The 44020-nt window shown below is 71.5% G+C and carries 37 protein-coding genes (1 of these 37 only partly in view); 11 read left to right on the top strand and 26 right to left on the bottom strand.

Annotated features, from left to right (window positions below):
* Positions 1-126: 126 nt before the first annotated feature.
* The 4 genes from A5481_RS00845 to A5481_RS00830 all read right to left on the bottom strand — a co-directional run bounded on the left by A5481_RS00845 (position 127) and on the right by A5481_RS00830 (position 3975).
* Positions 127-1845 carry a lysine--tRNA ligase gene (locus A5481_RS00845; protein WP_048434588.1) on the bottom strand — a complete coding sequence of 573 codons (1719 nt, stop codon included), beginning with the start codon at positions 1843-1845 and terminating at the stop codon, positions 127-129.
* A gap of 145 nt (positions 1846-1990) precedes the next feature.
* On the bottom strand, positions 1991-3004 hold the full coding sequence (locus tag A5481_RS00840) for an LLM class flavin-dependent oxidoreductase (RefSeq protein ID WP_048434589.1): 1014 nt from the start codon (positions 3002-3004) through the stop codon (positions 1991-1993).
* A gap of 157 nt (positions 3005-3161) precedes the next feature.
* The gene (locus A5481_RS00835) at positions 3162-3725 is read right to left on the bottom strand and encodes a type II toxin-antitoxin system VapC family toxin (RefSeq protein ID WP_048434590.1); all 564 of its coding nucleotides are present in this window, start codon (positions 3723-3725) and stop codon (positions 3162-3164) included.
* Positions 3715-3975 (bottom strand): hypothetical protein, encoded by a 261-nt coding sequence (locus tag A5481_RS00830; protein WP_048434591.1) that lies wholly within the window; start codon positions 3973-3975, stop codon positions 3715-3717. Before A5481_RS00830 ends, A5481_RS00835 begins: the two co-directional genes overlap by 11 nt.
* A gap of 188 nt (positions 3976-4163) precedes the next feature.
* Here A5481_RS00830 and A5481_RS00825 point away from each other — a divergent pair, with 188 nt between their 5' ends.
* Together A5481_RS00825 and A5481_RS00820 are read left to right on the top strand one after the other, a co-directional pair.
* A complete protein-coding gene (locus tag A5481_RS00825; RefSeq protein ID WP_048434592.1) occupies positions 4164-4961 on the top strand; it encodes an SDR family NAD(P)-dependent oxidoreductase in 798 nt (265 codons plus the stop codon).
* A 40-nt stretch (positions 4962-5001) separates the two neighbouring features.
* On the top strand, positions 5002-5796 hold the full coding sequence (locus A5481_RS00820) for an SDR family NAD(P)-dependent oxidoreductase (protein WP_048434593.1): 795 nt from the start codon (positions 5002-5004) through the stop codon (positions 5794-5796).
* 16 nt (positions 5797-5812) lie between these two features.
* Here A5481_RS00820 and A5481_RS00815 read toward each other — a convergent pair whose 3' ends face one another.
* Positions 5813-6724: a transporter substrate-binding domain-containing protein gene (locus A5481_RS00815; RefSeq protein WP_082984878.1), complete on the bottom strand. Its 912-nt coding sequence runs from the start codon at positions 6722-6724 to the stop codon at positions 5813-5815.
* A gap of 58 nt (positions 6725-6782) precedes the next feature.
* On the opposite strand from A5481_RS00815, the gene A5481_RS00810 reads away from it, so the two are divergent.
* Entirely contained in the window at positions 6783-8672 is a 1890-nt protein-coding gene (locus tag A5481_RS00810) for a glycosyltransferase family 2 protein (RefSeq protein ID WP_156311889.1), read from the top strand.
* Here A5481_RS00810 and A5481_RS00805 read toward each other — a convergent pair.
* A complete protein-coding gene (locus A5481_RS00805; RefSeq protein ID WP_156311890.1) occupies positions 8617-9213 on the bottom strand; it encodes an SCO family protein in 597 nt (198 codons plus the stop codon). The genes A5481_RS00810 and A5481_RS00805 overlap by 56 nt on opposite strands.
* A 265-nt stretch (positions 9214-9478) precedes the next feature.
* Between A5481_RS00805 and serA the strand changes: the two genes are divergently transcribed.
* The gene (gene serA / locus A5481_RS00800; RefSeq protein ID WP_048434594.1) at positions 9479-10726 is read left to right on the top strand and encodes a phosphoglycerate dehydrogenase; all 1248 of its coding nucleotides are present in this window, start codon (positions 9479-9481) and stop codon (positions 10724-10726) included.
* 39 nt (positions 10727-10765) lie between these two features.
* Here the strand turns inward: serA and A5481_RS00795 are convergent, their stop codons facing one another.
* The 12 genes from A5481_RS00795 to A5481_RS00740 all read right to left on the bottom strand — a co-directional run bounded on the left by A5481_RS00795 (position 10766) and on the right by A5481_RS00740 (position 27405).
* Positions 10766-12097, bottom strand: coding sequence for an ImmA/IrrE family metallo-endopeptidase (locus A5481_RS00795; RefSeq protein WP_048434595.1), 1332 nt, complete (start codon positions 12095-12097; stop codon positions 10766-10768).
* Positions 12098-12123: 26 nt separating this feature from the next.
* Positions 12124-12591 carry a hypothetical protein gene (locus A5481_RS00790; protein ID WP_048434596.1) on the bottom strand — a complete coding sequence of 156 codons (468 nt, stop codon included), beginning with the start codon at positions 12589-12591 and terminating at the stop codon, positions 12124-12126.
* A gap of 38 nt (positions 12592-12629) precedes the next feature.
* Positions 12630-14090: a siroheme synthase CysG gene (cysG, locus tag A5481_RS00785; protein WP_048434597.1), complete on the bottom strand. Its 1461-nt coding sequence runs from the start codon at positions 14088-14090 to the stop codon at positions 12630-12632.
* Between the two features lie 54 nt (positions 14091-14144).
* On the bottom strand, positions 14145-16841 hold the full coding sequence (locus A5481_RS00780; RefSeq protein ID WP_048434598.1) for a nitrate reductase: 2697 nt from the start codon (positions 16839-16841) through the stop codon (positions 14145-14147).
* Between the two features lie 294 nt (positions 16842-17135).
* Positions 17136-18749 (bottom strand): sulfite reductase subunit alpha, encoded by a 1614-nt coding sequence (locus A5481_RS00775; RefSeq protein WP_048434599.1) that lies wholly within the window; start codon positions 18747-18749, stop codon positions 17136-17138.
* 265 nt (positions 18750-19014) lie between these two features.
* Positions 19015-20799 (bottom strand): NirA family protein, encoded by a 1785-nt coding sequence (locus tag A5481_RS00770; RefSeq protein WP_048434600.1) that lies wholly within the window; start codon positions 20797-20799, stop codon positions 19015-19017.
* 11 nt (positions 20800-20810) lie between these two features.
* On the bottom strand, positions 20811-22046 hold the full coding sequence (locus tag A5481_RS00765) for an NAD(P)/FAD-dependent oxidoreductase (RefSeq protein ID WP_048434621.1): 1236 nt from the start codon (positions 22044-22046) through the stop codon (positions 20811-20813).
* Positions 22047-22051: 5 nt separating this feature from the next.
* Positions 22052-22846 carry an ABC transporter ATP-binding protein gene (locus tag A5481_RS00760; protein ID WP_048434601.1) on the bottom strand — a complete coding sequence of 265 codons (795 nt, stop codon included), beginning with the start codon at positions 22844-22846 and terminating at the stop codon, positions 22052-22054.
* 11 nt (positions 22847-22857) lie between these two features.
* The gene (gene ntrB / locus A5481_RS00755) at positions 22858-23718 is read right to left on the bottom strand and encodes a nitrate ABC transporter permease (protein ID WP_048434602.1); all 861 of its coding nucleotides are present in this window, start codon (positions 23716-23718) and stop codon (positions 22858-22860) included.
* Positions 23718-25004 carry a CmpA/NrtA family ABC transporter substrate-binding protein gene (locus tag A5481_RS00750; protein ID WP_048434603.1) on the bottom strand — a complete coding sequence of 429 codons (1287 nt, stop codon included), beginning with the start codon at positions 25002-25004 and terminating at the stop codon, positions 23718-23720. Before A5481_RS00750 ends, ntrB begins: the two co-directional genes overlap by 1 nt.
* Positions 25005-25768: 764 nt before the next feature.
* Positions 25769-26764: a CmpA/NrtA family ABC transporter substrate-binding protein gene (locus A5481_RS00745; RefSeq protein WP_064503711.1), complete on the bottom strand. Its 996-nt coding sequence runs from the start codon at positions 26762-26764 to the stop codon at positions 25769-25771.
* The gene (locus tag A5481_RS00740) at positions 26761-27405 is read right to left on the bottom strand and encodes an ANTAR domain-containing response regulator (protein ID WP_082173042.1); all 645 of its coding nucleotides are present in this window, start codon (positions 27403-27405) and stop codon (positions 26761-26763) included. Before A5481_RS00740 ends, A5481_RS00745 begins: the two co-directional genes overlap by 4 nt.
* A gap of 209 nt (positions 27406-27614) precedes the next feature.
* On the opposite strand from A5481_RS00740, the gene A5481_RS00735 reads away from it, so the two are divergent.
* From A5481_RS00735 to tkt, 3 genes are all read left to right on the top strand, one after another.
* Positions 27615-28274, top strand: coding sequence for a hypothetical protein (locus tag A5481_RS00735; RefSeq protein ID WP_048433265.1), 660 nt, complete (start codon positions 27615-27617; stop codon positions 28272-28274).
* Positions 28275-28373: 99 nt separating this feature from the next.
* Positions 28374-30260: a glycoside hydrolase family 15 protein gene (locus A5481_RS00730; protein ID WP_048433264.1), complete on the top strand. Its 1887-nt coding sequence runs from the start codon at positions 28374-28376 to the stop codon at positions 30258-30260.
* Between the two features lie 49 nt (positions 30261-30309).
* On the top strand, positions 30310-32388 hold the full coding sequence (gene tkt / locus A5481_RS00725) for a transketolase (protein WP_048433263.1): 2079 nt from the start codon (positions 30310-30312) through the stop codon (positions 32386-32388).
* A gap of 160 nt (positions 32389-32548) precedes the next feature.
* On the opposite strand, the gene A5481_RS00720 is transcribed toward tkt, so the two are convergent.
* Together A5481_RS00720 and A5481_RS00715 are read right to left on the bottom strand one after the other, a co-directional pair.
* On the bottom strand, positions 32549-33202 hold the full coding sequence (locus A5481_RS00720) for a metallophosphoesterase family protein (protein WP_048433262.1): 654 nt from the start codon (positions 33200-33202) through the stop codon (positions 32549-32551).
* A gap of 31 nt (positions 33203-33233) precedes the next feature.
* A complete protein-coding gene (locus tag A5481_RS00715; RefSeq protein WP_064503710.1) occupies positions 33234-35180 on the bottom strand; it encodes a putative bifunctional diguanylate cyclase/phosphodiesterase in 1947 nt (648 codons plus the stop codon).
* Positions 35181-35669: 489 nt separating this feature from the next.
* On the opposite strand from A5481_RS00715, the gene otsB reads away from it, so the two are divergent.
* Together otsB and A5481_RS00705 are read left to right on the top strand one after the other, a co-directional pair.
* Positions 35670-36422, top strand: coding sequence for a trehalose-phosphatase (otsB, locus tag A5481_RS00710; protein WP_048433260.1), 753 nt, complete (start codon positions 35670-35672; stop codon positions 36420-36422).
* A gap of 68 nt (positions 36423-36490) precedes the next feature.
* Positions 36491-36913 (top strand): FKBP-type peptidyl-prolyl cis-trans isomerase, encoded by a 423-nt coding sequence (locus A5481_RS00705; RefSeq protein ID WP_048433259.1) that lies wholly within the window; start codon positions 36491-36493, stop codon positions 36911-36913.
* Positions 36914-36948: 35 nt separating this feature from the next.
* Here the strand turns inward: A5481_RS00705 and A5481_RS00700 are convergent, their stop codons facing one another.
* The 5 genes from A5481_RS00700 to A5481_RS00680 form a co-directional block, all read right to left on the bottom strand.
* Positions 36949-37677 carry an ABC transporter ATP-binding protein gene (locus A5481_RS00700; RefSeq protein ID WP_048433271.1) on the bottom strand — a complete coding sequence of 243 codons (729 nt, stop codon included), beginning with the start codon at positions 37675-37677 and terminating at the stop codon, positions 36949-36951.
* Between the two features lie 14 nt (positions 37678-37691).
* Complete coding sequence (locus A5481_RS00695) at positions 37692-38471, bottom strand: ABC transporter ATP-binding protein (RefSeq protein WP_197514117.1); 780 nt, start codon at positions 38469-38471, stop codon at positions 37692-37694.
* Complete coding sequence (locus tag A5481_RS00690; RefSeq protein WP_048433258.1) at positions 38468-39799, bottom strand: branched-chain amino acid ABC transporter permease; 1332 nt, start codon at positions 39797-39799, stop codon at positions 38468-38470. Before A5481_RS00690 ends, A5481_RS00695 begins: the two co-directional genes overlap by 4 nt.
* Entirely contained in the window at positions 39796-40749 is a 954-nt protein-coding gene (locus A5481_RS00685) for a branched-chain amino acid ABC transporter permease (RefSeq protein ID WP_048433257.1), read from the bottom strand. The genes A5481_RS00690 and A5481_RS00685 overlap by 4 nt, the downstream gene beginning before the upstream one ends.
* Positions 40750-41069: 320 nt before the next feature.
* Entirely contained in the window at positions 41070-42308 is a 1239-nt protein-coding gene (locus A5481_RS00680) for a branched-chain amino acid ABC transporter substrate-binding protein (protein WP_048433256.1), read from the bottom strand.
* A 272-nt stretch (positions 42309-42580) separates the two neighbouring features.
* Here A5481_RS00680 and A5481_RS00675 point away from each other — a divergent pair, with 272 nt between their 5' ends.
* Positions 42581-43420 carry an IclR family transcriptional regulator gene (locus tag A5481_RS00675; protein ID WP_048433255.1) on the top strand — a complete coding sequence of 280 codons (840 nt, stop codon included), beginning with the start codon at positions 42581-42583 and terminating at the stop codon, positions 43418-43420.
* 13 nt (positions 43421-43433) lie between these two features.
* On the opposite strand, the gene A5481_RS00670 is transcribed toward A5481_RS00675, so the two are convergent.
* A complete protein-coding gene (locus tag A5481_RS00670) occupies positions 43434-43805 on the bottom strand; it encodes a hypothetical protein (protein WP_245238746.1) in 372 nt (123 codons plus the stop codon).
* Between the two features lie 117 nt (positions 43806-43922).
* Here A5481_RS00670 and A5481_RS00665 point away from each other — a divergent pair, with 117 nt between their 5' ends.
* A protein-coding gene (locus A5481_RS00665) for a GGDEF domain-containing response regulator (RefSeq protein ID WP_048433254.1) crosses the window boundary here: on the top strand, positions 43923-44020 show its 5' end (the start). It continues 805 nt past the right edge of the window; 98 of the gene's 903 nt are visible here — the first part of the coding sequence; the start codon lies at positions 43923-43925; its stop codon lies beyond the right edge, outside the window.

Genomic DNA, 44020 nt, shown 5'->3' with positions numbered 1-44020 from the left:
ACGCCGCCCTCCAGGATCATCTTCCAGATCCTGAATGAATCAATCGCCGCGCGCCGTCACCCCCTCAATCGCATTCTCTGAATCGCCCTGCCGCCCCCGCCGGCACGGGCGGGGGCGATGGCAGGGTCAGGCCGCCTGCGGCGCCTTGCCCGCCTGCGGCACCTTGCGGCTCTCCAGGAACGCCGCATGCTCCTCGGCCAGCGCGCCGGAGAGGGCGCGGGCGATCAGCGCCCGGGTCTCCTCGACGCCGTAGAGGGCGACGAAGGAGCCGAAGCGGGGTCCGCGCGCCTCGCCGAGCAGGATGCCGTACAGGGTCGTGAACCAGGTCTGCGACACGCCGGGCCGGCCGTCGGGGCTCTTCGACTTGCCCGACAGGTCGGGGAAGTGGCGCCGCCCGACCTCGTAGACCGCCGCCTGCAAGGCCTCCGGATCGGTCGAGCCGCCTTGCGCCGCCAGCGTCTCCGACAGGTCGGCGAGGGCCGCGGCCTCCTCCGCGCTCGGGGCCCGGTAGGTCTTGGCCGGGCGCACGAAGTCGCGGAAGTAGCGCACCGCGTGATGGACCAGCCGGTCGAGGCGCGGATGCGTCTCGGGCGAGGCCTCGGGCGCGTAGCGGCGGATGAAGCCCCACAGCACCGCCGGGTCCTCGGTATTGGCCACCGCCACGAGGTTGAGCAGCATCGCGAACGGGATCGCCCCGCCATTCCCCACCCGCTCCGGCTCCGGCGGCGTGCCGGCATGCAGGTGCCAGACCGGGTTGCCGAGCTTCAGCTTCGGCTCCTGGCCCGGAAACTTCTCCAGGAACGACAGGTAGTCGTCGACGTGGCGCGGGATGACGTCGAAGTGCAGGCGCTTGGCCTCGCGCGGCTTGTTGTACATGAACAAAGCCAGGCTCTCGGGCGTGCCGTAGGCCAGCCACTCGTCGATGGTGAGCCCGTTGCCCTTCGACTTCGAGATCTTCTGGCCCTTCTCGTCGAGGAACAGCTCGTAGTTGAAGCCTTCCGGCGGCTCGGCCCCGAGCGCGCGGGCGATCTGGCCGGAGAGCTTGACCGAGTCGATCAGGTCCTTGCCGGCCATCTCGTAGTCGACGCCGAGCGCGACCCAGCGCATCGCCCAGTCGGGCTTCCATTGCAGCTTCGCGTGGCCGCCGGTGACCGGGGTCTCGTAGGCCTCGCCCGTGGCCGGATCGCGCCACACGATGGTGCCGGACGACACCTTCACCTCGTCGATCGGCACCTGCATCACATGGCCCGTGACCGGGTGGAGCGGCAGGAACGGCGAGTACGAGGCCGAGCGCTCGGCACGCAGCGACGGCAGCATCACCGCCATCACGGCGTCGTAGCGCTCGAGCACGGTGAGCAACGTCGCGTCGAAGCGGCCCGAGCGGTAGCACTCGGTCGCCGACAGGAACTCGTACTCGAAGCCGAAGGAGTCGAGGAAGCGGCGCAGTTCGGCGTTGTTGTGGGCGCCGAAGCTGTCATGGGTGCCGAACGGGTCCGGCACCGCGGTCAGGGGCTTGTTGAGGTTCTCCGCCAGCAGCGCCTTGTTCGGCACGTTCTCGGGCACCTTGCGCAGCCCGTCCATGTCGTCCGAGAAGGCGACGAGGCGGGTCGGGACGCTGTCGTTGGTCAGCGTCCGGAAGGCGTGGCGCACCATCGAGGTGCGGGCGACCTCGCCGAAGGTCCCGATATGCGGCAGGCCCGAGGGGCCGTACCCGGTCTCGAACAGCACCTCGCCTTTGCCCGTCCGTTCCAGCCGGGCGACGAGCTTGCGCGCCTCCTCGAAGGGCCAGGCGGACGCGGAGGCGGCGGCCTCCGCCAGGGCGGGATCGATGCTGAATGCGGACATGGCGAGGGGATTTTGGCCTGTGAGGCCGCGGGTGCGGCCTTCGGTTGAGCGTTTCGGGAGCCCGGCACCCTATGGGCCGCGCTCCCGAGGGTCAACGCGAGGCGATTCGGGAATCCCCGGCGCCGTCGCGCCGGGTCATGAAACGTCAGGCGTGGGCCGGTTCGCGCGCCGACGCCTCGGCCTTCATCAGGTCGGCCAGTATCTCGTAGGAGCGCAGGCGCGCCGTGTGGTCGTGGATCGCCGCCGCCACCATCAGCTCGTCGGCTCCGGTGCGGGCCGCGATCGCGTCGAGGCCGCTTCGCACCGTCTCCGGCGAGCCGACCACCGAGCAGGCGAGCATGCCCGAGGCCTGCACCTTCTCGTGGCCCGACCAGTAGGTCTCGATGTCGTCGATCGGCGGCGGCAGCTGGCCGCGGGTGCCGCGGAAGATGTTGGTGAAGGCCTGCTGCGCCGAGGTGAACAGGCGCCGCGCCTCGCCGTCGGTCTCGGCGGCGATCACGTTGACGCCGATCATCGCGTGGGGCTTCGCCAGTTGGCCCGAGGGCGCGAAGCGGGCGCGGTAGACCTCGAGCGCCTGCATCAGGGCGTCGGGCGCGAAGTGGGAGGCGAAGGCGTAGGGAAGGCCGAGCATCGCGGCGAGCTGCGCCCCGAACAGGCTGGAGCCGAGGATCCACAGCGGCACGTTGGTGTCGGTGCCGGGCACCGCCTGGATCACCCGGCCGGCATCGAGCGGCCCGAGCAGGGTCTGGAGCTCCAGCACGTCCTGCGGGAAGTGGTCGGAGGCGGCCGGGTCGCGGCGGAGCGCCCGCAGGGTGCGCTGGTCGGTGCCGGGCGCGCGGCCGAGGCCGAGATCGATGCGGCCCGGATAGAGCTCGGCCAGGGTGCCGAACTGCTCGGCGATCACCATCGGCGAGTGGTTCGGCAGCATGATGCCGCCGGCCCCGACCCGGATCCGGTGCGTGCCGCCGGCGATGTAGCCCACCACCACCGAGGTCGCCGCGCTGGCGATGCCCGTCATGTTGTGGTGCTCGGCCACCCAGTAGCGGGTGAAGCCCCATCGCTCGGCGGCTTGCGCGAGATCGAGCGTGTTGCGCAACGCATCGCCGGCCGTGGATCCTTGCGGGATCGGCGCGAGGTCGAGGATCGAGAGTGGCGGCATCGGCGGGTTCCGGAGGGTGTGAGTGCGTGTCCCCTGCTGGGGTCCAAGATTTGGCCGGGTTCGGTGGAGCGCAAGGCGGGGTTGTGCGGGTGGGCCATGCATGCGCCATGCGTGAGGCTTGGGCGGGCTGGGCGATGGTCGCGCCGGCAGCCGGCAGTCAGAGATCGAACGAGAAGAACCGACCCTCCGGCGCGAGTTGCTGGATCAGATCATAATCGGCGCGGTCCGCGGTCAGTACCGGAAGGCCGGCGCGGGCGGCCGTGAGGAAGATCAGCGCATCGTTCAGGCATTCCTTGCGCTGCTCGCGTTGGAAATCCTGGAGACGGGCCAGCGTTCCCGCGACGAGACCGGCGTCGATCCAGGTGGCGGCGTCCGGAACCAGCAGGCGGCTCGTCGGGATCGACGCGAACACGGTTGCATAGTGATCGCGGATCGTGCTCCAGCCGCGCGTCAGAGCGGCATTGGCGATTCCAGCCGCGATCTCGGACAGGCAGACCGAGCAATGGAACAGCCGTGACCGGTCGAGGCAGGCCGCGACCGTCCCGGGCAGCCTGCCGCTGGCGTTCAGGATATAGATGTTGGTGTCGAGGAGCAGTGCCGGCTGCGGCTGCCGGCTGAGGTCCGCGATCGATCCCAGCGTCTCGCGAGGGCGTCGGACGAGCCGCGCCCGTCGCTTCTCGGGCTTTCGCCGCCGGAGATGCGCGTGAAGATCAGACGTCAAGCGCGTGGTCTGCGCCGAGCTCTCCGCGCAGCCGCTTGAGGACGTCGGCGGCGGGATCCGGGCAGGCCAGGGCCGACAGGGCCACGATGCCGAGCTCCTCGATCGAGGAGGCACCGGTCTCACGCAGGGCAGCCTGCACCAGGGCCGCGGGCGCGTCGAAGCTGACCCGCTCGGTGCGTTCTCCAAGCAAACCGGCGCGACGAGCATCCGCCAGGAGCGCGGCGCGGCTGGTCTTCACGGTCGGTGGCATCGCATGGCATCCTGAGGGCCGTCGAGATGATAGGGAGCCCGCGAGCGGCGGACAAGCGTGACGATGCGTGAGCAGCGGGACGCGGCTTGCCCCGGCGACCGCTTTCGGGAAGGGTTACCCGCAAGGCCGCTCCGCCCGCGATCGTTGCATCCGCGGATCCGAGAAGAGGGCGGCGTGCGGGAGGATCCATGACCGAAAGACCTGTGGCGGGCCTGTTCGATCTCACCGGCCGGGTGGCGGTGGTCACCGGCGGCAATGGCGGCATCGGGCTCGGGATGGCGGAGGCGCTGGCCGGGGCCGGCTGCGCGGTCTCGATCTGGGGGCGGGACGAGGCCAAGAACGGCCGCGCGCTCCAGCGCCTCGAAGCCGCCGGCAGCCCGGTCGCGGCGGAGATCTGCGACGTCGCCGATCCGGACTCCGTGCGGCGCGCCTTCGACGCGACGCTCGCGCGCTTCGGCCGGGTCGACGGGATGTTCGCCAATGCCGGCGTGGCCGGGGGCGGTCGGCGCTCGTTCCTGGAGCGGGAGCCCGAGGAGTGGCGGCAGACCTTCGCGGTCAACCTCGACGGGGTGGTGGCGAGCTTCCAGGTCGCGGCCCGGCACATGGCCGAGCGGGCCGGCGCCGGCGACGCCTTCGGGCGGCTCGTCGCCACGTCGAGCGTCGCCTCGCTGCTCGGGGCGGCGCGCAACGAGCATTACGGCGCCACCAAGGGGGCGCTCAACGCGATGGTGCGGGCCCTCGCCGTCGAGCTCGCCCGCTACGGCGTCACCGCCAACGCGATCCTGCCGGGCTGGATCGAGAGCGACATGACGGCGGGCCTGATGGCGAACGAGAAGTTCGTCACCCTCAACCTGCCGCGCATCCCCGCCCGCCGCTTCGGCCGGCCGGAGGATTTCGGCGGCATCGCCGTCTACCTGATGAGCGGGGCCTCGGCCTACCACACCGGCCAGGTGCTGGTGATCGACGGCGGCTACACGGTCGCGTGACGCCCTTCGGGCGTGACGGGATTTCGGGCGCGAGGGCAGGATGGCACGCTTCACCGACAAGGCGGTTCTCGTCACCGGCGCCGGCAGCGGCATCGGCCGCGCCTCCGCCCTGCACTTTGCCCGCGAGGGTGCGGCGGTCGCCGTCGTCGACCGGGATCCGGGCAGCGTCGAGGAGACCGCGGCGCTGATCGCCGCCGAGGGCGGCCGGGCGCTGGCGCTTGCGGCCGATGCCGGCCGCGAGGGCGACGTCACGGGATTCCTGGCGGCCGCCGAACGGGAATTCGGCCGGCTCGACGCGATCCACGCCAATGCGGGCATCGGCGGCGGCACCGTGCCGTTCGCCGAGCAGAGCGTGGCGTTGTGGGAGGAGGTCCTGCGGGTCAACCTGATCGGCGCCTTCCTGGCGATCAAGCACGGTGCCCCGCTCCTCCTGCGCCACGGCGGCGGGGCGATCGTCTGCACCGCTTCGGTGGCGGGCTTGCGCGCCAACGCGGCCGGGGCGGCCTACAGCGCCAGCAAGGCCGGGGTGATCAGCCTGGTCCAGACCGCCGCCGACGCCTTCGCGGGGACGGGCCTCAGGATCAACGCCGTCTGCCCCGGGCTGATCGAGACCGGCATGACGGCGGGCCTGTTCGCCGCCGCCCGGGCGAAGGGCAAGGCGGACCGCATCGGCCAGCTCAACCCCTCGCGCCGGGCCGGCGCACCGGAGGAGATCGCCGCGGCGGCCGTGTTCCTGGCGAGCGAGGACGCCTCCTACGTCAACGGCCAAGCGCTCGCCGTCGACGGCGGGCTGTCGAGCACGCATCCCTTCGTGCCGCGGCCACCCAAGGGGTGACGCGGCGGGCACCCGCTCAGAACGGGCCGACCGGGAAGAACCGCAGGTACAGCTCGGCGTACTTGCCCTCGTCCCACAGCCGCTGGAGCGCGTCGTCGAGGGCGCGGGCCAGGGCCTCGTCCTCCTTGCGGGTGACGAGGCCGATGCCCTCGCCGAAGTAGCGGTTCTCGAGGTAGTCGCCGCCCGAGAAGGCGCAGCAGGCCGCCGAGTCGGTGCCGCCGATCCAGAGCGCCAGCGCCAGCCCGTCGCCGAACAGGTACTCGATCTCGCCGCGGCGCAGGGCCGCCTCGGCGGTGCCGAGGTCCGGGTAGGTCTTCGGCGTCGCGTGGAAGAAGGTGCGCAGGTAGGCCTCGTGCGCGGTGCCCGAGACCACGCCGGTCGGATGCGCGGCGATCACCGCCGCGTCCGGCGCCGGCAGGGCCTTGTCGCCCCGCACCGCGAAGCGGGCGGGCCAGCGGAAATACGGCCGGGTCGCCCGGTAGCCGGCGCGCAGGGACGCGGTGAGCGGTACGGCGGCCGCCACCACGTCGCCCTGATTGGCCTGGAGCGCGTCGAGCAGCGTGTCGAACCGGCGCACCTGCACGGTGCAGGTCAGGCCGAGCTTCTCGCAGGCCGCCCGGACGAGCTCGACGGAGAACCCGGTCGGGTTGCCGTCCGGTCCGGCGAAGTGGAGCGGCGGGTACTCGTCGTCGGTGAGGACCCGCACCGGCCGGGTGGTCTGGGGCGGCTCCGGCCGTTCCAGCCGGGCGCGGGGGTTCCAGAAATTCGGGACCGTCACCGCCTCGGCGGCCGGCGCGACCGCCGGCGTCAGGCAGGCGACCAGGACCGCCAGCGCCCGGCGGACGTGACGCTGCGGCACCCGCGCCACGGTCGCGAGGAATCCGCCGGCGAAGGGGCGCGACGCTGTTGCGGGGACGGGGAGAGCCATAGGCTCTCGTACCACGAACCTCCGCCGGGGGGAGCCGGCAACTTCGGAAAGGCCCGCGATGTTCGTCGAGGTCCGGTCCCCGCACGGGGCCGCGGTCACGCTCCCGGGCGAGCTCGCCTTCCTGCTCGGCCAGGGCGTCGATCTCGGGCTCGTGCGCGACGCCGCCGCCCTGGCGCGGCGGGAGGGCACGGAGCCGGCGGCCGCCCTTTTGCGGGCCGGCCTGATGAGCGAGGCCGCCTATTACGCCGCCCTCGCCCGGGCGCTCGGCCGGCCGTTCCGCGGCGCCGGCCTCGCCCTGCATCCCGCGGTCCGCTTCCCGGACGACATCCGCCACGGGGCCGCCGTCGGTGCCGGCGGCGAGGTCGTCCTGGCGCCGCCGCCCGGGGCGGTGGCCGCGCTCCTCGCGACCGGGGCGCCGCCGGGGGCCGTGTTCACCACGCCGGCCCTGCTCGCCGCCGCGGTGCTGGCGACCGCCGGCCCACGCGCCGCGGCACGGGCCGCCGAGACGCTGGAGGTGCGGGCCCCCGACTGGGCCTACCGGCCGGGCCTGCATCCGGCGCAGATCCTCGCCCTCCTGCTCGCGGGCGCGGCCTGCCTGCTGCTCCTCGACGCCGCCGCCTGGCTGCAGCTCCTCGCCCTGGCGCTCCTCAACCTCACGGTGCTGGCGGTGGTCGTGTTCCGCCTCGCCGCCCCGCTGCTGCGGCCCGCGCCCCTGCCGGACCTCGCGCCCGTGCCGGAGGCCGAGCTGCCGGTCTACACCGTGCTGGTGGCGCTCTACCGCGAGACGAAGGTGGTGCCGCGCCTGGTGAGCGCGCTGGCGCGCCTCGACTACCCGGCCTCGAAGCTCGACCTGAAATTCGTGATCGAGGCCGACGACGCCGCCACGGCGGCGGCGCTCGCCGCCCTGCCGCTGCCGGCACGCTTCGAGGTGGTGACGGCGCCCGCCGGCCTGCCGCGCACCAAGCCGCGGGCCCTCAACGTCGCCCTGCCCCTCGCCCGCGGCGAGCACCTCGTGGTCTACGACGCCGAGGACGTGCCGGATCCCCGCCAGCTCAAGGCGGCGGCCGCGCTGTTTCGCGCCGGCTCCGACCGGCTCGCCTGCCTGCAGGGGCGGCTGGTGATCGACAATACCGACGATTCCTGGCTCACCCGTTGCTTCACCCTCGAATACGCCGCCCTGTTCGACGTGCTGCTGCCGCTCCTCACCGCCGCGCACCTGCCGGTGCCGCTCGGCGGCACGACCACGCATTTCCGCACGCAGGTCCTCCGCGAGCTGCACGGCTGGGACGCCTGGAACGTCACCGAGGATGCCGATCTGGGCCTGCGCCTGTCGCTGGCCGGCTACCGGGTCGGCGACCTGCCGCTCGCGACCCTGGAGGAGGCCCCGGCCGCCCTCCGGCCCTGGCTGCGCCAGCGCATCCGCTGGATGAAGGGCTTCGTCCAGACCACGATCACCCACAGCCGGCACCCCGTCCGGGCGTTCCGCCGCCTCGGCCCCCTCGGCCTGCTCTGCGCCGTGGCGATGGTCCCGGGCACGGTGGTCTGCGCCCTCGCCTACCCGGTCGGGATCGCGCTGGCGGCCCGGCACCTCCTCACCGACCCGCTGCCGGCGGCGCCCGACGCCCTCGCCAACCTGGTGACGGCGTCGGGCGTCGCGGTCGCCGCGGCGGGCCTCGGCGCGATGTGGCTGCCGGCGCTCGTCGGCTGCCGGCGGCGGGGCTGGCCCGGCCTCGCCCCCTGGGTGCTGCTGCTGCCGCTCTATTTCGGCCTCGTCAGCCTCGCGGCCTGGCTCGGCCTCGCCGAGCTGCTGCGGGCGCCCTACCGCTGGAACAAGACCGAGCACGGGCTGGCCGCCACCTCCCGCACCGGAGCGATGCGGCGGGGCCGGGCCGTCAGAGCTGGCGCGCCACCTCGGCGGCGGCGTCGGCCGCCGGACGCATCAGGTTGAGCGAGCCGACGAAGTTGCCGCGCCCGTCCATGATGTAGACGAGCGCGGTGTGCTCCATCGTGTAGTCGCCGTCCTTCAGCGGCACCTTGCGGCTGTAGGCGCGGTACGCCTTGACGGTGGCGGCCACCGCCTCGGGCGAGCCGGTCAGGCCGACGATGCGGGGATCGAAGCTCGACAGGTATTCCTTGAGCGCCTTCGGGTCGTCGCGCTCGGGATCGACGGTGACGAACAGCGCCTTCACGTCGCGCCCCTGCGATCCGAGCGCCGCCAGCACGTCGGAGATCTGCTGCAGGGTGGTCGGGCAGATGTCCGGGCAGTGGGTGAAGCCGAAGAACACCAGGTGCGGCTTGCCGGCGAAGTCCCGGTCGGTGACGGTGCGGCCGTCCTGGTTCACCAGGGTGAACGGCCCGCCGACCGCGCTCGCGCCGGTGGCGACCGGACGGCCGAGCATCAGGCTGGCGGTGAGGCCGAGCACCGCGAGGCCGAGGGCGAAGACGAGGAGCGGGATCGCGGCGCGGCGCATCCGGGGCGTGAGGGGCATCGACGGTCTCTTCCTGGCTTGCCGGGATCGTTGCCGCGACGGGTGGAGCACCACCCGACGGCGACGGCAAGGGGGCACGGGGTCGCCCCGATCGCCAAGCGGGCAACGGGGCATCGGGGGCGGGGCACTCTGCCCGCATCAGGCGCAGCGCTGCCCTGCAGGCGGGCAGCCTTATATTGCGTTGCGGCGCGCGCTCTCCTATCGCTCGCGCCGACCGGCCCGCACCTCCCGCGGTATCGGGCTCCCGTTTCCCAAGAAGACCGCCATGGCCGACAAGCTCTCACTGCCCAAGGACAAGATTCGCGTCCTGCTGCTCGAAGGCATCAACGACAGCGCGGTGTCGCTGCTCGAGGCGTCCGGCTACGTCACGGTCACACGGCTCGCCAAGGCCCTCGACCCGGCCGACCTGCGCCAGGCCCTCAAGGGCGTCCACATCGTCGGCATCCGCTCGCGCACGCAGCTCGACGAGGCCGCCTTCGAGGCCGCCGACCGGCTGATGGCCGTCGGTTGCTTCTCGGTCGGCACCAACCAGGTCGACCTCGAGGCGGCGCGCCGGCGCGGCATCCCGGTCTTCAACGCGCCGTTCTCCAACACCCGCTCGGTGGCCGAACTGGTCATCGGCGAGATCGTGATGCTGCTGCGCCGCATCGTGCCGCGCTCGGTCTCGGCCCATGTCGGCGGCTGGGACAAGTCGGCGAACGGCTCGTTCGAGGTCCGCGGCAAGACGCTCGGCATCATCGGCTACGGCAATATCGGCTCGCAGCTCTCGAACCTCGCCGAGGCGATGGGCATGCGGGTGATCTTCCACGACCTCACCGACCGCCTGCGCCACGGCAACACCGAGCCGGTCGACAGCCTGACCGCCCTGCTGTCCCAGAGCGACGTGGTCTCGCTGCACGTGCCCGAGACCGCCTCGACGAACAACATGATCGGCGAGGCCGAGATCCGGGCGATGAAGCCGGGCTCGTACCTCATCAACAATTCCCGCGGCACGGTGGTCGACCTCGACGCCCTCGCCTCCGCCCTCAGGGACGGCCACCTGCGGGGTGCGGCCGTCGACGTGTTCCCGGTCGAGCCGAAATCGAATGCCGAGCGGTTCAACTCGCCGCTCCAGGGGCTCGAGAACGTCATCCTCACCCCGCATATCGGCGGCTCGACCGAGGAGGCGCAGGAGCGCATCGGCGCCGAGGTGGCCCGCAAGCTCGTCGACTACTCGGATATCGGCTCGACGGTCGGCGCGGTGAACTTCCCGCAGGTGCAGCTGCCGGCCCGGCCGACCGGCCTGCGCTTCATCCACGTCCAGCGCAACCTGCCGGGCATGCTCGGGCGCCTCAACGAGACCTTCGCCCGCAAGCAGATCAACATCGCGGCGCAGTTCTACCAGACCGACGGCGAGGTCGGTTACGTGGTGGTCGAGACCGACGCGACCGACGTCGATCCGGAGGCCCTGCTCGAAGAGCTGCGCGCCATCGACGGCACGATCCGGGCGCGCCTGCTCTACGAGCGCCGGTGAGGCGGGACGGGCCGTTCCTCGCCCGAGCGGGGAACGACCTCAGACGTCGTACAGGTCCAGGGCTTCCGGTGACCGTACCGGAAGCCCTCGCGCGATCTCCGGCGCGGCATCCAATCCGCCGTTGTGGATCATGCGACGGACCAGCTCCGAGGATACGTCGTAGCGCTCCGCCGCTTCGTCGATGAAGTCCTCGTCGGCGGGCTGCCCGCCCAGCATCTCGCGAAGCCCTTCGACGGGACAGAGGAATTCCGCCGCGAAGGCCCGCTGCATCTTCTGCCGTGCAGTCTTCGCACGGGTCGCGGCAATCAGCCTGTCCCCCGACCAATCCGCCAGATGGCCGCCGACCAGGCGCACGAATTCGAAGCGCCGGGAGCGAGCGGATCTGGCGGACAGAACGATGCTGAGCTCGTCCGCGTCGGGATGTCCCCGAAAGATCGCACCACACGGCGACGCGGTCGGATGGTGCGTGATCCGGTCCGCAAAAACGTCGAAAATTTCCGAAAGTCTCTCGGTGCCGATAGGCCCGTGATCGAGACCGTACTGCCGACGCGCGAGCTTGGCGAGCGTGTAGCCGGCCCGCCATGGATGCTCGTCGCGGCCGAGAAGACCGTCCTTCACGCGGATGAGGACTGCATCCGGAACGGTCGCGGCGGCGGCGTACGGACGAGCCTCGCTCATCAGCGTGCGGATGGTCTCGACCGTCCGGCCTTTCGCTGCGGCGGCGATATCCTCGATGGCATCGTCGCCCCATTCCTGCTCGAACGCGAGCAGGTCGCTCATCTCCGCAGGGGAACTCTCGTCGGGATCGTAGCCCATCATGGCTTCGAGGCGACGCCATCGCGTCAGCTCCGGATCGCGGCGCTCCTCCGTCACCTCTTTCCAGAGAGTGACGAGATCCGACGATCCGTGCCCGGTCGCCAGGAGCCGCGCGACCACGGTCTCGACGAAACGATCGACCGCAGCGACGAAGGCTTCCGCCTTCACGACGACGTCTGCGCCCGTGAGGTAGACGATCGATTCGTACGCCGCACCCGACGTCGGTCGCGCCGAGACCTGTACGACGTCTCCGTCAGAATTGAACGCGATGTCGGGCCAGACGAACCCACTCCCCGCCGCGGCGAGACGGTGCGACATGCGCCAGCCCGGCGTGTCGACGACGGGTTCCCAGCGCAGGCGCCACCAGTTCGCGACGAGCCACAGGGCCAGCGGGTAGGCCGAGAGGCGCGCCGTCTCGCGGATCGTCTGCGCGAAAGTGTCGTCGACCCGCGTGAGGCAGCGTCCATCGGCCAAGCGGATACCGATCTCCGCCGCGGTCGCACGTTCAGGCGTGTCATCGGAGGCCCGCGGGAGCCATTCGAGCTGAAAGCGCAATGCTTCTCGTGGGCGGTCCGGTCCGGTCACAGGTCGAGAGTCCGCTTCGAGCGGTCGCGGGGCGCTCTCTCGATCCATAGCCGGTGCACTTCCTGCTCAAGCGGATCGTGCTTCGGCATGGGATAGCCGTGATAGATGCCCATCTCCGGATTCTCGATCTGAGCTTCCATCGCCACCCCACCCTCGGTAACGGCCCAAATCATTTTCGGGAAGCGGCCGCCGGCACCTGCCTGCACGCTGATCAATCCGCGACGTGCACCTTCGCGCAGGAGTTCGATAGCCTGAGCGCGAGCATGGATGTTCGCATCGTCGCAAAGCGTCTTTCCCAGGCGGGGCTGGGCTGGTGGATTCAGATCGAAGTCTCCCGCGTGCCGTTTGTGTTCGGGGTTTCCGCCGTAGCCGATCTCGTTGGCAAGCCGGATACGATCAGCCTCGGGCGGTGGCTCCGAGACGATCTTGCGGTTCGGCGAGAATTTCGTCGTCCGCTGCCTCATCGCCGAGCCGTCCTTCGCTCCAGGGGGCGCCCGATTCTCTACTGCGCCGCTGCCGAGGCCAGCGCCTCGGCGACGACCGCCTCGCGCTCGCCGCGCCCCAGCGCATTGCCCACCATCACGATCGCCGGCCCCTCCAGCCCCGCCGCCTCGACCCGGTCGGCAAGGTCGCGGGCTTGCGCCTGCACCACCGCCTGATCGGGCCGCGTGGCGTTGAACACCACGAGGGCGGGCGTCGCCGGCGGCAGGCCCTCCGCCACCGCCTGCGCCAGCAGGGCGCGAAGGGTGCGCTTGGGCATGTAGATCACCGTCGTGACGGTGGGGTCGGCGAGGGCCGCCCAGTTGAGGTCGTCCGGCAGGGCGCCGCGGCGGTCGTGGCCGGTGACGTATTGCAGGCGCCGCGCCGCGTCGCGGTGGGTGAGCGACAGGCCGAGCGAGGCCGCCGCCCCTTGCGCGGCCGTGACGCCCGGCACCACCGTCACCGGGATGCCGGCCGCGCGACAGGCATCGATCTCCTCGCCGGCCCGGCCGAACACCAGGGGGTCGCCGGATTTCAGCCGCACCACCCGCTTGCCGCTGCCGGCCAGCGACACCATCAGGGCGTTGATGTCGTCCTGGCGGCAGGACGGGCCGTGGCCGGTCTTGCCGACCAGCATCGTGCGGGCCTCGCGCCGGGCGTAGTCGAGGATCTCCGGCGCGACGAGGTCGTCGTACAGGATCACGTCGGCGCTGCGGAGCGCCCGCAGGGCCTTGAGGGTCAGGAGTTCGGCGTCGCCCGGGCCGGCGCCGACCAGGACCACGCTGCCGCCGGTCGGCGCGGCGTCGCTCTCGGCGACCAGCGCGTCGAGGTCGGCGCGGACCGGCGCCCGGTCCGGGTCGGCGAAGGCGCGGTCGGTGAAGCGCTCCCAGAAGGCCCGACGCTCGCCGAAGACGGGGTAGCGGGCGCTCACCTCGGCGCGCCAGTCGCGGGCGGCGGCCACCCAGGTCTTGAAGCCCGAAGGCAGCATCGCCTCGATGCGGGCCCGCACGGTCTGGCCGAAGACCGGGACCGCGCCCTCCGTCGAGATGCCGACGACGAGGGGCGAGCGGTTGACGATGGCGCCGAACGAGACGTCGCAGAGATGCGGCCGGTCGATGGCGTTGACGATGGCGCCGGCGGCGCGCGCCGCCGCGACGAAGCACGCGCACTCGCCCTCGTCCTCGAAGGCCGCGATGGCGAAGGCGGCGCCCGCGAGGTCGGAAGGCGACCAGTCGCGCTCGTGCAGCACCACCGTGCCGGCGACGGCCTCGGCGGGGGCGCCGCGCATCTCCTCGGTCGGCTCCGGGGCGAACACGTCGACATGGGCGCCGGCGGCGGCGAGCAGCTTCACCTTCCAGGCCGCGCCCCCGTTGGCGCCGGCCAGCACCGCACGCTTGCCCGTGAGCGTCACGAAGACCGGCAGCACGGCCAGGGGCTCGAGGCCCGGGGAACGGGTCTCGCGGGGAGCACGGGGCGTACGCATGGGAGAGTGGGCTTCTGACACGAGTCTCGGGAAATCCTGCGTCATCAGATGCGCCTATGCGGAAGCCGGTGCAAGTTCCCCTGCCCTGAGTTCCGCCGCGAGCAGCTTGCGGATCTCAGGGATGCACGAGCCGCAATTGGTGCCGGCCTTGCACGCCGCCCCCACCGCCTCGACGCCGTGCGCCCCGCCCTTGATCGCGCCCCGGATCGTGTCGAGCCCGACCGTGTGGCAGGCGCAGACCAGGGGCCCGGTGCCGGCGCTCTCGGCCCGGCCCGAGATCAGGGCCCGGCGGGCCGAAGGCTCCAGCAGCTCCTGGGTGCGGAAGAACGCCTTGGCGGCGTCCCAGGTCGGGCGCTCGGCGGCGGGCGCCAGCGCCAGCACGCCGAGCAACCGCCCCTCCCGGAAGGCGGCGGCGCGGTAGCGGCCGCGGGCCGGGTCGGCATACTCGCTGAAGGTGGCGCCCGAGAAGGTCTCGCGCATCAGCGCGGCGGCCTCGGGCACGCCGTCCTGCGTCGCGACGATCAGGCCGGTCGCCCCCTCCAGGCTCGCCCGCGCCCACCACCAGCCGAAGGGGGCGGCCACGCTCTCGCGGGTGATGAGGTAGCCGCGGGAGCGGTAGGGCTCGGGGGCGATCGAGGCCGGGGTCGCCTTGAGCTCCGGCTGGCCCGAGACCGGATCGACGGCGCCTTGCGCCAGCGCGCCGACGCGGCCGTCCGAGGTGTTGGCCTCGCTCCAGTGCATGGGGGCGAACAGGACGCCGGGTTGCGCGCCGGGCGTGACCATGACTTCGAGCACCGCCGCGCCGTGGGCGGTGCGGACGCGGGCGAGGTCGCCGTCGGTCAGGCCCGCCGTCACGGCGTCGTCGGGATGGATCTCGACGAAGGGCACGGCCCGGTGGGCCGAGAGGCGCGGGCTCTTCCCCGTGCGGGTCAGCGTGTGCCAGTGGTCGCGCACCCGGCCGGTGTTGAGGCGCCAGGGCAGCGCGTCGCTGGTGGCTTGCGCCAGGACCGGCTTCTGCACCGCGACGAAGCGGGCCTTGCGGTCGCGGGTGTAGAAGCCGCCCTGGGCGAAGAAGCGCGGCTGCGGCGCCTTGGCCTTGCGGGTCAGCGGCCACTGCACCGGCGCGGCCGCGTCGTAGGCCGCATCCGTGATGTCGGCGAGCCCGCCGAGGTCGAAGTCGCGAGTGCCGCGATTCTCGAATTCCGACAGGGCGGCGTGCTCGCGGAACACCGCCGCCGCGTTGCCCCAGGCGAAGGCCTTGGCGTGGCCCAGCCGCTTGCCCACCTGGGCCATGATCCACCAATCGGCCCGCGCCTCGCCGGGCGCCGTCAGGAAGGCGCGCTGGCGCGAGATGCGGCGCTCGGAATTGGTCACCGTGCCGTCCTTCTCGCCCCAGGCGAGGGCCGGCAGCAGGATCGCGTTGCGGGCGCGCGCCGTATCGGTGTTCGCCACGACCTCGGAGACGACGTAGGTGTCGAGTTTCGAGAGCGCCGCCCGCACCCGGTCGGCCCGGGGCATCGAGACGGCGGGGTTGGTGCCCATGACCCAGAGCGCCTTGATCTTGCCGCGCTCGATCGCCTCGAACAGTTGCACCGCCTTCAGGCCCTCGCCGGTGATGATGTTCGGCGCGTTCCAGAACCGGCGCACCAGGTCCACCTCCTCGGGGGTGAAGTGCATGTGGGCGGCCAGCATGTTGGCGAGCCCGCCGACCTCGCGCCCGCCCATGGCGTTGGGCTGGCCGGTGAGCGAGAACGGCCCCATGCCCGGCTGGCCGATGCGGCCGGTGGCGAGGTGGCAGTTGATGATCGCGTTGGCCTTGTCGGTGCCTTGCGCCGACTGGTTCACCCCCTGCGAGGTCGCAGTCACCACCCGCGGCGTGGTGCGGAACAGCGTGAAGAACGTCTCGACCTCGGCCTCGGTCAGGCCGGTGGCCGCCGCGGTGACCTGAATCGTCGGGGCGATCTGGCGCGCGCGCTCGAGGGCCGGCTCGAAGCCGGCGGTGTGCTCGGCGATGTAGCGCGGATCGAGGGCGTTCATGTCCGCGAGGTGGACGAGGAGGCCGGAGAACAAGGCGGTGTCGGTGCCCGGCCTGATCCCGAGGAAGAGATCGGCCTCCTCGCCGGTCTGGGTGCAGCGGGGATCGATGACGACGATGCGGGTGCCGCGCTTCGCCCGCGCGTCGAGCATGCGCCGGAACAGGATCGGGTGGCACCAGGCGGTGTTGGAGCCGACCAGCACCAGCAGGTCGGCCTCGTCCAGGTCCTCGTAGCAGCCCGGCACGGTGTCGGAGCCAAAGGCCCGGCGATGGGCCGCCACCGAGGACGACATGCAGAGCCGCGAGTTGGTGTCGACGTGCGGCGTGCCGATGAAGCCCTTCGCGAGCTTGTTGGCGACGTAGTAATCCTCGGTGAGCAACTGGCCCGAGAGGTAGAACGCCACCGATTCCGGCCCGTGCGCGGCGATCGTGCGCCTGAAGCCTTCCGCCACCGCGTCGAGCGCCTCGTCCCACGTCGCCCGCCGCCCGGCGATCTCGGGGTGCAGCAGCCGCTCGTCGAGGGAGAGGGTTTCGCCGAGCGCCGAGCCCTTCGAGCACAGCCGCCCGAAATTCGCCGGATGCTGGGAATCGCCGGCGACGCTCGCGCCTCCCTGGCCGTCCGGCCGGGCGAGCACCCCGCAGCCGACGCCGCAATACGGGCAGGTGGTCCGGACGGGGGCGGCCTCGGGAGTGAGGGCCGGCACGTGCAGGTTCATCGCGGGAGCCTTTCGCCGGGCGTGGGGTGGGGCCGGTGGGTTGTGGGCAAGCAAGGGGTGGGCCGCCGTGGTCGTCGGCCAGCTCGACGGAACAGCCGCCCTCTGCGTCATCTCAGGGCTCGTCGACGACGAGAACCCGGGATCCATACCCGCTGACGGTGCCGGATACGGCGAGGAGTCTTCCGGTTCGTCCTGAAACCTCGGCGGTTATGGATCCCGGGTTCCGCTGCGCGGCCCCGGGATGACATCGAGGGTGTCAACGACGTCGAGCGGATCGAAAGGCCTCGGACGACGTCAATACACGTCGGCCTGGTACCGGTTCGCCTTCTTCAGCGCCGCGAGATACGCCACCGCCTCGTCCGGGCTCTTGCCGCCGTGGGTCGCCGCCACGTCGATGATCGCGCGCTCGACGTCCTTGGCCATGCGCTTGGCATCGCCGCAGACGTAGAAGTGGGCGCCCTCCTCGAGCCAGCGCCACAGCTCGCGGCCGTTCTCGCGCATCCGGTCCTGGACGTAGGTCTTCTCGCCCCCGTCCCGCGACCAGGCGAGCGACAGGCGGGTCAGCACGCCCTGGTCCTTCAGGCCGTTCAGCTCGTCGCGGTAGAAGAAGTCCGAGGCCTGGCGCTGATGGCCGAAGAACAGCCAGTTCCTGCCCGGCGCCGCAGTCGCGGCGCGCTCGCGCAGGAAGGCGCGGAACGGCGCGACGCCGGTGCCCGGGCCGACCATGATGACCGGAGTCTCGGGCGTGGACGGCAGGCCGAAGCCGTGGGCCTTCTGGAGGTAGACCTTCACCGTGGCGGTCTCGGACAGGCGCTCGCCGAGATGGGTCGAGGCGACGCCCAGCCGCAGGCGCGAGCGGTGGCTGTAGCGGACCGCGTCGACCGTGAGCGACACCCGGCCCGGATCGGCCTTGGGCGAGGACGAGATCGAGTAGAGCCGCGGCTGCAGCTCGTCCAGGGCTTCGAGGAAGACCTCGGCGTCGGGTCGGGCGCCCGGGAACTTGTGGAGCGCGCCGAGCACGTCGAGATAGGCCGAATCGCCGTCCGGATCCTCGCCGGCGCTGAGCGCCTGCGCCTTCTTGCGCTGCGCACCGGAGGTGAGGAGCGAGAGGAGCTGGAACAGCCCGTCCGGGGCGGCGCCGAGCGAGTAGTTGGCGAGCAGGTGATCGCGCAGGGTCTTCTCGCCGAGCTTCGTCGCGATGATCCGCTCCGGCCGGGCGCCGAGCTCGGCGATGACCGCGTCGGCGAGCGCCGGGGCGTTGGCGGGGAAGAGGCCGAGCGAATCGCCGACCACGTAGTCGATGCCGGTGCCGGCGAGGTCGATCTCGACGTGCCAGGTCTCCTTCTCGCCGCCCGGCGCGTTGAGGCGGCGGCGGGACAGGAACACCGCCTCGGCCGGGTTCTCGCGGCAGAGACCGTAGGGGCCGACCGGGGCGTCGGCCTTCGGGGCGTCGTCGGAGGCAGCCGTTGCGGCGCCGGCCGGGGCGGCGGTGCCGAACTCCGCCTCCAGCTTCTTCAACATCCGGAGCGTGTCCTTGCCGCCCGGCTGGCACAGATTCAGGCGCTCCTCCTTCTTGAGGAAGAGGGCGTTGGCGTACTCGGCACAGTTGTAGCCGCACTGGCCGCAATCCTGCTGCGCCATGGCGGCCATCAGCTTCTGCGGCTCGGAGCGGTCCTTGGCCAGCGTCATGCGGTCGCCGAGGGGCATCGACGGGTCGTGCCAGGGCGCGTCGCCGTTATCGGCGAGCGCCGGCCCGCCGGGCGCCGCGCCGGCCGGAAGCGCCGTCGCGCCCTCGACCTGCGGCCCGAGCAGGGCCGCGAAGTAGCCCGACAGCCAGGCGCGCTGGTCGGTGGTGAAGGGGGCGGATTCGGGGATCAGGACGAGCGGGGGAGCGACGTGCTGGGTCATCGGGGAGGTTACCGAAGAAGAGTGGCAGTCAGCGTCAGCGGTGAGGCGCCGGGTTTCTCCTCTCCCCGCGGGCGGGGAGAGGGCTCCGGCGACCTTGTCGTCGACGGAGCGAGCTGCGAACCGCAGGTTCGCCGCGAGGGTGAGGGGGTGGTGCCGGAGGAGCCTCATCCGGAGACACCCCCTCACCCTCGCCCTTCGGGCTCGCTGCGCTCCCTGAACAGGAGCGCAGCCCTCTCCCCGCCCGCGGGGAGAGGAGAAGGGCGCCCTACTCGGCCGCCTCCAGCAGGCGCTCGCCGGCGAGTCCCTTCAGAGCCTCCGGCCCGCGCCGGGCGGTGTAGGCCTGGAAGCTCTCCTCCGGGCCGGTGCGGTGCCGGAGATAGTCGTTCAGCAGGGTCTCGACGCGGCCGGGGCACTCCTCGGCCTTCACGGCCTTCCAGATCTCGGTGCCGATCTTCGCCGCCTCGCCGAAGCCGCCGCCGACGACGATGTCGTAACCCTCGACGGTGTCGCCCTCCTCGCTCACCGTCACCTTGGCGCCGATGAGGCCGATATCGCCGATGTAGTGCTGGGCGCAGGAATGGTGGCAGCCGGTGAGGTGGACGTTGACCGGCACGTCGAGCCCCGGCACCGCCGCCTCGACGTGGTCGGCGATGAGGAGCGCGTGGCCCTTGGTGTCGGCGGCGGCGAACTTGCAGCCGCGGTTGCCCGTGCAGGCGACGAGGCCGGCGCGGATGCTCGACGCCTTGGTGGAGAGGCCGAGGGCCGCCACGCGGGACTCGACCTCGGCCACCTTGTCGTCGGGCACGCCCGAAAAGAGGAAGTTCTGCCAGACGGTCAGGCGGATCTGGCCGTCGCCGCACTCGCGGGCGATCTCGGCGAGCGCCCGCATCTGGTCGGTGGTCATCTTGCCGACCGGCAGCACCACGCCGATCCAGTTGAGGCCCGGCTGGACCTGGGCATGGACGCCGACATGGGCGTAGCGGTCGAAGCCGCCGCGGGGCTTCACGTGGGCCGGGTCGACCCGCTCGAGCTTGCGGCCGAGCTTCTCCTCGACGGCGGCGAGGTACTTGTCGTAGCCCCAGGCGTCGAGGACGTACTTCATCCGCGCCTTGTTGCGGTTGGTGCGATCGCCGTTCTCGATGAAGACCCGCAGGATCGCGTCGGCGACGGCGTTGCACTCCCGCGGCGCTAAGACCACGCCGGTGTCGCGGGCGATGTCGCGGTGGCCGGTGATGCCGCCGAGCACGAGCCGCATCCAGATCCCGGGCTCGATGCTCGCGCCCTCCACGACCTCGACCGCCTGGAAGCCGATGTCGTTGGTCTCCTCCAGCACCGGCAGCACGCCGCCGCCGTCGAAGGCGACGTTGAACTTGCGCGGCAGGCCGAAGAGCGAGCGGTCGTTGAGGATGTGGTTGTGCCAGGACTTGGCCAGCGGGCGGGTGTCGAGGAGTTCCTGGGCGTCGATGCCGGCGGTCGGCGAGCCGGTGACGTTGCGGATGTTGTCGGCGCCGGCACCCCGGGCCGTCAGGCCGAGATCGACGAGCCCGTCGAGGAAGGGCTGGCCGTGCTCCGGCGAGATCTCCCGCACCTGGAGGTTCGCCCGCGTCGTGACGTGGCTGTAGCCGCCGCCATGGGCGTCGGCGAGGTCGGCGATGCCGGCGAACTGCCAGTGGTGCAGGATGCCGTTCGGGATCCGCAGGCGGCACATGTAGGAGTTCTGCGCCGGCGCAACCCAGAACAGGCCGTGATAGCGCCAGCGGAAATTGTCCTCCGGCTTCGGCGCCTTGCCGGTCTCGGCCTCGGCGATCAGCCGGTTGTGGCCGTCGAAGGGGTTCTCGGCCCGCTTCCACTTCTCCTGGTCGGCGAGCTTGCCGCCGCCCTTCACGGTGCGGTCCTGCGCCTTGATGTGGATCGCGTCCGGCCCGGTCGGCTCGGCGGGGGCCGCGGCGGCTCCGCCGCCGGCGAGGCCGCCGGTCATGCGGATGGCGGCGATGCCGTGGGAGAAGCCTTCGAGGTAGCGCTTCTGCTCGGCGTCGAAGTCGTCGGCCATTGCGGGCTCCTTCACGCTGCGAGGGGTTGGGGGGCAGGAACGTCAGGGAAGACTTGGCGCCCGAACATCAGGTCGTCCCGGTCGTCGGAGGTGATCGGGTCGCCGGTGCGGATCAGGGCCTTGCACCAGCCCTGCTCGGCGACGTCGCCGACGAAGACCGCGCCGATCAGCCGGTCGCCGTCGATCACGAGCTTGCGGTAGAGCCCGGCGGCCGGGTCGCTCCAGGTCACCGCCTCGGCCCCGTCGGGCACGTCGACGGCGCCGGCGGAGAAGACCGGCAGGCCGGAGACCTTGAGGCTGGTCGCGAGCGAGGTGCCGGCGTAAGCCGCTTCGTACCCGCCGAGGTGGCGAGCCAGCACCTCGGCTTGCTCGTAGGCCGGCTCGACGAGGCCGTAGGTCTGGCCCCTATGCTCGGCGCATTCGCCGAGCGCGTAGATCCCCGGCACCGAGGTCGCCATCGCGTCGTCGACCCGGATGCCTCGGCCGATGGCGAGGCCGGCGCTCGCGGCGAGCGCCGTCGAGGGGCGCACGCCGACCGACATCACCACGAGGTCGGCCGGCAGCACCGTACCGTCGGCGAGGCGAAGGCGCTCGACCTTGCCGTCGCCCTCGACCGCGGCGGTGTCGGCGTTCAGCATCACCCGCACGCCGCGGGCCTCCATCGCCTCGCGCACCAGGGCGGCGGCGGCGTGGTCGAGCTGGCGCTCCATCAAGCGGTCCATGACGTGCAGCAGCGTGGTGTCGACGCCGAGGCGGGCGAGGCCCACCGCCGCCTCGAGCCCGAGGAGCCCGCCGCCGATCACGATGGCCCGCGCGCCCGACACCGCCGCCCGGCGGATCGCCGCGACGTCGGCGAGATCCCGGAAGGTGATGACGCCGGGCAGGTCCATCCCGGGCTTCGGCAGCCGGATCGGCACCGAGCCCACCGCCAGCACCAGCTTGTCGAAAGGAAGCACCAGCCCCTCGCCGACCTGAACGATCCTCTCGGCCGTATCGATGGCGGTGGCCGGCGCGCCGGTGACGAGCGTGATGCCGTGCTCGGCGTACCAGTCGAGCCCGCGGAAGGTGCAGGCCGCCTCGTCGACCTCGCCGCCGAGCAGCGAGGACAGCAGCACCCGGTTATAGGCCGCCACCGGCTCGGCGCCGACGCAGGTGACATCGAAGCGGCCGGGGGCGGCCTCGGTCAGCCGCTCCAGGAAGCGGAGCGAGGCCATGCCGTTGCCGATGACGACGAGGCGCTCAGACATGGGCGTCAGGCCGCGATCGCGGGCTTGGCGTGGCGGGCGTAGAGGAATTCCAGCACCTCGGCCCGGGCATGGGTGTAGGTCGGGTCCTCGACGAGCTCCAGGCGCTTGCGCGGCCGGGCGAGCGGCACCGTCAGGACTTCCCCGATCGTCGCCGAGGGACCGTTCGTCATCATGACGATCCGGTCGGAGAGCAGCACCGCCTCGTCGACGTCGTGGGTGATCATGATGACGGTGTTCTTCAGCCGCAGGTGGATCTCCATCAGCTGATCTTGCAGGTGCGCCCGGGTCAGGGCGTCCAGCGCACCGAAGGGCTCGTCCATCAGCAGGACCTTCGGCTCCATGGCGAGCGCCCGGGCGATGCCGACGCGCTGCTTCATGCCGCCGGAGATCTCGTGCGGGCGCTTCTCGGCGGCGTGGGTCATGTTGACGAGCGCGAGGTTGTGCTCGATCCAGTCGCGCCGCTCGGCCCGGCTCTTCTTGGCTTTCAGCACCTTGTCGACGGCGAGCGCCACGTTCTCGCGGACCGTGAGCCAGGGCAGGAGCGAGTGGTTCTGGAACACCACCGCCCGCTCGGGGCCGGGGCTGTTCACTTCCTTGCCGTCGAGGAGGACGCCGCCGGTCGAGGCCTTGAGCAGACCCGCCACGATGTTGAGCACCGTCGACTTGCCGCAACCCGAATGGCCGATCAGCGAGACGAACTCGCCCTTCTCGATCTTCAGGTCGACGTCGCGCAAGACCTCCGTGGTGCGCCCGGCCCGGGTGAAGCTGATGCCGATCTGCTCGAGGCTGAGATGGGTCATGGGTGGCCTCCTCAGGCCGTGGCGGTGCCGCGGGTGACGAGGTGGCCGAGGCCGGCGACGAGGCGGTCGAGCACGAAGCCGATCACCCCGACATAGACCAGGGCCACGATGATCTCGCTGATGTGCGAGGAGTTCCAGGCATCCCAGATGAAGAAGCCGATGCCGACGCCGCCGATCAGCATCTCGGCCGCCACGATGGCGAGCCAGGACAGGCCGACGCCGATGCGAAGACCGGTGAAGATGTAGGGTGCGGCCGAGGGCAGCATCACCTTGGCGAAGAACTCGAAGGCGTTGAGGCGCAGCACCGCCGCGACGTTGCGGTAATCCTGCGGGATGTTGCGGATGCCGACCGCGGTGTTGATGATGATCGGCCAGATCGAGGTGATGAAGATCACGAAGATCGCCGAGGGCTGGCCGTCCCGGAAGGCGGCGAGCGAGAGCGGCAACCAGGCGAGCGGCGGGATGGTGCGCAGAACCTGGAAGATCGGGTCGAGCCCGCGCATCGCCCATTCGGACTGGCCGACGAGGGTCCCGAGCAGCACGCCGGCGACGACCGCCAGGGCGAAGCCCAGCGCCACGCGCTGGAGGCTGGCGGTGATGTGCCAGAACAGCCCCTTGTCGGTGCCGCCGTTGTCGTAGAACGGGTGGGCGATGATCTCCCAGGCCTCCGTGACGACCCGCGAGGGCGGCGGCAGGCCGGCGCCGGGGCGCTGGCACAGCACTTCCCAGACGAGCAGGAAGACCGCCAGCACGACGAGCGGCGGCACGATCCGCAGCGCCAGGCCTTTGAGGGCGGCGCGGGTGACGAGGGGGCGCCGGGCCCCCTCCCGCTTGGCGGCGACGACGCGCCCGAGGGTGGTTCCGAGAGCCATCACGCCACCTTCTTGATGCCGAGGCTGTTGAGGTAGGCGGCGGGGTCCGCCGGATCGAAGACCTTGCCGTCGAAGAAGGTCTCCTTGCCGCGCGAGGTCGAGGCCGGGGCGGTCACGCCCATGGACTTGGCCACCTCGCGCCAGATGTCCTCGCGGTTCACCTTCTCGATCAGCGCCTTGGTGTCGGTCTGGGGGTCGAACTTGCCCCAGCGGATGTCCTCGGTGAGGAACCACAGGTCGTGCGACTTGTACGGGTACGAGGCGTTGTCGGCCCAGTACTTCATGATGTGCGGGCTGTTCGACACCTTGCGGCCGTCGCCGTAATCGAACTCACCTTTCATCCGCTTGACGACGTCGGTCGCCGGGACGTTGATCCACTGGCGCTTGGCGACGATGCCGGCCAGTTCGTCACGGTTCTCCGGCTTGTCGCACCATTGCTGCGCCTCCATGATCGCCGCGAGGAGGGCCTTGGCGGCATTCGGGTACTTGTCGACCCAGGACGCGCGCATGCCGAGCGCCTTCTCCGGGTGGTCCTTCCACAACTCGCCGGTGGTCAGCGCGGTGTAGCCGATGCCCTGCGTGATCAGCTGCTCGTTCCACGGCTCGCAGACGCAGAAGCAGTCCATCGTGCCGACCTTCATGTTCGCCACCATCTGGGGCGGCGGCACGACGATGGTCTCGATGTCCTTGTCGGGATCGATGCCGCCGGCCGCGAGCCAGTAGCGGATCCAGAGATCGTGGGTGCCGCCCGGAAAGGTCATCGCGGCCTTCACCGACTTGCCCGACGCCTTCTTGCGCTCGAGCGCCGCCTTGAAGGGCTTGGCGTCGAGGGCGACCTTGTCGCCCATATGCTCCTTGGCGACCGAGATGCACTGGCCGGCGAGGTTGAGCCGGGCCAGGATGTACATCGGCACCGGCACGTTGTTCTGCGTCACCCGGCCGGCGCTGATCAGGTAGGGCATCGGGGTCAGGATGTGGGCCCCGTCGATGCCGTTGCCCTCGGAGCCGAGCACCAGGTTGTCGCGGGTGGTGCCCCAGGAGGCCTGCTTCAAGACCTCGACGTCGGGCATCCCGTGCTTGGCAAAGATCCCCTTCTCCTTGGCGACGAAGAGGGGAGCGGCGTCGGTGAGCGCGATGAAGCCGAGCTTGGCGCCCTTCACCTCCGGCCCGGCTCCCTGCGCGAAGGCACCGCCCGGCAGGGCCGCGCGGCCGGCCGCCGCCAGCGACAGGGCGCCGGCCGCCCCCTTGAGGAGGCCGCGACGCGTGGTGTGCTCAACGCTGCTCATCGATACTTCACCCTCAAGCCGCTCGCGCCGCCGTGGCGCTCGATCCGGTTCGGAACGCAAAAAACCGCTGCCCAAGGTCTTCCGCCGGCCGCGCGAATGCGGGCCCACAGGGGAACTCGGGTCAGCGGCTCTGCTGACGGTCGGTGTCCGTCGGCGCTGACGGACGAGAGGGGATGAGCAGGTTCCGTGCCAACCGGCTCGGGGGATGATCAAGTGCTTGGAATTAAAACGGTTCGCAGCTTGGCCGGACTGGCGGGCGCGTCGGCGTGGCCGGCTGGTGCGATGCACAAATGATAGGCTGGGCGGGTGGGGAAATGGGCAGGGGCACGATGCCCCGGGGGTTGGGCAGATCGAAAGGAAGGCAAGGGAGGCGGAGGTGATGGGCGTTTGTCGAGGAATCGAGGAAGGCGCGCCTGCCCCTGTGGCAGGGCAGTCCGGGGAAAGAAGTGACGCGGGCTTCCCCCTCCCCCCCTCTGCGGCAGGGCTGTCCGGGTAAAGGAATGGCGCGCCTCCCCTCTCCCGTGTGGGAGAGGGGTCGGGGGTGAGGGTGACACACGTCCGTGTGAAGCACCGAGCGTGGTGCTGGCAGCTCAACGTTGAGAGCTAGACCCAGGACCGTAGCACCCTCACCCCTACCCCTCTCCCACACGGGAGAGGGGATCCCGCGCTTGTTTCTAGAGGGGATTTTCCCCGGACAGTCATGCTCTTGTAGAGACGGAAAAGCGCTCCTCCGTGGAACCGCCCAGACTTCAATCCACCCGCCATCACGCCGCCGCCAGCAGATCCGCCCGGTACAACCCCGCCGCCTCCGCCGACACCGCCTCGCCCTGCCCCGCCGCCGCCATTTCCTCGATCATCCACCCGAGGGCCGCCGGGTCGGGGGTGAGGTGCCGTTCGCCGAGCACGAGATAGTCCGGCGCCTCGACCACCGGCCCGCCCGGCGCGAGGCGCAAGGTCCCCGCGAGGCCCCGCAGGATCAGCGCCGGATCGAGGCCGAGATGGCGCGGGGCGCCCAGCAGGGCGGCCAGTTCCCGGTGATTGACGGGGTCGCCGCACCAGCGGGCGCTGCGCTTCACGGCGCGCAAGAGCGGGGCGGCGCGGTCCTCCATCTCGGCGGGGAGCGCCAGGACCTTCTCCGGGCAATCCGGGGCGATGGCGCTGCCGAGAGCCGCGATGCGGCCGACCCCGGCCTCGACGGCGACGCTGCTCCAGGGCGCGCCGACGCAGAACCCGTCGATCGCGCCGCTCTCCAGAGCCGCGACGGTGCGCGGCGGCGGCACCACGACGAGGCGGACCGCCTCGAGCGAGCTGCCGCCGAGCGCCAGCAGGCGGCGCCACTGGTAGGTGTGGCTGGAATAGGGGTGGACGGTGGCGAGCGTCAGCGGGCGCCCCTCCGCCGCCCTCGTCTGCGCCACCCGGGCGAGCGCGCGGGCGACGTCCGCCGCGGCGTCGGATGCGGCATCGAGTGCCCGCCAGAGCGGCAGCGACAGGGTCACGGCGTTGCCGTTGCGGGCGAGCGCCGCCGGCGCGATCAGGCGCGCCTGGGGACCGCTGAGGCCCAGGTGACAGGCGAGCGCCAGCGGCGCCAGCATGTGGGCGCCGTCGAGGAGGCCGAGCGCGAGGCGGTCGCGCAAGGTGGCCCAGGACGGCTCGGCCACGAGGTCGACGTCGAGCCCCTCCCCCGCCGTGAAGCCGAGTTCCACCGCGGCGATCAGCACCGCCGCGTCGGTGAGCGGGACGTAGCCGAGCTGCAGCCTCATCCGAGCAGGTCCGCGGCGGTGACGATGGCGCGGGCGATGTCGACGATCTTGCGCTTCTCGTTCATGGCCTTGCGCCGGAGCTGCTTGTAGGCCTCGTCCTCGGTCAGCCCCTTGGCGCTCATCAGGATGCCCTTGGCGCGCTCGATCAGCTTGCGGTCGGCGAGCTCGCTCTTCGCCTCGGACAATTCGCGCTGCAGCCGCGCGAAGGCGTTGAAGCGCAGGATCGCGATCTCGATGATCGGCTTGATCCGCTCGGCGCGCAGGCCGTCGACGATGTAGGCCGAGATGCCGGCATCGACCGCCGCCTGCATCATCGGCGTGTCGGTGCGGTCGACGAACATCGCCACCGGCCGCTCGACGAGGCGCGACACCCCGAACATCTGCTCCAGGAGGTCGCGGCTCGGGCTCTCGAGATGGATCACCACCACGTCGGGCGAGAGGGCGGAGAGCCGGTCGAGGAGGTCGGCGGTGTCGGGGATCACCACCACCCGGGCGCCCTCGACGGCGCGCAGGCCCTCCTCCAGGATCGCGGCCCGGGCGCGGCTCGGGTCGACGACGGCGATGGTGAGGCTGTCACCCGGCGACGGGGCGGGAGGGGCCGGCAAGGGGGAAGCCGAGGAGGGCGTTGCGCGGTCGGGCATGCGGCGTCGGATCACGCAAATGTTGGGCCTGGAGCGGCGGCACCGCCCCTTACCCCAGGGAGAGCGCAGGCGGGAGGGCCCGATTTGGGGGGAGCGCGGGCCCGCCCGGCCCCGAAGCAGGCCGGCCGACACGAAAGCGCAAAGAAACGGCCCCGCTTCGGCCCGAAACCCACGCTTCAATCCAACCATCGGTCGGCGAGGAGGTTCGAATGCGGCAGAACGGGCGGATGCGCGGGTCGGCGGGTACCGGCGCCATCGGAAGCCTGCCCGGCGCCTCGCGGGGCTACCTGCCGCTGCTGCCCACCGCCTGCGTGGCGATCTGCCTGGCGGCGGGCTCGCTGTACTGGCGCGGAGCGCCGCCGCGGGCGCCCGAGGGCCACGTCGCCGCGATGCAGCCGCTGCCGCCGGGGACGGACCTGTTCCGGATCGTCCCGGACGGCGAGGGCCGGGTGCGGGCCCCCTACCCGCTCGAGTTCGAGCAGCAATTCCCGATGATCGCCAGCCTGCCCGCCGAGGCGGCGGCGCCGGTGCTGCCTGTCGTCGAGGGCCGGGATTCCACGGTCAGGGAGAGCGACGGCAAGGCGCCCCGCCGGGCCGGGACGCATCGCCCCCGGGCGGTGCCGTCGCTGGCCGGCGTGCGGCCGCCGGCCCGGCCCGACGACCTCAAGGTCGCGAAGGTCTCGCCGGAGAGGACGGGTCCGGAGCCGGCGTCCCGCACCGCCAGCGCCGGCGGCACCGCCGAGCGCCCGGCGTCGTGGCTGCCCTTCGCACCGACCGGCCGGCTGGTGACCCAGAGCATGGTGGCTCTCGGCGAGGGCGTGACCAATGCGGGCGCCGCGATGATCGAGCTGATCGACAGCCGTCGCTGACGCCGGGCCGGCGCGGGCCCGAATCGGCGGTTCCTGCGGGTTGGACCGAAGGGAAGGCCGCTCTAGCTAACGGCGTCACGGCACTGTTCGGGACGCACCATGGCGTTGCTCATCGAGGATTACGCGCTCGTCGGGGACGGGCGCAGCGCAGCCCTGATCGGACGCGACGGCAGCGTGGACTGGCTGTGCTGGCCGCGCTTCGACGCCTCCGCCTGCTTCGCGGCCCTGCTCGGCACCCGCGAGGATCACGGCCACTGGCGCATCGCGCCGGCCGGGGAGGCCACGAGCACGCGGCGCTACCGCGAGAACACCCTGGTGCTCGAGACCATCCACGAGACCGCCGAGGGCGCGGTGCGAGTGATCGACTTCATGCCGGTCGAGGACGGCACCCACCTCGTGCGCCTCGTCGAGGGCGTGCGCGGCCGGGTGGCGATGCGCATGGACCTGGTGGTGCGCTTCGATTACGGCTCCGCCGTCCCCTGGGTGTCGCGCAGCGAGAACGACGACCTGCGGGCGATCGCCGGCCCGAACAAGCTCGTCCTGCGCACCCGGGCGCCGCTGCAAGGGGTCGGCCAGACGACGGTGTCGGACTTCACCGTCGAGGCCGGCCAGAGCGTCGCCTTCGTGCTGAGCTACGGCCTCTCGCACGAGGAGGATCCGCCGCCGATCGAGCCGCGCCGGATGCTCTCCGGCACCACCGCCTGGTGGCGCTCCTGGTGCCAGCGCTGCCGCGGCGGCACGCCCTGGGACGACGTGCTGACCCGCTCGCTCCTGACGCTCAAGGCGCTGATCTACCGGCCGACCGGCGGCATCGTGGCGGCGCCCACCACCTCCCTGCCGGAGCAGATCGGCGGCGTGCGCAACTGGGACTACCGGTTCTGCTGGCTGCGCGATTCGACCTTCACCCTCCTGGCGCTGATGGATGCCGGCTACATCGACGAGGCCCGGGCCTGGCGCGACTGGCTGACCCGGGCGGTCGCCGGCAGCCCCGCGCAGGCCCACATCCTCTACGGCATCGCCGGCGAGCGCCTGCTCCCCGAGATCGAGCTCGACTGGCTGCCCGGCTACGAGGGCTCGCGCCCGGTGCGGGTCGGCAACGCCGCCGCCCAGCAGTTCCAGCTCGACGTCTACGGCGAGTTGTTCGACGCGCTCTACCAGGCCCACCAGCGCGGCATGCGGGCCGACGAATCCGGCGTCCGGGTCGGCCGCGCCCTCCTCGACCACCTGGAGCGGGTCTGGCGCGAGCCCGACGAGGGGATCTGGGAGGTGCGCGGCGGGCGCAAGCACTTCGTCCACTCGAAGGTGATGGCCTGGGTCGCCTTCGACCGGGCGATCCGGTTCTACGAGGCGCACGTCGCCGACGACGAGCCGACCGCGGGCGACGACGAGGCGGTGGTCCGCTGGCGCGCCGCCCGGGACGAGATCCACCGCGAGGTCTGCGAGAAGGGCTTCGACCGGGACCGCAACAGCTTCGTGCAGTATTACGGCTCGAAGGATCTCGACGCGAGCCTGCTGCTGATCTCCCATATGGGCTTCCTGCCCCAGGACGATCCGCGCGTCGTCGGCACCGTCGAGGCGATCGGCCGCGACCTGATGCATGACGGCTTCGTGCTGCGCTACGACACAAGCGGCCAGACCACCGATGGCCTGCCTGCCGGCGAGGGCGCCTTCCTGCCCTGCAGCTTCTGGTACGCGGACAACCTGATCGGGCTCGGCCGGTGCGAGGAGGCCCGCGCCCTGATCGAGCGGCTCCTGTCGCTGTGCAACGACGTCGGGCTGCTGGCCGAGGAGTACGATCCGACCCGCAAGCGCCAGGTCGGCAATTTTCCGCAGGCGTTCAGCCATGTCGCGCTCGTGAACACGCTTCTGAACTTCAGTCGGGCGGTCGGACCCGCTAAGGAGCGCGGCGGAGACCCGGACGCCTCGGGTCATCCGGGCGAGCGGCCCGTGATGCCCCCGCAGGCGGCCGAGAGCCCCGCGGCCTGACCGGTCGCGGCGCCCCGACCCTTTTTCTCGATGTGACGAGGCCCCGAAGATGAGCGCAGCCGACACCAAGCCGAAGGCCGGCACCAGCGAGATCGACCAGCGCAGCATCGACACGATCCGCACGCTGACGATCGATGCGGTGCAGAAGGCGAATTCCGGCCATGCCGGCGCCCCCCTCGGGCTCGCCCCGGTCGCCTTCACCCTGTGGAACCGCTATCTCCGCTACGACCCGGCGAACCCGCACTGGCCGAACCGCGACCGCTTCGTGCTCTCGGTCGGCCACGCCTCGATGCTGCTCTACAGCCTCATCCACCTCGCCGAGGTGGCGGAGAAGGACGGGGGCAACGCCCCGGCGGTGAGCCTGGAGGACATCAAGAAGTTCCGCCAGCTCGACAGCCGCACGCCCGGCCACCCGGAATACCACTTCACCACCGGCGTCGAGGTGACCACCGGGCCGCTCGGCCAGGGCGTCGCCAACTCGGTCGGCATGGCGATGGGCGGCCGCTTCCTCGGCGAGCGCCTGGCCTACGGCGACCGCCCGGTCTTCGACTACAACGTCTACGCGCTGTGCAGCGACGGCGACCTGATGGAGGGCGTCTCGGCCGAGGCCGCCTCGATCGCCGGGCACCTGCGGCTGTCGAACCTGTGCTGGATCTACGACAACAACACCATCACCATCGAGGGCCATACCGACCTCGCCTTCAGCGAGGAGGTCGCCGCCCGCTTCCTGGCCTATGGCTGGCAGGTGCTGCGCGTCGCCGACGCCAACGACACGGTGGCGGTGTCGCACGCCCTCGAGACCTTCCTGCAATCGGGCGACCGCCCGACGCTGATCATCGTCAACTCGGTGATCGGCTACGGCGCGCCGACGAAGCAGGGCACCCCGAAGGCCCACTCGGACGCGCTCGGCCCCGACGAGGTCAAGGGCGCCAAGCGCGCCTATGGCTGGCCGGAGGACGCCCAGTTCCTGGTGCCGGACGGCGTCTACGACAATTTCCGCCAAGGCATCGGCGCCCGCGGCAAGGCCCTGCGCGAGGAGTGGCTGGCCCTCGTCGAGGAGGTGAAGGCCGGTGACGCCGGTCTCGCCAAGGACCTCGCCGCCTATCTCGCCGGCGAGCTGCCGGAGGGGTGGGACGCCGACATCCCGGTCTTCCCGGCCGACGCCAAGGGCCTCGCCACCCGCGAATCGTCGGGCAAGGTGCTCAACGCGCTGGCCAACCGGGTGCCGTGGCTGCTCGGCGGCTCGGCCGATCTCGCGCCCTCGAACAAGACCAAGCTCGAGGGCGAGGATGCCGGCACCCTGGGGCCGTTCACGCCCGGCGGCCGCAACATCCATTTCGGCGTGCGCGAGCATGCGATGGGCTCGATCGTCAACGGCCTCGGGCTCGTGGGCCTGCGCGCCTACGGGGCGACCTTCCTGGTCTTCTCCGACTACATGCGCCCGCCGATCCGTCTCGCCGCCCTGATGGAGCTGCCGGTCTTCCACGTCTTCACCCACGATTCGATCGGGGTCGGCGAGGACGGGCCGACGCACCAGCCGGTCGAGCACCTGCTGGCGCTCCGCGCGATCCCCGGCCTCGTGACCTTCCGGCCGGCCGACGCCAACGAGGTGGCGGAGGCCTACCGGGTCATCATGCAGCTCAAGCACCAGCCGGCGGTGCTGGCGCTGAGCCGCCAGCCGCTGCCGACGGTCGACCGGGAGACCTACGCCCCGGCCTCGGGCACCGCGAAGGGCGCCTACGTGCTGGCCGGCACCGAGGAGCCTAAGCCCGACGTGATCCTGATGGGCACCGGCTCCGAGGTGCAGCTCTGCCTTTCCGCCTACGAGACCCTGAAGGCCGAGGGCGTGAAGGCCCGGGTGGTGTCGATGCCGTCCTGGGACCTGTTCGAGCAGCAGGACGAGGCCTACCGCAACAGCGTGCTGCCGCCCGAGGTGACGGCCCGCGTCGCGGTCGAGCAGGGCTCGGTGATCGGCTGGGACCGCTACGCCGGCAGCGCCGGCACGATCCTCGGCATGCACACCTTCGGCTCCTCGGCGCCGATCAAGGACCTGCAGACCAAGTTCGGGTTCACGCCCGAGAAGGTGCTGGAGGCCGCCCGCGCCCAGGCGGCGAAGGCGAAGGGCTGAAGCATCGGGACGACGGCCCGTCGGTTTCGACCGTCGGGCCGTCGACACGCGAACGTCGTCCCGGGGCTCGCCGCAAGCGAGAACCCGGGATCCGGGTTCCGACTCCGCAGCCGCGGGAGGGCGTCAGGGCCGTCGAGGGAAGCGATCGCTCCCGGCCCTCCTACCGCACCGCCAGGATCTCCACCGGTTTTCCGCGGCTCTCGTCGAACACCCCGGCGGTGAGCGGCCCGCCGAACACCGCGCCCGTGTCGAGGTTGGTGCGGAAGTCCCTGAGGTCCGGCCGGCCGTCCCGGGTCGGGGTGTGGCCGTGGACGACGTGGCGGCCGAAATCGTGGTTCGCCGAGAGGAACGGCTCGCGCATCCACAGCCGGGTCTCGCGGTCGCTGCCCTCCGCGCCCCGCTCCGGGTCGAGGCCGCCATGGACGTACCAGCGACGCGCGTCGCCGTGCAGGGTCGGCAGGGCGGCGATCCAGGCCACGACGTCCCGCGGCAGGTCGCCCGGATGCGAGACGCCGAAGGAGGCGAGCGTCGTGTCCCCGCCGTTGAGCCGCCACAGGTCGCGGCCGGTTCCGGCGACCGCGTCGAGCAGCATCGCCTCGTGGTTGCCCATCAGGCACGTCACCGCCCCGGGCTCCCGGGCCTGCAGGTCCCGCAGCGTCGCGATCGCGCCGGCGCTGTCGGGGCCGCGATCGACGGCGTCGCCGAGGACGACCAGGCGGCGGTCCCGCCCGGCGCGATGGGCCTCGATCCGGGCGAGGAGCCGGTCGAGCAGGTCGGCGCGGCCGTGGACGTCGCCGATCGCGTAGGTGAGCATGGCCGCCTCCCCGCCGGGCGCGGCCTCCGGTTCAGGCGACGGCCTGGACCGGCACGACGGCCCGCGCCGCCTCGGCGTCGAGGTAGGGCAGCGTGTCGGCGAAGGCCATCGGCCGCCGGAAGTGGTAGCCCTGCATCAGCACGCAGCCGAGGCCCTCCAGCAGGTCGGCCTGCTCGGCGGTCTCGATGCCCTCGACCACGCAGTCGAGCTTCAGGTTGCGGGCGAGCGCCACGATCGACGTGACGATGTCGCGGCTGGCCGGATCGGCGGTGATCTCGCTGACGAAGCTGCGGTCGATCTTGAGCTTGTCGAGGGGCAGGCGGTGGACGTAGCCGAGGGACGAGTAGCCGGTGCCGAAATCGTCGAGCGCGATCGCGATGCCGTTCGCCCTCAGGGTCGCCAGCACCGCCTGGGCCTGGGCCACGTCCTGGATCAGCGCGGTCTCGGTCGCCTCCAGGATCACGCGGGCGGGGCTCAGGCCGCTCGCGCGGATCGCCGCGACGATGTTCTCGGCCGCCTGCGGCGAGGCGATGTCCGCCATCGAGAGGTTGAACGACAGGGCGACCGGGTCGGGCCAGGCCCGGGCGGCGGCGAGCGCCTGGCCGAGCAGCACCGCGGTGATGCGGGTGATGAGGCCGGCGCGCTCGGCGATCGGCACGAAGACCGCCGGGGAGACCGGGCCGAGCTCCGGGCTGGTCCAGCGCGCCAGCGCCTCGAACGCCACCGTGCGGCCGCGCCGGACGTCGACGATCGGCTGGAAGACGAGGCTCATCTCGCGCGCGAGATCGGCGTGGCGCAGGGCCTGCTCGATCAGGCTCTGGGTGCGCAGCCGCCGCTCGTGCTCCTCGGTGAACAGCACGGCGTCGCCGCGGCTATGCGCCTTGGCGTAGTACAGGGCGTAATCCGCCCGCTCGACCAGCACCGCCGCCTTGCGGCCCGCCTCGGGATGGGCGGCAAAGCCGATCGAGGCGCCGATCTGGGCGGTCGAGCCGTTCGGCAGCCGGAACGGCGCGCCGAGGGCGGTGCGGATCGCCTCGCCCGTCGTCCCGGCCGAGGGGGCGCCGCGCAGGACGAGGCCGAACTCGTCGCCGCCCAGGCGCGCCACCACGCCGGCCTCGCCCACCACCTGCCGCAGGCGCCGGGCGGCCTCCTGCAGCACCGCGTCGCCGGCACCGTGTCCGTGGGCGTCGTTGACCGGCTTGAACCCGTCGAGATCGACGAGGCCGACGACGAACCCCGCGCCGCCCTCCGCCTCGTCCAGCGCCCGGTCCAGGGAGGCGAAGAAGCTGCGCCGGTTGGGCAGCCCGGTCAGGGCATCGAGATTGGCGAGCCGCAGGTTCTCGCGGCTCAGGCGCTCGAGCTCGACCCGCTGCCCGATCATGCGGCTGAAGTCGCGGTAATAGGTGAGGATCACGAACAGCAGGGCGGCGCTGACGCTGACCAGGTTGAGGGCGATCGCCCGCATGACGGAACTGTCGAGGCTGGCGACGTACAGGCAGAACATCCCGGTGACGATCACCGTCACCAGCACCGCCGCCGCGCGCAGATGCACGAGGCAGAACACGCAGGCGATCGTCGTGGTGCCGACGTAGAACAGCATGTGGGCCTTGGCGTAGGCGTCGCCGTAGGCGAACAGCGCGATGCCCCAGGCCATGAAGCCGGCCGCCAGCAGGCCGGCGAGCCCGACCGTGAGCCGCAGCTTGACGACGAGGCGGGCCTCCACGATCGGCCGCCGGCGCCGGCGCAGCCACGATCCGAGACGCACCGCGCACAGGAGCAGCAGGCCGGCGAGGGGGTAGAGCGTCACCGCATCCGGCGCCAGCCCGTGGAAGGTGATGGCCACGGCCGTCGAGTTGATCGCCAGGATCACGTAGAGCAGGGGCACCTGATCGCGCAGGGCCTGCATCTGCGCCCGCATCAGGTCCGGGCTCGCGGCGTCGATCCGGAAGAGATCGATGATCGTCAGCAACCTGCGCACTGCGCGTCCACCCCGCTCGGATCGGCCGATCGCCACTCCGCACCCGTCGGAACAGAAAGCATGCGGACTTGAATCAACGGTTACCAGACATCGTCGGAACACAGATGACGGTTATCCTCGCATCTCGCACCGGCCGCGGCGGCGCGATCAAATGAAATCGCGGGGCGGCGGAGGATGGGCCGGGACCCCGCCCGCCTTCTCCCTTGCGAAAAGGATCGACGACATCCGTTCCCCGGACGATCGCCGGACCGGACGACGCATGACTGCTGGGGCATGGGCCCTAGGATTTCGATCCTTTGCCCGCGGGATCTTCGGCGCGGCGCGCGGTCCGCGACACGATGCCGTCGCCCTCGTCCCGTCCCGCCTTTGCCTCCCGCGGCCGGTTGCGGTTTAAAGGGGCCTCGCGCGGGGCGCGCGCGGCCTGGAGGCCTCCGACGGGGCGCGGTCCGCGTCCGCGGCGGCCCCGGCAGCGACGGGAGATGCGATCCCTTGACCGATACCGCCTACGCCCTCTTCCTCGATTTCGACGGCACCCTCGTGGAGATCGCGCCCCGCCCCGACGGCGTGGTGGTGCCGCCGGCCTTGCCGCCCGGGCTCGCGCGGCTGCGCGACCGCCTCGGCGGGGCGCTCGCCCTGGTGACCGGCCGGCCGATCGCCACGATCGACGGCTTCCTGACCCCCGAGCGCTTCGACGTCGCCGGCCTGCACGGGGTCGAGCAGCGCCTGGCCGGCCGGGTCGCGGGCGGCGACCCGGCGGCCCATCCCGCCCTGCGCGCCGGGGTCGAGACCCTGCAGCGGGCGGTGGCCGATCTCGACGGGGTGCTGATCGAGGACAAGGGCTGCTCGGTCGCGGTGCACTGGCGCCTGGCGAACGACGCCGATGCCGTGCGGGCGCAATCGGCGGCGACGTCGGTCGCCGGCATCCTCGGCGAGGCCTACCGGCTGCAGCAGGGCAAGGCGGTGGCCGAGATCCTGCCGGCCAGCGCCACCAAGGGCCACGCCATCCGGGCCTTCCTGCGGGCGGCGCCCTATGCCGGCCGCCGGGCGATCTTCGTCGGCGACGACCTGACCGACGAGAAGGCCTTCGTGCCGGTGAACGAGGATGGCGGGATCACGATCCGGGTCGGGCCCGGCGAGACGGCGGCCCGCCACCGCCTCGCCGATCCGGCGGCGGTGCGGGCGCTGCTGATGGGCTGGGCCGAGGGCGGCGCGATCGATCCCGGATCGCTTCCGCCGGCCTGACGGCCTGTCCGGCGGCGCGGCGATGCCCTAACTCCGTCCGGACGTCACGCACAGGAACGATCCCGTCGATGCGCCGTTCGCCCCTCTTCCTTGCCGGAGCCCTCACGATCGCCATGACCGCCTCAGCCTCCGCCGCCTCCTTCACCACCGCCCCGTCCGGCCTCCAGTACAAGGACGACGTGGTCGGCACCGGCCCGCAGCCGAAGCCCGGCCAGACCGTCAGCGTCCATTATACCGGCTGGCTCTACCAGGACGGCAAGAAGGGCGCGAAGTTCGACAGCTCGCTCGACCGCAAGCAGCCGCTCAACTTCGCGGTCGGCACCGGCCAGGTCATCAAGGGCTGGGACGAGGGCCTGTCGACCATGAAGGTCGGCGGCAAGCGCACCCTGATCATCCCGCCGGAGCTCGGCTACGGCCCCCGCGGCGCCGGCGGCGTGATCCCGCCGAACGCCACGCTGATGTTCGACGTCGAGCTGCTCGGCGTGCGCTGAGGCAAGGCCCGGGCGCGTCCCGCGCCCGGGCTTTCCTACACCTCCAGCCACTCCCGCCGCACCGCCTCGTCGGCGGACAGCGCGGCGGGCGTGCCTTCGAACACCACCTGGCCGTGCCCCATCACGTAGAGGCGCTGCGACAGCTTGAGGGCGATGGTCAGCTTCTGCTCGACCAGCAGCACCGACACCCCGCGGGCCGCGATCTCGCCGATCATCTCGGCGACGCGGGCGACCATCTGGGGTGAGAGGCCCTCGGTCGGTTCGTCGATCATGATGAGGTCGGGGTCGCCCATCAGGGTGCGGCAGATCGTGAGCATCTGCTGCTCGCCGCCCGAGAGCACGCCGCCGGGCGTGTCGATCCGCTCCTCCAGCCGCGGGAACAGGCGGAAGATGTCGGCGTAGGACCAGCGCCCGCCGCGCCTCCCCCCCTTCTCGCCGAGCGCCAGGTTCTGCCGCACGGTGAGCTTGGGGAAGATCGCCCGCTCCTCCGGCACGTAGCCGAGGCCCCGGCGGGCGACCGCGTAGGGCTTCAGGCCCGCGATGGCCTGGCCCTTGAAGCGGATCTGCCCGCGGGGCGGCACGTCGCCCATGATCGCCTTCAGGGTGGTGGAGCGCCCGACCCCGTTGCGGCCGAGGATCGACACGATCTCGCCGGCCCCGACCCGGAAGCTCACCCCCTGCAGGATGTGGCTCTTGCCGTAATAGGCGTGCAGGTCCTCGACCTCGAGGAGCGCGGGAGCGGTGGCGGCCGCCGCCGCCGGCATCGCCAGGGCGGCGCTCACGCGGCCTCCTCCCCGGTGGCGACGCCCAGATAGGCTTCCTGCACGGCGCGGTTCTCCCGGATGCGGGCTGGCGTGTCGGTGGCGATGATGCGGCCGTAGACCAGCACCGAGATGCGGTCGGCGAGCCCGAACACCACCGCCATGTCGTGCTCGACCATCAGGAGCGTGCGGCCGGTGGTGACCTCGCGGATCAGCTGGGTCGCGTGCTCGCTCTCGCTGTGGCTCATGCCGGCCATCGGCTCGTCGAGGAGGATGACCTTGGCGTCGCTGGCGATGGCGATGCCGATCTCGAGCGCCCGCTGCTCGGCATAGGCGAGGAGCCCCGCGGCGATCCCGGCGCGGTGGCCGAGGCGGATGCGGGTGAGGATCTCCTCCGTGCGCTCGGCCACGCCGGGCAGCCCCTCGACCCCACGCCAGAAGGACGGGCCGTGGCCCATCGCGCGCAGCACCGCGCAGCGCACGTTCTCCCACACGCTGAGCTTGGGGAAGATGTTGGTGACCTGGAAGCTGCGGGCGAGGCCGGCCCGGTTGATCGCCGCCGGGCGCCAGCCGGTGATGTCCTGGCCCTCGAGCCGGATCGTGCCGCTCGTCGGCGCGAAACGGCCGCTGATCAGGTGGAACAGGGTCGACTTGCCGGCCCCGTTCGGCCCGATGATGGCGTGGCGCTCGCCCGCCGGCACCGACAGGTCGACGCCGTTGATGATCTTGGCCGGGCCGAAGCTCTTGTGGACGCCGGACAATTCGATCGCGGGGGCGCTCAGGCTCGCGGGGCTCATGCCAGCTTCTCCTTGGCGGCGGCGGAGGCCTCGTGCCAGGCGGCGGTCACCCGCGGGAGCACGGCCCGCAAGGCGAGCCCGCCGCCGACGGCCATCGCACCGGCGACGATCCAGGGCAGGATGTGGGCGGCGTCGAGGGGGATGCCGATCAGGCTCATCTCGGTCCCGTCGCCCGCCCTCACCAGCATCCGGAACGCCATCTCGATCAGCGCGATCGCGCCGGCGAGCATGACGAGGAGCGGCCCGAGGGCCAGGAGGTAGGCCGGGAGCAGCCGGTGGGCGGTGCCGGCCCGGATGAGCGGGCCGTGCATCAGGGCGAGGCCGGCGATGCCGCCGGGGGCGAACATCACGATGGCGATGAACAGGAGCCCGAAATAGAGCTGCCAGACCTCCGTGAGATCGCTGAGGGAGACCTGCAGCAGCGTCACCACCACGGCGCCGACCACCGGCCCGACGAAGGTGCCGATGCCGCCGATGAAGGCCGCGAGCAGCACCACGCCGGACTGGTGCACGCCGAGATAGGCCGAGTTCGCGATCTCGAAGTTGATCGCCGCGAGCGAGCCGGCGACCCCGGCGAACAGGGCCGAGAGGCAGAAGGCGGCGATGCGGATCGCCTGCGGCTCGTAGCCCAGGAACTCGACCCGCTCCGGGTTCTCGCGCACGGCGTTGCACAGCCGCCCGAGCGGCGTGCGGGTGATGGCGTACATCGCCACGGCGCAGATCAGGCACCAGGCGGCGATCAGGTAGTAGACCTGGATCTGCGGGCCGAAGCTGAGGTCGAACAGCCGCAGCATCTTGGTGCGGTTGGCGGTGATGCCCTCCTCGCCGCCGAAGAAGCTGCGCAGGATGTTCGAGCCGGACGAGACCAGCTCGGCGATGCCGAGCGAGATCATCGCGAAGACGGTGCCGGCGCGCCTCGTCGAGATCGCCCCGAACACGATGCCGAAGGCGAGGCCGGCGAGGCCGCCGACCACCGGCATCAGCGGCAGCGGCAGCGGCAGGCGGTTGAGGGCCACCACGTTCATCGCGTGGACGGTGAAGAAGGCGCCCAGGCCGTAATAGACCGCGTGGCCGAAGGACAGGAGCCCGGTCTGGCCGAGCAGCATGTTGTAGGACAGGGCGAACACCACCATGATGCCCATCAGGCTCATCATGGTCAGCGCGGTGCCGCTGGTGAAGACGAGGGGCGCCGCGACCAGGATGGCGGCGGCCAGCAGCCAGGGCAGGACCTGGGCGACGATCCCTGCGCCGCGCGGGCGGATCGACGGGCGGCTGCCTGCCTGCTGCGCGAGCGTCCCGGACGGCGCGATGTCGGCGAGGTCGCTCATGCTTCGCGGTTCCCGAGCAGGCCGGTCGGCCGCGCGATCAGCACGAGGACCAGCAGGAGGTAGGGGATGATCGGCCCGACCTGGGCGATCGTCACGTTCCACAGGTCGCCGAGCACGCCCTCCGACGGGGTGGCGTCGATGCCGACCGCCCGGAACACGCTGGCGACGGAGACGTCGAGCGAGATCGCGAAGGTCTGGACGAGACCGATCAGCAGCGAGGCCGCGAAGGCCCCGGTGAGCGAGCCGAGGCCCCCCACCACCACGACCACGAACAGGATCGGCCCGAGCAGGCCCGCCATGTTGGCCTGGGTGACCAGCGCCGGCCCGGCGATGACGCCCGCCACGGCGGCAAGCCCGGTGCCGACGCCGAAGACCAGCATGAACACCTTCGGCACGTCGTGGCCGAGCATCGCCACCATGTTGGGATGGGTCAGCGCCGCCTGGATGATCAGCCCGACCCGGGTCCGGGTCAGCACGGCGAGGAGCGCGAGGAAGATCGCCACCGAGATCGCCAGCATGAACAGCTTGTAGGCCGGGTAGTTGGTGCCGAACACCGTGAAGGCCGGGAAGTCGAGCACCGCCGGGACCCGGTAATCCACTGGCAGCTTGCCCCAGACCATCTGCACCACCTCCTCGATCACGTAGGCGAGGCCGAAGGTGAAGAGCAGCTCGGGCACGTGGCCGTGGCGGTGGACGTTGCGCAGGCCGTAGCGCTCGACGAGTGCCCCGATGCCGCCGACGACGACCGGGGCGGCGACGAGGCCGATCCAGAACCCGGTGAACTTGCTGATCTGATAGCCGAAGAACGCCCCCAGCATGTAGAAGCTGGCATGCGCGAAGTTCAGCACGCCCATCATGCTGAAGATCAGGGTCAGGCCGCTCGCCATCAGGAAGAGCAGCATCCCGTAGAGCACGCCGTTCAGCGTCGAGATGATGACGAGTTCGAGCACGCGGGGGGTCTCCTGCCGGTGCGGTGTCTCGGAGTAGCGGGCGATCGGCGGAGGCACCCGCCGGTTTGGACTGTATCAGCTCCACCCTGTCCCGGACGACTGGAACGACGTGGAAGGAGATCCGGGATCCAGCACAGGAAGTGCCGCGAAGCGGCTCAACCTTTGCAGCGTCGCAGTCGTACAGACGCTTCGCGACTCGTCATGCCGGATCCCGGGTCGCATTTCCGCCGACGCCGCATGCGCCCGGGACGGGGCCGTTGCGTTCCGGAAGCGAACCGAAGCGGCGCCCCGGCACCCGGAACGCCGCCCCTCCCCTCGCCTCAGCTCGGGCGGTCCATCTTGCAGGTGGTCGGCAGCAGGGTGTCCTTCGCCTCGACCACGCCGTCGCCGGTCCAGCCCCAGCCGGTATTCTCGCTGTCGAGCACCTTCGAGGTGTCGACCGGGCCGAAGCGCGAGATGTAGATCGGCTGGAAGATCTGGTGGTCGTCCGGCCGGATGAAGCTGTCCTTGCCGTAGAGCGTGTCGTTGTGGATCGAGTCCATCGCCTTGGCGATCGCCTTCGGGTCGGTCGACTTGGCGGTGAGCGTCGCCTTCGACAGCACGTTCATCAGGTTGACGATGCGCGCGTAGGTGAGCTCCTGGCCGGTCTTGGCGCGGAAGGCGGTCTCGAAGTCGTGCGCGGGCTTGTAGTCGATATTCGCGTAGCCCTCGGAGATCTGGTAGACGTGATCGGGCAGGTTCGCCTGCTTGATCGCCGTCGGCCCGCCGCTGCCGCCGCCGTAATAGGTGTAGAACTTGGCCTGCAATCCGGCATCGCCCGCCGCCTTGAGCAGCAACGACATGTCCTGCGCCCAGTTGCCGGTGATCACCGTGTCGGCGCCCGAGGCCTTGATCTTGGCGATGTAGGGCGAGAAGTCGTTGACCTTCTGCAGCGGCGCCACCTCGTCGCCGACGATCTGGATGTCGGGCCGCTTCTCCTTCAGCATCGCCCGGGCGGCGGCGCGCACCGCCTGGCCGTGCGAGTAATCCTGATTGATCAGGTAGACTTTCTTGATCTCAGGCTTGCCCTTGATGTAGTTGGTCAGGGCCGCCATCTTGATGTCGGAATTGGCATCGAACCGGAAGTGCCAGTAATTGCACTTGGCGTTCGTCAGCGACGGATCGACCGCGGCGTAGTTGAGATAGATGATCTCCTTGCCGGGATTGCGGTCGTTGTACTTGCCGACGAAGTCGATCAGCGCGGCACCGACCGAGGAGCCGTTGCCCTGCACCACGATGCGCGCGCCGGAATCGATCGCCTTCTGGAGCTGGACCAGGCTCTCCTGCGGATTGAGCTTGTTGTCGTAGCCGGTCACCTCGAGCTTCAGGTCGGGGTTCTTGGCGTTGAGCTGGTCGGCCATGAACTGGAAGGTCTTCAGCCCGGCCTCGCCGGTGCTGGCCCCGCCGCCGGAGAGCGGATCGACGAAGGCGATCTTCAGGCTCATCGGCGCGGCGAGCGCAGTCGAGGCTGCCAAGGCGACGAGGCCGGCGGCCGTGATGCGCGCGAGGGTCTTGACCAAGGCGTCCTCCTGGAATGGCGTTCCCGAATTCTTATGGGCGCGCCGTATTCGGCGTCGCCGGCGGGTTGCCCCGCCTCGGGCGAACACTGCCTCCCGGTCCTGGGCTGGTCAAGATGCGAAATTCCGATCCGCATCGCGAAACATGTTGCCGAGGCGGCGCGGCATCGTCACCTTAGGACGGCCCGGGGCGAGGCGGTCGGGGACCGCGGGACCAAGTGCGCGGACCCAAGCGCACGGACCAGAAGCACGGCCGGATCGGGGGAGGCGGCAGCATGGCACAGGCGATGGCGGCGCGCATCGACGCGACCACGCGGAACCCGATGGCGGACGGCCCGGCGGAGAGCGAGGACGGCGACCGGCAGTTCGTCACGGCGCTCGCCCGCGGCCTCCAGGTGCTGCGCGTCTTCCGGGACGCCGCCGAGATGCTGGGCAACCGCGAGATCGCCGCCCGCACCGGCCTGCCCAAGCCCACGGTCTCGCGCCTGACCCACACGCTTCTCTCGCTGGGCTACCTGGTGCACGAGCCGGAGGGCGAGCGCTACGGCCTCGGCCCCGCGGTGCTGGCGCTCAGCTCGGCCTTCCTGCGCCAGAACTCGTTCCCACAGATGGTCAAGCCGTTCCTGCAGGACCTCGCCACGGCGGTGCAGGCCCACGTCGCCCTCGGCCTGCTCGACGGGCTGTCGAGCGTCTACGTCCAGCTCTGGCGCGGCCAGGGCCAGCGCATCGTCCTGTCGAGCGAGGTCGGGTTCCACCTGCCGCTGGCCCGCAGCGCCATGGGCATGGCGACGCTGGCGAGCCTCGACGAGGGGGAGCGCGCCGCCATCCTCACCCGCCTGCGCCGCGAGGGCGCCGATGCCGGCCGGCTGGAGCAGACCTACCGCCGCTGCGCCGGCGAGATCGCCCGGGACGGCTTCTGCGTCGGCGTCGGCATCTGGCACCAGGACATCAACGCCGTCGCGGCCCCGATCCACGCGCCGGGCGGGCGGGGCCACTTCGCGGTCAATATCAGCGGCCCCGCCTTCCTCCTCACCGAGGAGGTCCTGCGCCGCGACACCGGACCGAAGCTGATGGAGACGATCGGGCGGATGCGCGCGCTCGGGATCGTCGATTGAGGGCGCGCCCCGCTCACCCCTCCCCCAGCCCCGCGAACCACGCCGCGTAGGGCGTGTTGCGGGCGAGGTGGCGGTTGTAGTCCGGCGCCCCGTCCGTCCACCAGGGCGGTCCGCGCTCGCCCAGGCCGTGCTTGGCCGCGTCGACCGCCGCGCGGGCCGCGGCGAGGGCCTCGCCCCCGGCCGCGCCGTCCTCCCGCTTGGCCTCGCGCACCGCACGGCGGGCCTGCATCAGGTCGTGCACCAGCGCCTCGCGGCGCTCCGGCGCCAGGCCCGGGTCGCTGCGCCGCCACAGCCGCCCGCGCACCACGATGTAGCGTCCGTCCGGCGTGACCGGCACGGCCGTCCCCGGGTCCGCCTCCCCGCCCGCCGTCTTCGTCCGCGTCACCGTCGACCTCCGCACTTATCCCTGCACTTGCGCGCGCCGGCTTGAGGCGACGTTAATCCTTCGAGCGCAACCTTTTCCCGGGGGAAGCGGGGGCCCGTCCTCCTGCCTGGGGGCGTCATGCACATCGTCGTCGTCGATCCGAGCCGGGTGGTGCTCAAGGTCATCAGCGGTCTCCTGACGCCCCGCGGCCATACCGTGGACACGTTCACGGATTC

The sequence above is a fragment of the Methylobacterium platani genome (genome assembly GCF_001653715.1).
Lineage (GTDB): Bacteria > Pseudomonadota > Alphaproteobacteria > Rhizobiales > Beijerinckiaceae > Methylobacterium > Methylobacterium platani.
The sequence above is the reverse complement of the archived record's forward strand: the minus strand, read 5'-3'. Positions and strand labels throughout refer to the sequence as shown.

What these genes read in the sequence shown, in the direction of transcription:
- A5481_RS00845 (WP_048434588.1), bottom strand. Translation starts at nt 1,845, where the DNA reads ATGTCCGCATTCAGCATCGATCCCGCCCTGGCGGAGGCCGCCGCCTCC.
- A5481_RS00840 (WP_048434589.1), bottom strand. Translation starts at nt 3,004, where the DNA reads ATGCCGCCACTCTCGATCCTCGACCTCGCGCCGATCCCGCAAGGATCC.
- A5481_RS00830 (WP_048434591.1), bottom strand. Translation starts at nt 3,975, where the DNA reads ATGCCACCGACCGTGAAGACCAGCCGCGCCGCGCTCCTGGCGGATGCT.
- A5481_RS00825 (WP_048434592.1), top strand. Translation starts at nt 4,164, where the DNA reads ATGACCGAAAGACCTGTGGCGGGCCTGTTCGATCTCACCGGCCGGGTG.
- A5481_RS00820 (WP_048434593.1), top strand. Translation starts at nt 5,002, where the DNA reads ATGGCACGCTTCACCGACAAGGCGGTTCTCGTCACCGGCGCCGGCAGC.
- A5481_RS00815 (WP_082984878.1), bottom strand. Translation starts at nt 6,724, where the DNA reads ATGGCTCTCCCCGTCCCCGCAACAGCGTCGCGCCCCTTCGCCGGCGGA.
- A5481_RS00810 (WP_156311889.1), top strand. Translation starts at nt 6,783, where the DNA reads ATGTTCGTCGAGGTCCGGTCCCCGCACGGGGCCGCGGTCACGCTCCCG.
- A5481_RS00805 (WP_156311890.1), bottom strand. Translation starts at nt 9,213, where the DNA reads ATGCCCCTCACGCCCCGGATGCGCCGCGCCGCGATCCCGCTCCTCGTC.
- serA (WP_048434594.1), top strand. Translation starts at nt 9,479, where the DNA reads ATGGCCGACAAGCTCTCACTGCCCAAGGACAAGATTCGCGTCCTGCTG.
- A5481_RS00790 (WP_048434596.1), bottom strand. Translation starts at nt 12,591, where the DNA reads ATGAGGCAGCGGACGACGAAATTCTCGCCGAACCGCAAGATCGTCTCG.
- cysG (WP_048434597.1), bottom strand. Translation starts at nt 14,090, where the DNA reads ATGCGTACGCCCCGTGCTCCCCGCGAGACCCGTTCCCCGGGCCTCGAG.
- A5481_RS00780 (WP_048434598.1), bottom strand. Translation starts at nt 16,841, where the DNA reads ATGAACCTGCACGTGCCGGCCCTCACTCCCGAGGCCGCCCCCGTCCGG.
- A5481_RS00775 (WP_048434599.1), bottom strand. Translation starts at nt 18,749, where the DNA reads ATGACCCAGCACGTCGCTCCCCCGCTCGTCCTGATCCCCGAATCCGCC.
- A5481_RS00770 (WP_048434600.1), bottom strand. Translation starts at nt 20,799, where the DNA reads ATGGCCGACGACTTCGACGCCGAGCAGAAGCGCTACCTCGAAGGCTTC.
- A5481_RS00765 (WP_048434621.1), bottom strand. Translation starts at nt 22,046, where the DNA reads ATGTCTGAGCGCCTCGTCGTCATCGGCAACGGCATGGCCTCGCTCCGC.
- A5481_RS00760 (WP_048434601.1), bottom strand. Translation starts at nt 22,846, where the DNA reads ATGACCCATCTCAGCCTCGAGCAGATCGGCATCAGCTTCACCCGGGCC.
- ntrB (WP_048434602.1), bottom strand. Translation starts at nt 23,718, where the DNA reads ATGGCTCTCGGAACCACCCTCGGGCGCGTCGTCGCCGCCAAGCGGGAG.
- A5481_RS00750 (WP_048434603.1), bottom strand. Translation starts at nt 25,004, where the DNA reads ATGAGCAGCGTTGAGCACACCACGCGTCGCGGCCTCCTCAAGGGGGCG.
- A5481_RS00745 (WP_064503711.1), bottom strand. Translation starts at nt 26,764, where the DNA reads ATGAGGCTGCAGCTCGGCTACGTCCCGCTCACCGACGCGGCGGTGCTG.
- A5481_RS00740 (WP_082173042.1), bottom strand. Translation starts at nt 27,405, where the DNA reads ATGCCCGACCGCGCAACGCCCTCCTCGGCTTCCCCCTTGCCGGCCCCT.
- A5481_RS00735 (WP_048433265.1), top strand. Translation starts at nt 27,615, where the DNA reads ATGCGGCAGAACGGGCGGATGCGCGGGTCGGCGGGTACCGGCGCCATC.
- A5481_RS00730 (WP_048433264.1), top strand. Translation starts at nt 28,374, where the DNA reads ATGGCGTTGCTCATCGAGGATTACGCGCTCGTCGGGGACGGGCGCAGC.
- tkt (WP_048433263.1), top strand. Translation starts at nt 30,310, where the DNA reads ATGAGCGCAGCCGACACCAAGCCGAAGGCCGGCACCAGCGAGATCGAC.
- A5481_RS00720 (WP_048433262.1), bottom strand. Translation starts at nt 33,202, where the DNA reads ATGCTCACCTACGCGATCGGCGACGTCCACGGCCGCGCCGACCTGCTC.
- A5481_RS00705 (WP_048433259.1), top strand. Translation starts at nt 36,491, where the DNA reads ATGCGCCGTTCGCCCCTCTTCCTTGCCGGAGCCCTCACGATCGCCATG.
- A5481_RS00700 (WP_048433271.1), bottom strand. Translation starts at nt 37,677, where the DNA reads ATGCCGGCGGCGGCGGCCGCCACCGCTCCCGCGCTCCTCGAGGTCGAG.
- A5481_RS00695 (WP_197514117.1), bottom strand. Translation starts at nt 38,471, where the DNA reads ATGAGCCCCGCGAGCCTGAGCGCCCCCGCGATCGAATTGTCCGGCGTC.
- A5481_RS00690 (WP_048433258.1), bottom strand. Translation starts at nt 39,799, where the DNA reads ATGAGCGACCTCGCCGACATCGCGCCGTCCGGGACGCTCGCGCAGCAG.
- A5481_RS00675 (WP_048433255.1), top strand. Translation starts at nt 42,581, where the DNA reads ATGGCACAGGCGATGGCGGCGCGCATCGACGCGACCACGCGGAACCCG.